A 56048-nucleotide genomic window follows, 5' to 3' on the forward strand; every position below is an offset into this window, starting at 1 on the left:
TGCGCGCGGTGCGAAGCGGCCTCTTCGAGGGTCCGCGCATCGACGTAGGCCTTGATCGCCCACGTGGCCTCCTGGGTGAACACGCTCGCGTAGGCCGGCATGGTGTAGCGGCCTTCCAGGTTCTTCTTGCCGTTCAGCACCACGTCCTTGAAGTAGTCGTCGCTGTCCTTGAGGCAGGCCTGCTGCTTGGCCGGGGTGGCCAGATGCAGACAGTCGCCGTCGAGCTTCAGCAGATCGGGCGCCACGCCGCCGGACACCGCATTCAGGCCATGGCAGCCGGCGCAGTTGTGCTCGTAGCCATCGGCCCCGATCGCCGCCGCCTTCGGGTTGCCGCGGTACGGATTGGGTTCGATCCAGTCGCTGCCCAGCGTCGGCAGGCCGGCCGTATCGACCGGGTGCGGCGTGACGTCGCCATGCGCCTGGGCCAACCCTGCGCTGAACCACGCCAGCGCCCCGGCCCCGATCGTTGCGACCCATCTGCGCGGGCGTTTCGTTCGATCGCGGCAGGCCGCCTGGGCAGCGGGCGGTGAGGCAGGAACATTCATGGCAGGTCTCCGGTCGTTTTGAGGCACACAAGTCCCTGCCTTTTCGCAAGCGGCATGCCACGCCCGATGCGCTCCAGACCGCCACAATCCTGGCTCGGCAGACCGCATCCCGCGACATCGGCGAGCCAGCCTGACACACCGGCGTTGCAGCGACCGGTCGCCCTGCCCGGCCAAGCCGCTGGTTTACACCCAGGCGACCGATACCGAAGGACCGCGGCCAGGGTGGCACCGGTCGCGGTCCGGTGCGGGGCTCAGAGCAGCGAGTCCGGCGCGACGTAGTCGTAGCCCAGATCCCGCGCCACGGCCTGGTAGGTGACCTTGCCACGGGCGACATTCAAACCGGCCTTCAGATGAGGATCGTCGCGCAGCGCCTGCTTCCAGCCCTTGTCCGCCAGCGCCAGGCCGTGCCCGATCGTGGCGTTGTTGAGCGCAAAGGTCGAAGTACGCGCCACCGCGCCAGGCATGTTCGCGACGCAGTAGTGGACGACGTCGTCGACGACGTAGGTCGGCTCGGCATGCGTGGTGGCACGCGAGGTCTCGAAGCAGCCGCCCTGGTCGATGGCCACGTCGACCACCACCGCCCCCTTCTTCATGCACCGGATCATGCTGCGGGTGACCAGCTTGGGCGCGGCCGCCCCCGGGATCAGCACCCCGCCGATGACCAGGTCCGACTCCAGCACCTTCTCCTCCAGCGCCTGGGCGCTGGAGAACAGCGTCTTGATCCGGTTGCCGAAGACCAGATCGAGCTGCCGGAGCCGGTCCACGTTCTTGTCCAGCACCGTCACCCTCGCGCCCATGCCCACCGCCATCTGCAGGGCATGGGTGCCGACCACCCCGGCGCCGATGATCAGCACATGCGCCGGTTCCACGCCCGGCACGCCGCCCAGCAGCACCCCCATGCCGCCCTTGCTGCGCTCCAGGTGCGCTGCGCCGGCCTGGATGCTCATCCGACCGGCCACCTCGCTCATCGGAGCCAGCAGCGGCAAGCCGCCGCCGGGGCCGGTGATGGTTTCGTAGGCGATGCAGATGGCGCCCGAGCGCAGCAGAGCCGCGGTCTGTTCCGGATCCGGCGCCAGGTGCAGATAGGTGTAGAGGATCTGGCCTTCGCGCAGCATCGCGCATTCCTGCGGCTGCGGCTCCTTCACCTTGACGATCATGTCGGCGCGCGCAAAGACCTCGGCCGCCTCGCGCACCAGCACCGCGCCTGCGGTGGCGTAATGCGGGTCGTCCAGACCCACCGCCGCGCCCGCCCCGCACTGCACGATCACCTCATGGCCGCGCGAGGTGAATTCGCGCACGCTGGCCGGCGTCAGGCCGACGCGGTATTCGTGGTTCTTGATTTCCTTGGGGCAACCGATGCGCATGATGAGTCTCCTGTGTGGCCGGGCTCGGGGCCCGTGGGCCGATTCTGGGAACAGTGCGGGCTATCGCATAGATGCATCGGCAAGTCTCCGATTACATTAGAAATACTGATATGACCAGAGGCTCGTCATGAACGTCCTGGACACCGCCGGCCTGGATTGCCTGGCTGCGCTGGCCGAAGCCGGCAGCTTCGAGCGGGCCGCGCAGTTGTTGAGCATCACGCAGTCCGCGGTGTCGCAGCGCCTGCGGTCGCTGGAGACCCATGTCGGCCACCTGCTGGTGGTGCGGGCCCGGCCGCTGCGGCTGACCGAGCCGGGCAAGGTACTGCTGCGCTATGCCCGCCAGATCCAGGCGTTGCGCGCGGACGCGGCGCGGGAACTCGGCGCCGCCCTGGCGCGCGACGAGCGCCTGCCGATCGCCGTCAACGCCGACAGCCTGGCGACCTGGGTGCTGCCGGCGCTCGATCCGCTGGTGCGCGCCGGCCAGCGCAGCCAGGGCGGCTATGGGCTGGAGCTGATCGTCGACGACCAGGACTTCACCCACGACTGGCTGCGCCAGGGCGACGTGCTGGGCTGCGTCAGCACCGTCTCGCAGGCCTTGCGCGGCTGCACCTGCCAGGCGTTGGGGTTGATGCGCTACGTCGCGCTGGCCTCGCCCGCCTTCGTCGCCGAGGCCATGCCGCGCGGGCTGAATCAGGCCAATTTCTCGCAGCTGCCGTTCATCGTCTTCAACCGCAAGGACGACATGCAGGCCCAGTGGGTGTCGCGCGCTTTCGGTGTGCGCGACCCGCGGCTGAAGGAGCGCTTCGTCCCCAGCAGCGAGGCCGGCGCGCGCGCTGCGGCGATGGGCTGGGGCGTGGCGGTGCTGCCCGAACTGCTGGCCAGGCCGCTGGTCGACGCCCGAGCGCTGGCCGTGCTGCATCCGGACATCACGATCGACGTGGCGCTCTACTGGCACCAATGGAAGCTGGGCGGCGACGACTCGGCACCGCCGTCCGCACGCACCAGCCTGATGGACCGGATCGGCCAGGCCGTGATCGCCGGCGCCGCCGCGGCGCTCGGGCCGCCGCCGGCGTGAACCGGAGGCTGCCCGCCGATAATGCGGCCCATGATTCGCTTGATCGTCGGCCTGGGCAACCCCGGCCCGGAATACGAAGGAACGCGCCACAACGCCGGCGTCTGGTGGCTGCAGGCCGCGGCCCAGCGCCTGGGCGCACGGCTCGACGCCGATCGTGCCTACCATGGCCTGGTGGCCCGGGTGAATCGCCCCGGCGGGCCGGTCTGGCTGCTGCAGCCCATGACCTACATGAACCTGTCGGGAAAATCGGTGGCGCCGCTGGCGCGCTTCTTCAAGATCGAACCGGCCGAGATCCTGGTCGTCCACGACGAACTCGATCTGCTGCCCGGCCAGATGAAGCTCAAGCAAGGTGGCGGTAACGGCGGCCACAACGGGCTCAAGGACATCCAGGCGCAACTCGGATCGGCCGATTTCTGGCGCTTGCGCCTGGGCATCGGCCACCCGGGGGTGAAGGCCGAGGTCGCCGGCTATGTGCTGCGGCGCCCGCCCGCGGCAGAACGCGAGGCCGTGGAACGAAACATCGACGATTCGATCGCGACACTGGATCTGCTGCTGGACGGCGCGATGGACAAGGCCATGATGAAGATCCACGCCAAGCCGCCGCGCCCCAAGCCGGCACCCGCGCCGGAACGCGCCGCGACGAGCGCGCCGGACCCTGTCCAAGGAGGAGAAAGCCAATGACCCGACACCGCCTGATCGCACTGGCCGCCAGTCTGGCTGGCGCCCTGATGCCGCTGACCAGCAGCGCGGGGACCGCGGTCTATCGCTGCGGCCAGACCTACCAGCAGGCCCCGTGCGCCGCCAGCCCGGGCCAGATCGTCGAGGTCGGTGACCCACGGGCCACCGATCAGCAACGAGACCGCGACAACGCGACGGCTGCGGACCAGAAACTGGCCCGCGAGTTGGCCGCACAGCGGCGCGAACGCGAGAAAGGGCTGCATCCGCAGACCCGGGCGGCCGGCATCCCGGTGGCCGCCGCGGCGCCGCCGGCGTCGTCGCCCGACCCGAGCGCGAGGTGCAAATCCGGCGCCAAGTCAAAGACCCAACGCGGCCGCCGCATCCGCTGCGTCGGCAACACCCCGTTGTACGTCGCGCCGGCGCCGCCCGCCGGCCACTGACCGCCGGGCGGGGGGCCGCAACCGCCTCAGAGCGCCGGGACCTTGCCCGCCGCCGTCATCAGCCGGCGGTACTTCTGTTCCAACTGCTCGCGGCTCTCGATCCGGTCCGGGTTCACCGGGATGCATTCCACCGGACAGACCTGCACGCATTGCGGGGTGTCGAAGTGGCCCACGCATTCGGTGCACTTGTTGGGATCGATCACGTAGATCTCGGTGCCGAGCGAGATCGCCTCATTCGGGCATTCGGGCTCGCACACATCGCAATTGATGCATTCGCTGGTGATCATCAAGGCCATCAGACATCCTTCGGCTGGGAAACGCGCTGCTGCAGGCGCTGAAGCACCGAGGGTGCCACGAACTTGGAAACATCACCGCCGAGGCTGGCAATCTCGCGCACGAAAGTGCCGCTGACGAACTGGAACTGGTCGCTGGGCGTCAGGAACAAGGTCTCGACCTCGGGCATCAGCTGGCGATTCATGCCCGCCATCTGGAATTCGTACTCGAAATCGCTGACCGCGCGCAGCCCCCGCACCACCACCTGGGCGTTGTGCTCGATCACGAAATCGCGCAGCAGGCCGCGGAAGGCGATCACCTCGACGTTGCCGCAGGGCTTGGCCAGTTCGGTGGCGATCGCCAGCCGCTCGTCGAGCGTGAACATGGTGCGCTTGTGATGCCCCGCGGCGACCGCCACCACCAGCCGATCGAACAGGCGGCTGGCACGGCGCATCAGGTCTTCGTGGCCCAGGGTCATCGGGTCGAAAGTGCCGGGGTAGACGGCGCTCAGGGGGCGGGCAGCGGTCATGAGGTCGACAGAGTGGGCGCGATGACGCAAGAGGGGAAGTTTAATCCGGTGTCCGCTGCCACAGGCTGGCATGGACGGCCCCGGCGCGGGTCTGGCGATGCAGCGCCAGACCATCGAGGGCTTCCGGCGGCGGCTCGCCCGATTCGAGGTAGATCCAGCCGAGGGGTACCACCAGGCGCGCGGCGGCCTGCATTGCCGGCAGGGCCCAACCCGCATCGAAAGGCGGATCGAGCAACACCAGCTCGAAATGCGCCGGCGGCGCACCGCGCATCCAGCCCAGCGCATCGGCCCGCATCACGCGCAGCGTGTCGGCCTTCAAGCGCTCGCGAGAAGCATTGAGCGAACGCACCAGCTCGGCGTCGTGTTCGATCAGCAAGACCTCGGCCGCGCCGCGCGAAGCCGCCTCGAAGCCCAGCGCGCCGGAGCCGGCGAACGCATCCAGCACGCGCCAGCCGCCGAGATCCTGGCCGAGCCAGTTGAACAGCGTTTCGCGCACGCGGTCGGGCGTCGGGCGCAGGCCGGGCTTGTCCGCCACCGGCAGCCGGCTGCGCCGCCACTGGCCTCCGATGATGCGCACCTCGTGCGGGGCGCCGCGCGGCGCGGCCGGGGTGCGGGCACGTGCCGTTGAAGGGCCGCCCGCCTCGGCGGCTGTGCGGGCGGCGCGCCTGGTCAAAGCCGCACCGGCACGCCAGCTCGGGCCATCAAGGCCTTGGCCTGCCCGACGGTGAACTCGCCGTAATGAAAGATGCTGGCCGCCAGCACCGCGTCGGCCCCGCCGACCTGGATGCCTTCCACCAGATGCTCCAGCGCGCCGACGCCCCCCGACGCGATCACGGGCACCGGCACGGCATCGGAGACCGCCCGGGTCAGCGGCAGATCGAAGCCGATCTTGGTGCCGTCGCGGTCCATGCTGGTCAGCAGGATCTCGCCGGCACCGAACTCCGCCATCTGGCGCGCCCACGCAACCGCGTCGAGGTGCATGTTCTTGCGGCCGCCGTGGGTGTAGACGTCCCAGCCCGGGCCCTTGGCCGCCAGATCCTCGCCCACCCGCCGCTTCGCGTCGATCGCCACCACGATCGCCTGCGAACCGTACTTGTCCGACGCCTCGCGGATGACCTGCGGGCGGGCCACCGCGGCCGAGTTGAAGCTGACCTTGTCCGCGCCGGCATTGAGCAGGCGGCGCACGTCCTCGACGCTGCGCACGCCGCCGCCGACGGTCAGCGGAATGAAGACCTGGGAGGCCACCGCCTCGATGATGTGCAGGATCAGGTCGCGGCCGTCGCTGGTGGCGGTGATGTCGAGGAAGGTGAGTTCGTCGGCGCCCTGGTCGTTGTAGCGCGCCGCGATCTCCACCGGGTCGCCGGCGTCGCGCAGTTCGACGAAGTTGACGCCCTTGACGACGCGGCCGCCGGTCACGTCCAGGCAAGGAATGATGCGTTTGGCGAGCATGGGTTCCACGAGCAGACAGCCGGCGACGACGTGCCGCCGGAATCTGCGATTGTCGCAGCAGCGCTGCCATCGCGACACAACCGGCTGTTACCCCCTGCGGCCCGCGACTCTCAAGAATGGGGGTCCCGGTTCAGCCGGAACCGGAACTTCAGGAGACTGCGATGGCCAAGAAGATTCTGATGCTGTGCGGCGATTACGCCGAGGACTACGAGACGATGGTGCCGTTCCAGGCCTTGATGGCCGTGGGGCACACGGTGCATGCGGTGGCGCCCGACAAGGTCGCTGGCGACTGGGTGCACACGGCCATCCACGACTTCGAGGGCGCCCAGACCTACAGCGAGAAGCCGGGCCACCGCTTCACGCTGAATGCCAACTTCAAGGACGTGAAGCCGGAGACCTACGACGCGCTGGTGATCCCGGGCGGACGCGCCCCCGAATACCTGCGATTGAACGCCCGCGTGGTGGAGATCGCTCGCCATTTCCTGGCGGCGGACAAGCCGATCGCCTCGGTCTGCCACGGCGCGCAGATTCTGGCCGCGACCGGCCTGATCAAGGGGCGCAGGGTCTCGGCCTATCCGGCCTGCCAGGTCGAGATGGAACTGGCAGGCGCCGAGTACTGCGGCATCGCCGTGGACTCGGCCATCACCGACCGCAACCTGGTCACCGCCCCGGCTTGGCCGGCGCACCCGGCCTGGCTGGCGCAGTTCCTGGCGGTGCTCGGCACGCGCATCGACGCCTGAGCAGCCCGCCCGCCTTGCCGCGGGCCGGTGCGCGGCGTAGAGTCGGGCGCGCCGCGCCTGCGGCCGTCTTCAGGAGACACGCCATGTGCGAAATCTTCATCAGCGCCGACCCGCACAGCTACGACAGCCGGACCCGGTCGGTCCGCCTGCACGGCGTGGTCACCAGCATCCGGCTGGAGCAGTTGTTCTGGGACGTGCTGACCGAGATCGCCCAGCGCGACGGCATGAGCGTGGTGCAATTGATCGAGAAGCTCTACGACGAATTGATCGAGGCGCGCGGCGAGGCCGGCAACTTCGCGTCGTTCCTGAGGGTCAGCGCGCTGCGCTACGAAGCACTGCTGGCCCATCGCGGCATCCCGACAGACACCCGGGTCGCGATCCGTTCGATCGACGCCCAGCGAGCCTTGCAAACCCTGCCGGCCGGCTGGCGCCACAGCGCAGCGGGCGAGTCTCAGTCGCCGTTCAACTCGTCCGCCCTGGCCTGACCGGCGGCGAAGTCCAGGCTGCCGGTGTAGATCGAGCGGCCGCAGATCACGCCGTCGATGCCTTCGTGCTCGACCGCGCACAAGGCCTCGATGTCGGCCAGGTTCGACAGGCCGCCGGACGCGATGACCGGGATCGTCAGCGCCTGGGCGAGCTTCACCGTGGCCTCGATGTTGATGCCGGTGAGCATGCCATCGCGGCCGATGTCGGTGTAGATCACGCCTTCGACGCCGTAATCCTCGAACTTCTTCGCCAGGTCCACCACCTCGTGGCCGGTCAGCTTGCTCCAGCCATCGGTGGCCACCTTGCCGTCCTTCGCGTCCAGCCCGACGATGATGTGGCCGCCGAAGGCCGTGCAGGCGTCGCGCAGGAAGCCGGGGTTCTTCACCGCCGCGGTGCCGATGATGACGTAGGAGATGCCGTCGTCGAGATAGCGCTCGATCGTGTCCAGGTCGCGGATGCCGCCGCCCAGCTGCACCGGGATCTCGTCGCCGACTTCCTTCAGGATGGCCTTGATCGCGCCCTCGTTGACCGGCTTGCCGGCGAACGCCCCGTTCAGGTCAACCAGGTGCAGCCGGCGCGCGCCGGCGTCCAGCCAGCGCCGGGCCATCGCCGCGGGGTTGGCCCCGAAGGTGGTGGAGACGTTCATGTCGCCTTGTTCAAGACGAACGCATTGACCGTCTTTCAGGTCGATCGCGGGGATCAGCAGCATGGCCTGTGGAGGGCGAGTGAGGAAATGGGCATCGCAGCGGCGAGCTGCGATCAGCGGGGAAGGGAGGGGATGCTCGGCGCCTGAGCCGAATCAGGGACGCCAGTGCAGGAAATTGCGGTACAGGGCCAAGCCATGCGCGGCGCTTTTCTCGGGGTGGAATTGGGTGGCAAAAATATTATCCCGCGCGAGCGCGCAGGTAAAGCGCTCACCGTACTCGGTCTCGCCCGCCGTGTGGCGCGGGTCCGACGGCGCGGCATAAAAGCTGTGCACGAAGTAGAAGTAGGCGTCGTCGGGCACGCCGGCCCAGATCGGATGCAGACGCCCCTCGTGGCGACGCTGGCCGACCTGGTTCCAGCCCATCTGCGGGACCTTGTAGCGGCTCCCGTCGGGCTGCAGCCGGCCTTCGAGCCGGAAGCGCAGCACCCGTCCGGGGATCAGGCCCAGGCCCGGCGTGTCCTGTTCTTCCGAGTGGTCCAGCAGCATCTGCATGCCCACGCACACGCCCATCAAGGGTTTGGTCGCGGCGGCTTCGAGCACGGCGTCCCGCAGACCCGAATCGGCCAGTTCGCGCATGCAGTCGCGCATCGCCCCTTGCCCGGGCAGCACGACACGCTCGGCCGCGCGCACCTCGTCAGGCCGGGAGGTGACGATCACGTCGACGCCCTCGCCCGCCGCCACGTGCATCACCGCCTGCGACACCGAGCGCAAATTGCCCATGCCGTAGTCCACCACTGCAACGGTTCGGGTCATGACCGAGCTCCCGCCAGGCCGCCCCAAGGGAGGTCGGCCCCCTCGGGGGGCAGCGAAGGCGCGGAGCGACCCGCTTGGAGGCTCGCGTTCATCAGAGCATGCCCTTGGTCGAAGGAATGACGCCGGCCGAACGCGGGTCCAGCGTCAGCGCCATGCGGATCGCCCGGCCGAAGGCCTTGAAGATCGTTTCGCATTGGTGATGGGCGTTGCGGCCCTTGAGGTTGTCGATGTGCAGGCTGACCAGCGCGTGGTTGACGAAACCCTGGAAGAACTCGAAGGCCAGCTGGGTGTCGAAGGCGCCGATCATGCCGGCCTTGAAATCCACGTCCATCGCCAGCCCCGGGCGGCCGGAGAAATCGACCACCACGCGCGACAAGGCCTCGTCCAGCGGCACATAGGCGTGGCCGTAACGCGTGATGCCGACCTTGCTGCCGATGGCCTGTGCCACCGCCTGGCCCAACGCGATGCCCACGTCCTCCACGGTGTGGTGGCCGTCGATGTGCAGGTCGCCGTGCGCCTCGATCTCCAGGTCGATCAAGCCGTGGCGGGCGATCTGGTCCAGCATGTGGTCGAAAAAGCCGATGCCGGTGGCCAGCTTGGCCTGGCCGGTGCCATCGAGGTTGACGCGAACGCGGATCTGCGTTTCCTTGGTGTCACGCTGAACTTCAGCGATACGGGGCGCGTTCATGCGGAGACCTTCCGGTTCAGATCGTTCAGCGCGGCGGCAAAGGCGGCCAGCATGTGTCGATTTTCGTCGGGCGTGCCGACGGTGATGCGCAGGCAGTTGGCCAGCAAGGGATGCAGGCCGGAGACATTCTTGACCAGCACCTTGCGCGCCTTCATGCTTTCGAAGATCCGCCGGGCGTCGGGCACGCGCACCAGGATCATATTGGCCTCGCTGGGAAACGGCTGCACGCCCTTGTCGGGTGGGAACGCACCCAGGGCGGTCAGGATACGGGACCGCTCGGCCCGGATCACCGCGGCCTGCCGGGCGTATTCGTCGACGTGCTCCAGCGCGAACAGGGCCGCCTCGCAATTGAGCACGCTGATGTTGAACGGCGGGCGCAGCTTGTCGATCTCGCGGATCAGCGATGCGCGGCCCATCAGATAGCCGATGCGCACGCCGGCCAGCCCGAACTTGCTCATCGTGCGCATGATCAGCACATGATCGAAGCGCCTCAAGCGAGCCAGCGAATCGCGCGCGGCGAACGGCTGGTAGGCCTCGTCCATCACCACCAGCCCGGGCGCGGCCTCGATGAGGGCATCGATGACGGCGTCGTCCCACAGGTTGGCCGTCGGGTTGTTCGGGTAGGCCAGCCAGACGATGGCCGGCTGGTGCTCGCGGATGGCCGCCAGCATGGCCGGGCCATCGAGCTGGAAGTCGGCCGTGGTCGGCACGCCGACGAACTTCAGGCCCTGCAGCCGGGCCGACATCTCGTACATCACGAAGCCGGGCAGCGGCGCCAGCACCACGTTGCCCGGCACGTCGGCCGCCAGCGTCAGCAGGCTGATCAGCTCGTCGGAGCCGTTGCCCAGCATGAGGTCGCAGCCCTCGGGCATCCGGGCGTGTCGGGCCAGCGCGGCGCGCAACACCTCGCCGCGCTCGGCCGGGTAGCGGTTCAGCGCGACCTCGGCCAGCCGCTCGCCCAGCTGGCGGCGCAGCGCCGCCGGCAACGGGAACGGGTTTTCCATCGTGTCCACCTTGACCATGCCGGCGCTGGGCTGCACGGCGTAGCCATGCATGCCTTGCACGTCGGCGCGAAGGTAGCGGGTCATGCGGGTCGCAAGCGTGGTCATGGCAAATGTTCCGAATTCGGGTTCAGACGAAAATTAAGGTTTGAGGCGCATCTCGGCGGCCATCGCGTGGCCTTGCAGGCCCTCGCCGTAGGCCAGTTCGGCGGCGATCACGCCCAGGGTCTGGGCGCCGGCCTCGCTGACCTCAATCAGGCTGCTGCGCTTCTGGAAGTCGTAGGTGCCCAGCGGCGACGAGAAGCGCGCGGTGCCCGAGGTCGGCAGCACGTGGTTGGGGCCGGCGCAGTAGTCGCCCAGGCTTTCGCTGGTGTAGGCACCGAGGAAGATCGCGCCCGCATGCACCAGGCGCGGCTCCCAGCGGTGCGGGTCAGCGCTGGAGACTTCCAGGTGCTCGGGCGCGATGCGGTTGCTGATCTCGCAGGCCTCGTCCATCGAGCGGGTGACGATCAACGCGCCGCGGCCTTCCAGCGAGGCGCGGATGACCTGCTCGCGCGGCATCGCCGGCAACAGGCGTTCGATCGCCTCGCGGACCTGGGCGACGTAGCCGACGTCGGGGCACAGCAGGATGCTTTGCGCCAGCTCGTCGTGCTCGGCCTGGCTGAACAAGTCCATCGCGACCCAATCGGGCGGCGTCGTGCCGTCGGCCAGCACCAGGATCTCGCTGGGCCCGGCGATCATGTCGATGCCCACCTGCCCGAACACCCGCCGCTTGGCGCTGGCGACATAGGCGTTGCCGGGGCCGGTGATCTTGTCGACTCCGGGGATCGTCGCGGTACCGTAGGCCAGCGCCGCCACCGCCTGCGCACCGCCGATGGTGAACGCACGAGTCACGCCGGCCACGTAGGCCGCGGCGAGCACAAGCTCATTCTTCACGCCCTGCGGCGTCGGCACGACCATGATGATCTCGCCGACTCCCGCCACGTGCGCGGGAATCGCGTTCATCAGCACCGACGACGGATACGCCGCCTTGCCGCCCGGCACGTAGATGCCCACGCGGTCCAGCGGCGTGACCTTCTGGCCCAGCAGCGTGCCGTCCTCGTCGCGGTAGGTCCAGCTCTGGCCGCTGGCCTGCAACTGGCGCTCGTGGTAGCTGCGAACGCGGCGCGCCGCCGCCTGCAGCGCAGCCCGCTGGGCCGGCGTGATGGCGTCGAACGCCGTCTTCAACTCCTCGCGGCTGAGCTCCAACTGCGCCGCGGAGGCGGCCGACACGCTGTCGAAACGGGCGGTGTAGTCCAGCACCGCCGCGTCGCCGCGCTGCCGGACATCGGCCACGATCGCCGCCACCCGCTCTTCGATCGCCTGATCGGTCTCGGCCGACCAGTGGCGCAGGCGCTCGAACTGTTCGGCGAAGTCGGCGGAGGTGGTGTCGAGCTGGCGCAGGTTCAGGGCGGACATGGTGGCGGGCGGGTCGAGGACGGGTCAGGGCTGGATGGCGCTGGCGAAGGCGTCGATCAAAGGGCGCAGGCGATCGCGCTTGAGCTTCAGCGCGGCCTGGTTCACGACCAGGCGCGACGAGATCTCCATGATGCGTTCGACCTCGACCAGGTGGTTGGCCACCAGCGTCTTGCCGGTGGAGACCAGGTCGACGATGGCGTCTGCCAGCCCGGTCAGCGGCGCCAGCTCCATCGAGCCGTAGAGCTTGATCAGGTCGACGTGCACGCCCTTGTCGGCAAAGTGCTGGCGCGCGACCGCGGTGTACTTGGTGGCGACCCGGATCCGCGAGCCCTGCTTGACCATCGCGGCGTAGTCGTAGTCGTCGCGCACCGCGACGCTCATCCGGCATTTGGCGATGTTCAGGTCCAGCGGCTGGTACAGGCCCTCGCCGCCGTGCTCCAGCAGCACGTCCTTGCCCGCCACGCCGAGGTCGGCACCGCCGTACTGAACGTAGGTCGGCACGTCGGTCGCGCGCACCAGCACCACCCGCACGTCGGCCCGGTTCGTGGGCAGGATCAGCTTGCGGCTCTTCTCGGGGTCCTCGGTCACCTCGATGCCGGCGGCCGCCAGCAGCGGCAGCGTCTCTTCGAAGATCCGTCCCTTGGACAGCGCCAGCGTGATCATGGCCGTACCCGCCCAGCCGTCCGGAGGGCACGGCAGTCCCGCGGGGGGTGCGAATGAAGTGAGCTGGAGGTCGTCATTGGGAGACTCTTTCGATGTGGGCGCCGATGCCGCGCAGCTTGGCTTCCATGCGGTCGTAGCCGCGGTCCAGGTGATAGACCCGGTCGACCGTGGTCTCGCCGTCGGCCACCAGGCCGGCGATCACGAGACTGGCCGACGCGCGCAGGTCGGTGGCCATCACCGCGGCGCCCGACAGACGCGCCACGCCGGTCACCATCGCGGTATGGCCGTCGACGTCGATCTTCGCGCCCAGCCGGATCAGCTCGTTGACGTGCATGAAACGGTTCTCGAAGATGGTCTCGCTGATCTTCGCGCTGCCTTCGCTGACGGCATTGACCGCCATGAACTGGGCCTGCATGTCGGTCGGGAACGCCGGATATTCGCTGGTGCGGAAACTCACCGCCTTGGGCCGGCCGCTGGCCTGCACGCGGATCCAGTCCGGGCCCGAGGTGATCGTCGCGCCCGCCTCGCGCAGCTTGTCGATCACCGCGTCCAGGTGGTCGGCGCGGGCGCTCCTGAGCGTCACGTCGCCACCGGTCGCGGCCACCGCGCACAGGAAGGTGCCGGTCTCGATGCGGTCGGGAATGATGCGGTGCCCGCCCTGAGGCGCATGCAGCGAGGCCACGCCCTGCACGCGGATGCAGCGCGTGCCCTGGCCTTCGATCCTGGCGCCCATCGCGATCAGCATGTCGGCCAGGTCGGGGATCTCGGGCTCCTGCGCCGCGTTTTCCAGCACCGTCTCGCCCTCGGCCAGCACCGCCGCCATCAGCAGGTTCTCGGTGCCGGTGACGGTGACCATGTCGGTGGTGATGCGCGCGCCGCGCAGGCGGCGCTGGCCGTCGGCATTCATCGGCGCGACGGCTTGGATGTAGCCGTGCTCGACCGTGATCTCGGCGCCCATCGCCTGCAGGCCCTTGATGTGCTGGTCCACCGGCCGCGAACCGATCGCGCAGCCGCCCGGCAGCGACACCCGGGCGTGGCCGAAGCGCGCCAGCAGCGGGCCGAGCACCAGGATCGACGCGCGCATCGTCTTGACCAGGTCGTAGGTCGCCTCGGTGGTGTTGACGGTGCCCGCGTCGATGCGGACTTCGTCGTCCCGGGCGGCGGAACGCTCGGCCGCGGCCCCCATGTGCCGCAGCAGCTTGATCGTGGTGGCCACGTCCTGCAGCCTGGGCACGTTGGTCAGCGTCACCGGTTCGGCGCAGAGCAAGGCAGCGCAGAGCTCGGGCAGGGCCGCGTTCTTGGCGCCCGAAATCAGCACCTCGCCATTGAGGCGCTGGCCGCCGCGAATAAGGAGTTGGTCCATGGGCTAGGCTCGGTTGCGGGCCGGCAGCGTCGTCAGACGGGGGCGGCGGGTCAGCGTACGCCCCCAACAGGCCGCTGGCGCGTCACCCGAGGCAGCCGGCCTCGGGGGGTCAGTGGGTGTGGGGCGTGCTCGCCGACGGGGTGCTGCTGGCCCACTCCGCCGGCGTGAGGGTCTTCATCGACAGCGCGTGGATTTCCTCGCGCATGCGCTCGCCCAGCGCGGCATAGACGCGCTGGTGACGCCGGATGCGGGTCAGGCCCTCGAACTCGGCCGACACGATGGTGGCGTAGAAATGCTGGCCGTCGCCATCGACCTCCAGATGCGCGCAGGGCAGGCCCTGGGCGATGTAGTGGCGAAGCTGGTCGGGGGTCGGTTGGGCCATGATGGCTCGAATTATCGCCCAAGCCGCGCCGCCGGCGGGCTGCCGGGGCCTCAGCTGCGCAGCTTGTAGCCGGACTTCAGCAGGCCCAGCGTCAGGGCCGCGGTGGCCAGGAAACTGCCGCCCACGATGCCCAGGCTGAGCCAGGGCGAGACATCGCTGACGCCGAAGAAGCCGTGGCGGAAGCCGTCGATCATGTAGAAGAACGGGTTCAGGTGGCTGGCGGCCTGCCAGAAGCCGGGCAGCGAATGCACCGAGTAGAACACCCCGGCCAGCATGGTCATGGGCATCACCAGAAAATTCTGGAAGGCCGCCATCTGGTCGAACTTCTCGGCCCACAGACCGGCGATCAGCCCCAGCGAGCCCATCAGCGCCGAGCCCAGCACCGCGAACACCAGGGCCCAGGCCGGTTGCACGAGGCCGGGCGGGCCGAACCAGACCGTCACCAGCAGCACGCCCACGCCGACCGCCAGGCCGCGCACCACGGCGGCCCCGACGTAGGCCACGTACCAGGCCCAGTGCGACAGCGGCGTCACCAGCAGGAACACCAGGTTGCCGGTGATCTTGCTCTGGATCAGGCTCGACGAGGTGTTGGCAAAGCTGTTCTGCAGCACGCTCATCATCACCAGCCCCGGGATCAGGAAGCTGGTGTAGCCGATCTGGTTGTACACCTTGACGTGGTCCTGCAGCACGTGGCCGAAGATCAGCAGGTAGAGCACCGCCGTCAGCACCGGCGCGCCCACGGTCTGAAAGCTGACCTTCCAGAAGCGCAGCACTTCCTTGTAGAACAGGGTGCGGGCACCGGCCAGACGCCGGTGCGCCCGGGCGACCGGCACGTTGCTGGCGGCCGCCCGCCCCGGTTCGATCCGGCTTGCGTTGGCCGTCGTCGTCTCGCTCATGCCGCCACCTCTTGTTGACCCGACGCACCGTGCATGATGGCCAGGAACACGTCTTCCAGATCCGCCCGGCCGATCTCCAGATCCTCGGCCTTCACCCCGGCCTCGCGCAGCCGCGCCAGCACCGTCTCGACCCCCGCCGCGTCGCGTGCCGGCACCTGGGCGATGCGGCCCGTCACCCGCGAGCGCGTGGCCAGGTCGGCCGGCAGCGCGTCGTCGGTCTTGAAGCGCAGCATGCAGCCCTTGGTGGCCGACAGCAGGTTGGCGGTGCGATCCAGCGCCACCACGCGGCCGCTCTTGAGCATCGCGATGCGACCGCACAGCGCCTCGGCCTCTTCCAGGTAATGGGTAGTCAACAGCACCGTGTGCCCCTGCTTGTTGAGCCGGGCGATGAACTGCCACAGGGTCTGCCGCAGCTCGACATCGACCCCCGCCGTGGGTTCGTCCAGCACGATCACCGGCGGCTTGTGCACCAGAGCCTGGGCCACCAGGACCCGGCGCTTCATGCCGCCGGAGAGCTGGCGCATGTTGGCGCCGGCCTTGTCGCCCAGCCCCAGCCCGTCCAGCAATTCATCGATCCAGTCGTCGTTGTGGCGCACGCCGAAGTAGCCGCTCTGGATGCGCAGGGTCTCGCGCACCGAGAAGAACGGGTCGAACACCAGTTCCTGCGGCACGATGCCCAGCGCGCGCCGCGCCGCCGCGTAGTCGGTCACCACGTCGTGGCCCATCACGCTGACCCGCCCCGAGGTGGCACGCGCCAGGCCCGCCAGAATGCTGATCAGTGTGGTCTTGCCGGCCCCGTTCGGGCCCAGCAGGCCGAAGAATTCGCCCTCTTCGATGTCGAAGCTGACGCCGTCCAGCGCGCGAACGGCACCGCGGGCGCCCGAGAAGGTCTTGACGACGCCTTGGAATGAAATGGCTGGCATGGGCGGGCATTGTAGGGAGAGCCCCCTTTGGACGTGTCGCGTAGGGGTGCTAGATTGGACCACCCGCCCCAGCCCCAGGCCTTGCATGCGCAAGCCTGCTCCCCTCTCCATGCAAGCCAAGAAGCCGCGCCGCACCGCCGAGCGCATTCTCGAAGTCACGCTCGACCTGTTCAATCGCTTCGGCGAGCCCAACGTGTCGACCACGCTGATCTCGGCAGAGCTGGGGATCAGCCCGGGCAACCTCTATTACCACTACCCGGCCAAGGACGAGTTGATCAACTCGCTGTTCGACCGCTACGAGAAATCGCTCAACGAGTTGCTCAACGCGGCCGACGACGTCCGCAACGTCGAGGATGCCTGGTTGTTCTTCCACATGCTGTTCGAGCTGATCTGGGACTACCGCTTCCTGTACCGCGATCTCAACGATCTGCTGAGCAAGAACCGCCGGCTGGAGACGCATTTCCAGTTCGTGCTCAAGAACACCTCGCGCGCCGTGGAGGCCGTGCTGTCAGGCCTGGCGCGCGCCAGCGCCATGCGCATCGACCGCGCGGACGCCAGCGCGGTCGCCACCTCGATGGTGGTCGTGCTGACCTACTGGCTCAGCTACGAATACGTGAGGGAACCGCGCAAGGCGCTGGAGGCCGAGCACGCCGCCAGCACGCTCGCGCGCGGCGCCTGGCACGTGCTGAGCCTGCTCGGTCCCTACCTGAGCGCCGACGCGCGCGCCCACCTGAACACCCTGGCCGGCAGCTACCGGGACGCCTGACGTTCCTGCGCCGCGCCGGCCCCACCCCTGCCTGGAGACCCCCGATGGCCCGCTGGTCCGCCTTTCCCTACGATGCTGGCCCCTATACCTACGGCGCGGCCGCACTGAAGAAGCGCTGGACCCGCCTGCATGCCGGAGATGCCGAGCCCTGGCCGGCAGACCCGGCGGTGCAGGCCGCCTGGGCGCTCTACCACGCCGGCCAGTTCCAGGCCGCGGCGCAAGCCGGCATGCAGGCCGGTGGCGCCGGCATCACGGTGGCCAACAAAGCCCAGTGCATCTATGCCAACTACCTCGAGAAGAGCGAGAAGACCAAGCTTGCGCTGTTCACCGAAGCCGCCGAGCGGGCTGCCGCCCAGGCGGCGGCCGACCCGCGCAACCCCAACGCCCATTACCTGCAGGCCTATGCGCTGGGGCGCTACAGCCAGGGCATCAGCGTGGCCAAAGCCCTGACCCAGGGCCTGGGCGGCAAGGTCAAGCAGGCGCTGGAAACCGCCATCCGGCTGCAGCCCCGGCATGCCGACGCCCACATCGCGCTGGGCACCTTCCACGCCGAGGTGATCGACAAGGTCGGCAAGTTGCTGGGCAAGACCCAGGGTGCCGATGCGGCCACCGGATTGAAGCTGTTTCGCGAGGCGCTACGCCTGAACCCCGACAGTGCGATCGCCCGCGTCGAATACGCGAATGGCCTGGTGATGCTGGAGGGCGACAAGAAGATGGCGGAGGCCGAGCAGCTGTACCAGGAGGCTGCCGCCGCCGAGGCGATGGACGCGATGGAGCGGCTGGACATCGAGATGGCCAAGGCCGAACTGGAAGACTGAAGCCGGCAGCCCGGCTCAGGCGCCGTCGCCCCAGGGCAGCATCAACGCGAGGTACAACAGCTTGTCGAATTCGGGCTGGAACCGGGCGACGATGGCCTCCGGGTCCGGGCACAGGACGTCGTCGCTGATCAAGCCGAACTGCACGCCGCCGGCGTAGCTGAGGATGCTCACGCCCAGCCCGATGTCGCCGCTTTGCGGCACCCAGAACATCACCTGGCGAACCGTTCGCCCGCACAGCGTCAGCGCCTGCGTGGGTCCGGGCACGTTGGTCATCACCGCCGTCGTCTTGCGCGAGAAGAGGTTCAGCAGCGCGTCTTGCAGGGGCTTGACCAGCCAGCCCGCCGCCGCCAGCAGCGCGAAGGTCATGACCGGCTGGTAGCCGCCCTTGAGGTCGGCCATGCGCGCACGCACCACGGCCAGGCGCTCGACCGGGTTGGCCAGGCCGACCGGCAGGACCAGCGGCACCAGGCCGAACCGGTTGCCCAGCTTCCAGGCCTGGTCGAGCGGGCGCAGGTTGACCGGCACCATGGCCCGCAACTCCTTGCCGTCGGGTTCGTCGCCGCGGCTGCGCAGGTACTCGCCGATCGCACCGGCCACGCAACTCAGCAGCACGTCGTTGATCGACGCCCTGAGCGCCTGCCCGACCGCCTTCACGTCGGCCAGCGGCAGCGGTTCGCCCCAGGCCACGCGTTTGCCCGGCGTGGCCTTGCCCTTGAGCACGCTGTGGGAGTCGTCGGGCATCAAAGCCAGCGACGCCGCGTCGCTCAGCAGTTGATAGCCGGCCCGGGCCATCTCGCCGCCGTCGGACAGGCGGTCGATCGACTTGGCCACGCCGCCGCCGGTCAGGCCCGCGGCCCGGGCCGCCAGATCGGTCAGCGGCTGGATCAGCGCGTCGCTCAGCCAGTCGCCCTCGCGGGCCCCGGCCGCGGCGCGCTGGCCGGTCGGCGGGGGCTGGCCGCCGTCGGTCATCGACAGCGCGACGGACACCAGCGCGATGCCGTCGCCGATGCAGTGATGGATGCGCAGGATGAAGGCGCTGCGGCCGGCGCCCGAACCCTCGTCCAGATGCTCGACCAGATGAAACTTCCACAGCGGCCGCTGGGGATCGAGCGGCACCGAGGTCAGCTCGGCCACCCGCTGCTTCAGGGCCTCCAGCGGCGGGCGGCTGCGGGACCTCGCCAGGGTCTCGCGCACCACATGGGCGTCGAGGTCGAAGTCCGGATCGTCGACCCACAGCGCGCCCAGCGCGTCATGCACCACCTTCTGGCGGAAGCGGTCGTATTTCAGCAGCGTGTCGCGCACCCGATCGCGCATCGCCCGCAGGTCGATCCCCGGCTCGATCAGCCAGACGCCGACGATCATCATCAGGTTGGCGTCGTTGTCCATGCGCAGCCAGGCGGTGTCGACGCGCGACATGCGTTCGCCAGCGGGAGATGACATGAAGCCTTACCTCGTTCTGTTGGACGCCGCAACCGGCAGCGTGCTGGTTAACATCCCTCGCGTCAAGCTGGCTTAACCCAGCGCTTCACCCGAGGAGATCCGCGATGGCTGACCTGAAATCGACGTTCGAGCAGGCCGTGATCGACAGCAAGCAACTGCCCGAAAAACCGGACAACATGACCTTGCTGAAGATCTATGCACTGTACAAGCAGGCCACGACCGGCGACGCGCAAGGCAAGCGCCCGGGCTTCGGCGATCTGGTCGGCCGCGCGAAATTCGATGCCTGGGCCGGCCTGACCGGCACGTCGGCCGACGACGCGATGCAGCAGTACATCGACCTGATCGCGTCGCTCAAGGATTGACGCCGCGCGGCGCACGGCCGCGCGTCCGCACCGCATCACTTCTTCTTGGCCTGCTCGCGGGCCAGCGCGTCGTCGAGTTGCTTCTGCACCTCGGACTCGATCTTCGTCGCGAAGGCCCCCAGCAGGAAGCCGAGCTTGGCCTGAAGCTCGAAATGCTGACCCGACACGATCATGCTGCCGGTCACGCCGGCGCGGCTGAACTGCACCGTGTCGCTGGTCTCGCCTTCGAGGATGCTGCATTCCATGTCGAAGCTCTTTTCGACGTGCTCGGCCCATTTCAGCGCCACCTTGCGGGCGCGGGCCAGGCCCAGACGGTGGTCGCGATGGATGTGGATCTCTGCCATGGAATCGGTGCAAGTCGTTGGGGAGGGAAGGCGCCGGGGAAAAACAGCGGTCAATCGGCGGCTGCCGGGGCCGACAGCAGCTTGCGCAGTGTCGCGTCGCGCTCGTCCCGTGGCAAGGCCGCCAGGTGCCGCACAGCGGCGTAGAAGCGTGCGAAGTCGCCGCCTTGCTGCCTGAACAAGGCCTCGAAGGCGGGCACCCAATGGGTGTACGCGGCCAGCATGCCCAGCGACGCGTTGTTGGCGTGCTGGAAAAAGGCGTCGTAGCCGTCGTAGCCGGCCCAACGCTGGCGCTTGAGCTGGGCATAGTCGCTGCGCAGCGCGGCCATCAGGCGGACCTTGCCCTCCCGCTTGTCCGCGTCGGACCGTTCGCTGCGGTACAGCGCGTCGAGCGCCGCACGGTAGCGCTGCGTCAGCGCCTGGACGTCGCGCCGGCGCGCGTCGATCTCGCGGTATTGCGCCAGCGCCGCGGGCGAGCCCTGCTCTCGCAGCCAGCGCTCGGCGCCCAGGCGCTCGACGGTGGTGGCGAAGCTTTCGTTGAACTCGGTGTCGCCGGCCGCGTAGACCTCCTGGTGAGCCAGTTCGTGGAAGATCAGACGCGCCAGCTCGCCCTCCGGCCACTGGATGAAGCTCGACAGCAGCGGGTCGCCGCCCAGCCAGTTGGAGTAGCCCAGCGTCGAGTAGGCCGGAACCGGATAGACGCGCACCTCCAACCCCTGGTCGCGCAGGCGCTGCGCGGCGGCCTCGGCACGGGCCAGCACGTCGTAGCCACGGTACGCGACGCAGCCCACGATCGGGAAGCACCAGGTCTTGAGCTGCAAGGACAACTCGGGCGCCGCCACCACGTTCCACACCGCCGCCGGGCGCTTCAGATCGGCATAGGACCGATAGCTGCGGTTGTCGGGCAGCTTCAACTCGTCGACCGCGAAGTCGCGCATGCGCTGGCTCAGCAGCAGGCGCTGCCGCAGCGCCGCCGGCAGTTGCTCGTCATGGAGCCAGTCGCTGACCGGCCGCGCGCTGGCGAGCAGGCCCAGGTGTCCCTGCGCCGACTGCGCCAGATAGCCCACGCTGCTGCAGCCGCTGCTGAGACAGAGTGCGGCGATGCTCGACGCCGCCAGCACCCCGCTCGCCAGCGCGGCCCGGCGCCAGCGCCGACCTGTCGATGGCCGGCCGGTCACCGCAGGCCGTCGGACCGCTTCACAGCGCCGCCACCTCGACCAGGCAGTCGTAGAACGCCGGCGCACGGCCCAGGTCGGTGAGCTGCTGGTGGGTCAGTTCGTTGACGTTGGTGCCGTTGCGGCCCAGCTTGCGCCACCATACCCCCAGGCCATGGACCACGCCCCGCCGGGCCCGAGCGCTGACGCGCGCGGTGCAGTGGTACTCGCCGCGGTCGTTGAAGACGCGCACGCCCTGCCCGTCCGTCACGCCGCGCGAAGCCGCGTCGTCCGGGTGGATCTCCAGCAGCGGCTCGCCCTCGATGTCGCGCAGGCTCTTGACGTTGACGAAGGTGGAGTTGAGAAAGTGGCGCGCCGGCGGTGAAATCATCGCCAGCGAAAAGCGCTGCGCCAGCTCGGGCGTGCTGGCGGCGCTCTCGTGGTTGGGCAGGTGGTCGGGCAGCGGCACGCCGGGCGCGCAGGCGCGGGCTTTGCCACTGGGGGTGGCGAAGCCGCCGTCGGCAAACGGGGCGTCGGGCAGCGGCAGCTTGATCCAGCCGTCCCGGCGCAGACGATCGAAATCGACCGCATCGTCGAGCGCCTGGCGCGCCAGCGCGAGGTCGTCGTCCCCGAAGCAAGGGTCGTCGAAGCCCATGCGTGCCGCCAGTTGACGAAAGATCTCCGCGTTCGAACGGGCCTGGCCGCGCGGCCCGATGGCGGGCTCGTTGATCAACAGGTAGGTGTGGCCGTAGCTGGTATGCACGTCCCAGTGCTCCAGCTGCGTGGTGGCCGGCAGCACGATGTCGGCGTGATCGGCGGTGTCGGTCAGGAAATGCTCCAGGACCACCGTGAACAAGTCGTCGCGCGCGAAGCCCCGGACCACCTTGCGCGACTCCGGCGCCACGGCCACCGGGTTGCTGTTGTAGACCACCACCGCCTCGATCCTCGGGCCGAACGCGGTGGACGACTCGCGCAGCAAGTCATCCCCGATGGTGCTCATGTTGATCGTGCGCGGCCGGCGGCCGGCCAGCAACTCGGGCCGGTACAACCCGGCCTCGTTGCGCACCGACTTGAACCAGCCCGACGACGACAGCAGCAGCCCTCCCGCCGGATGGCGCCAGGCGCCCACCAGGCACGGCAGCAGCGCCACCAGACGCACGGCGTTGCCGCCGCCATGCACGCGCTGCATGCCGTAGTTCAGGCGGATGGCCGCCGGCGCCGTGGCGCCGTAGTCGCGCGCCAGTCCGCGCACCTCGTCGGCCGTGAGGCCGCAGGTCTGCGCCACCCGTTCGGGCGGCCACGACAGCGCGCGCTCGCGCAGCTCCGGCCAGCCTTCGACGTGGCGGGCCAGGTAGTCGTGGTCCAGCCAGTCATGGACGATCAGCTCGTGCATCAGCCCCAGCGCCAGCGCGCCATCGGTGCCCGGCAGCAGGGCGATGTGCTGATGGCACTTTTCGGCGGTCTCGGTGCGCCGCGGATCGATCGCGATCAGCTTGGCACCGGCGCGCTTGGCGGCCTGGGCGAAGGTCCAGAAGTGCAGGTTGGACGCGATCGAGTGGCTGCCCCAGATCAGGATCAGCCGGCTGTGGGCGAACTGCTCCAGGTGCATGCCCAGCTTGCCGCCGTAGGTCATCTCCATCGCCGCGCCGCCGGCCGAGGCGCAGATGGTCCGGTCCAGCAGCGACGCGCCCAGGCGGTGGAAGAAGCGCGCGGCCATCGCCTCGCCCTGCACCAGGCCCATCGTGCCGGCATAGCTGTAGGGCAGGATCGCCTGCGGATCGCGCGCGGCGATCTCGCCCAGGCGGGCGACGACCGTGTCCAGCGCCTCGTCCCAGCCGATCGGCTCGAAGCGTCCGGACCCTTTCGGGCCGACCCGGCGCAGCGGCGTCAGCACCCGCTCGGGGTGGTCGGTGCGCTCGGCGTAGCGCGAGACCTTGGTGCACAGCGCACCGTGGGTCGGCGGGTGGTCCGGATCGCCCTGGATCTTCACGATGCGCGTGCCGTCGGTGGTGACCCGCATCGCACAGGTGTCGGGACAGTCGTGCGGGCAGGCGCCGTGGACCGTCCGCGTCGTCGGCAAGGTGTTCATGGCGGGAATGATGTCACATGCCAGTTGTCCTCTCAGGGATATCACAGCGGGCGAAGCGCCGAAGATTTGCAAGAATCGCCCACGGCGTCTCGTCTTCATCGCAGTACCCATGCATCCCAATGTCTCCCGCCGGGCTGCCTTGCGCACCCTGGCCGCCGCCGGCAGTTCGCTGAGCCTCTCCGCTACCCGTGCCGCCAGCCATGGCGACCGCCTGGTCCTGGGCCAGTCCGCCGCCTTCAGTGGCCCGGCGGCCCAATTGGGGCTTCAGCTCAATCGCGGCGCGCGCCTGTGTTTCGATGCCTTCAACGCCGCCGGCGGCCTGAACGGACAGCAGATCGAGTTGCGCACGCTCGATGACGGTTACGAGCCCGCGCGCTGCCTGGCCAACACCGAGAAGTTCCTGGCCGACGACGTCTTCGCGCTGTTCGGCTATGTCGGCACGCCGACGTCGCTGGCGGCGCTGCCGCTGATCAAGACCGGCGACACGCCGTTCTTCGCGCCGTTCACCGGGGCGATGGCGCTGCGCGAGCCGATGCTGCGCCAGGTCTTTCACGTGCGCGCCTCGTACGACGACGAGACCGCCCTGATCGTCCGCCAGCTGACGTCGCTGGAACTGAACCGCATTGCCGTGTTCCGTCAGGACGACAGCTACGGCCAGGCCGGGCTGGACGGCGTCACCAAGGCGCTCAAGGCGAAGAACCTGGCCCCGGTGGCGGTCGGGACCGTGGCGCGCAACAGCGTGGATGTCGACGCCGCGGTCAAGACCATCCTCGCCGCCAAACCCAATGCCGTGGTGCAGATCAGTGCCTACAAGAGCTGCGCGGCCTTCATCCGGGCGGCCCGCGCGGCAGGCTATGGCGGGACGTTCTACAACGTGTCCTTCGTGGGCACGCAGGCGCTCGCCGACGAACTCGGGCCGGCGGCGCTGGGCGTGGTCGTCAGTCAGGTCATGCCGTATCCCTACAGCGGCACGCTGGCACTGGTGCGCGAATACCTCGCCGCCATCCAGCAGGCCGGCGGCGATGCGCATCCGAACTATTCCAGCATCGAGGGCTATGTCGCCGCGCGCGTGTTCATCGAGGGCTTGCGCCGGGCGCGCAGCGTCACGCGAGACGGCCTGGTGAACGGGCTGGAATCGCTGCAGGGCCTGAACCTGGGCGGATTCCCGCTGTCGCTGAGTCCGCGCTCGCACGTGGCGTCGCACTTCGTCGACCTGTCGATGCTGACCGGCGACGGCCAGGTCCGCCGCTGAACACGGGCACCTGCGGGTGCCCGCACCCGCAGCGGGGCCGGAACGGCGCGGGTAATATCGTTCCAACCCTGGGAGACACCATGCCCCTCATCGCCGACATCGTGGCCGAACAGGCCCCCATCGCGCGCCTGCGCCGCGACCTGCATGCCCACCCGGAGCTGTGCTTTGAAGAGGTCCGCACCGCCGACCTGGTGGCCTCGAAACTGACCGAGTGGGGCATTGCCATCCACCGCGGCATGGGCGGCACCGGTGTCGTCGGCATCGTGAAGAACGGCAGCAGTCCGCGCGCCATCGGCCTGCGGGCCGACATGGACGCACTGCCCATGACCGAGCACAACCGGTTCGCCCACGCCAGCCGGCATCCGGGCAAGATGCACGCCTGCGGTCACGACGGCCACACCGCGATGCTGCTGGCCGCGGCGCAATACCTGGCGAAGCACCGTGCGTTCGACGGCACGGTCTACCTGATTTTCCAGCCGGCCGAAGAAGGCGGCGGCGGCGCGCGAGAGATGATCAAGGACGGCCTGTTCCAGAAGTTTCCGATGGAGGCGGTGTTCGGCATGCACAACTGGCCCGGCATGCGTCTGGGCCAGTTCGCGGTCTGCGACGGGCCGGCGATGGCCAGCAGCAACGAGTTCAAGATCACCATCACCGGCAAGGGTTCGCACGCGGCGCTGCCGCACAACGGCATCGACCCGGTGCCGGTGGCCTGCCAGATGGTGCAGGCCTTCCAGACCATCGTGACGCGCAACAAGAAGCCCACCGATGCGGCCGTGATCTCGGTGACGATGATCCACACCGGCGAGGCCACCAACGTCGTGCCGGACCACTGCGTCATCGAGGGCACGGTGCGCACCTTCGCGCTCGATGTGCTGGACCTGATCGAGCGCCGCATGCGCGAGGTGGCCCAACACACCGCGGCGGCGTTCGGTGCCAGCGTGCAGTTCGAGTTCCTGCGCAACTATCCGCCGACCATCAACCATGCCGCCGAGGCGCAGTTCGTGCGCGGCGTGATGGCCGAGTTGGTCGGGGCCGACGACACCCTCGCCTTCGAACCGACGATGGGGGCCGAGGACTTCAGCTACTTCCTGCTGGAAAGGCCGGGGGCCTACTTCGTGATCGGCAACGGCGAAGGGGTCGGCGACACCGACCACCGCGCCGCGGGCCACGGCCTGGGGCCGTGCACCCTGCACAACCCCAACTACGACTTCAACGACGAGGCGATCCCGCTCGGAGCATCGCTGTGGGTGAAACTGGCCGAGACGTGGCTCGCCCCTCGGTGAGGTCCCTTTTTGACCGGCGATGGTCCTTCGGTGGTCTGGCGAACGACGGGCGGCATGGGTCATGATCCGGCCATCCCCACTGCTGAGACACCGCCATGCCTGCTGCCCCGTCCTGCGCCACCGCGCTCCTGCTGATCGACGTCCAGGCCTCGTTCACCGCCCGGCCCTTCTGGCGTGACGCCGAGCTGCCGGCCTTCCTGGCCCAGTGCAACCGCCTGATCGAGGGTTGCCGGTCGCGGCAGGTGCCCATCGTGCGAATCTTTCACACCGACGGGCCGGACAGCGCCGACAACCCGTTTTCTCCCGCCAGCGGGCTGGTGCGGCCGCTGGCCGGATTGCAGTCCTTCGACGCGGCGCTGACAATCGACAAGCACCGCCACAGTGCGCTGGTGGGCACGGGCTTGCCGATCTGGCTGCACCGTAACGGCATCCGCCGGCTGATCGTCGCTGGCATCCGCACCGAGCAATGCTGCGAGACCACGGCCCGCCACGCCAGCGACGAGGGCTGGGACGTCGACTACGTGCTCGACGCCACGCTGACCTTCGACATGATCACGCCCGAGGGCCGCACGCTCGACGCCGCCGCGATCCGCGAGCGCACCGCCACCGTGCTGGCCGGGCGCTTCGCCACCATCACGTCGGTCGAGCAGGCACTGGAGCGCGCCGCGTGACGGGAGGTCGGGCCATCGCCGCAGCGCCGCGCGTGGAGGTGCTGTTCGTCGTGCTGCCCGACACCTTGCTGCTGGACCTGGCCGGCCCGGCCGAGGCGTTCCGGCTGGCCAATCAGCAGTTGCAGCGCCAGGGCAGGCCACCTCTGTGGCGGCTGCGCTTCGCCGGTCCGCGCGCCGACGTCACTTCATCGGTCGGCCTGCAGCTGAGCCAGCTGGAGCCGCTGCCGGCCGCGTTGTCGCATCCGACCTGGGTGGTGCTGATGGGCCGCCCCGGCGACGCGATGCAGGTGGTCCGGCACCAACGACCCTGGCTGGAGGCGCGGCACTGGCTGGCCAGCGTGCTGGCGCCGGCGCTGGCCGCACCGGCCACCTCGCACCGGCTGCTGACGGTCTGCGTCGGCTCGCTGCTGGCCGCCGATGCCGGCCTGCTGGGTGGGCGCAACGTCACCACGCACCATGAGCTGCTGGACGACCTGGCGCATCTGGCGCCCGCCGCGCAGGTGGTGGGCAACCGGGTGTTCGTCGAGGACGGCCCGCTGCTGTCGAGCGCCGGCATCACCGCCGGCATCGATCTGGCGCTGCACTGCATCGCGCAACACGCGGGCGAGGCCCTGGCGGCGGCCGTGGCCCAGGTGATGGTGGTGTTTCATCGCCGCGCCGCGGGCGACCCGGAACGCTCACCCCTGCTGGCCTGCCGCAGCCATCTTCACCCCGCCGTGCACAAGCTGCAGAACGCGGTCTGCGCGGCGCCCGCCGGGCCCTGGCCTCTGGCGCGGCTGGCCGAGGTGGCCCACGTCACGCCGCGCCACCTCACCCGCTTGTTCCTGCAGCATGCCGGCGTCTCGCCGCGTACCTACGTGGAGGCGGTTCGCCTGAGCCTGGCCACCGAAGCGCTGGGGGCCGGCGCGCCCCTGACCCGGGCGTTGGCGGTGTCCGGCTTCAGCTCCGAGCGCCAGTGGCGCCGCGCCCGCGCGCGCCACCCGTCAGCAGGCGCGGTCACGGCATGACACCCTAGTCGAGGTCCGCGCTCAGCAGTTGCCGCGCGACCAGGTCCCGCTCCAGGCCCTGCGGGTCGGCGAACAACACGCCGGCCATCCCCAGCGCGCGGGCCGCATCCACATTGTGCTGGACATCGTCGATGAAGACCGTCTCGCCGGCGGTGATGTCGAAACGCTGCAGCGCCAGCCGAAAGATCGCCGGATCGGGCTTGCCGACCCCCACCGAGGAGGAGAACACGCCATCGTCGAACCAGCGCATGAACGGATGGGTCGCGAGCAGGTGCGCCGCAAAGGGCGCAGGCATGTTGGACAGGTAGTAGAGACGGCGGCCGGCGTCGCGCAGTCGGCGCATCAGCGCGACGGTGTCGGCCTGCGGGGCCAATTCGTCGGGCACCGCATCGACCACCGCCTGGACTTCGGACCGTCGCAGGCCGGTGCGATCGGCAACGCGGCGGCACAGTTCGTCGGCGTCGATCAGGCCGAGATCGAAGGCGCCCCAGTCCCCAGTGTAGCCCTGGAAGAACTGGCCCTTCCAGTGCGCCGCGTCTTCCGGCGTGCGGGCGCGCTCCGGCAGCACCCGGGCCAGCAGGCGCAGTGGGTTCCAGTGGAACACCACACCGCCGAGATCGAAAATGACATGCTCCGGTTTCATCGCCACGCCTTCTCCTGCCGAACGGGATTCGCCTCAGCGCAACCGGGCCAACAAGCCCGCGGTGGAGGCATCCAGCCCTGCCGCGTCGCCGGTGGCGAAACGCGGCAGCAGTTGGTTGCACAACGCCTTGCCCAACTCCACGCCCCATTGATCGAAGGAGTTGATGCCCCACAGCGCGCCGCTGACGAACACGCGATGCTCGTACAGCGCGATCAGCGCGCCCAGCGAGCGAGGCGTCAACGCGTCCAGCACCAGCGTCGTGCTGGGGCGGTTGCCCGGAAAGCTGCGATGCCGCGCCAGCACCTGCCGGTCCAGCGTCGCCGAGGCCGTCGGCGCGGCCTCGCCAGCGGCCTCGGCCGTGCCCTTGCCGACCATCAGCGCCTGGCTCTGGGCCAGGCAATTGGCCAGCAGCTTGGTGTGCTGGTCGGCCAGCCCCTGGCGCATCGCCGCGGGCAGCCCCGTATCGCCAGGATGCGCGGACTTGACGGCGATGAACTCGACCGGGATCACGTCGGTGCCCTGGTGCAGCATCTGGAAATAGGCATGCTGCCCGTTGGTGCCCGGCTCACCCCACACCACCGGGCTGGTGCCGAAGGGCAGTGCACGGCCAGCGAGGTCCACGCACTTGCCATTGGACTCCATCTCCAGTTGCTGGAGATAGGCCGGCAGCCGCTTGAGGCCCTGGTGATAGGGCGCGACCGAGCGGCTGCCGAAGCCGTGGAAGTTGCGGTACCAGAGGTCCAGCAGCCCCAGTTGCATGGGCAAGTTGGACGCCAGCGGGGCGTGCACGAAGTGCTCGTCCATCGCCCGGGCACCCGCCAGGAAGTCCCGGAAGCGCGCGGCGCCGATGGCGATGGCCACCGGCAGCCCGATCGCGCTCCACAACGAATAGCGCCCGCCGACCCAGTCCCAGAATCCGAAGGTGTCGGTGATGCCGAACTGGCTCGCGGCGGCGAGGTTGGTGGTGACGCCGACGAAGTGGCGGGCCGTGTCGGTCCCGCCCTGGGCGAGGAACCAGGCCCGCGCCACGTGGGCATTGGCCATCGTCTCCTGGGTCGTGAAGGTCTTGGAGGCGACGATGAACAAGGTGCGCGCGGGATCCAGCCGCGCCAGCACCGGAGCGATGTCGTTCCCATCGACGTTGGAGACGAAATGCATCCGCAGCCCCGGCTGGCTGAAGGCCTCCAGCGCGGGCACGGCCATCTGCGGCCCGAGATCGGAGCCCCCGATGCCGATGTTGACCACGTCGGTGATGCCGCTGGCCGCGGTGTCGCGAACCCGGTCGGCGAAGGCCAGCACGCGGTCGAGCACGGCGTGCACCTCGTCGCTGAACGGCCCGGCGCCGCGGGGCGCACGCAAGGCGGTGTGCAGCACGGCACGGTCTTCGGTCAGGTTGATCGGCTCGCCGGCGAACATCGCATCGCGCCGCTCGGTCACCTGGCAAGCCTGGGCCAATTCGACCAGCAGGCGGCGGGTGGTCTCGTCCCACAGATTCTTGGACAGGTCGGCAAACACCTCGGGCGCCTGCAGGCTGAAGCGGGTGAAGCGGCCGGCGTCCCGCACGAAGGCCTCGCGCAGATCCAGCGTGCGGCCGTGGGCTTCGTGGTGGCCTTTCAACGCCGCCCAGGCGAGCGTCTCGTCACAGCGCGGAGCGGTCATGCGTTCGCTCCCAGGATCAGGGCGTCCAGCTTGGCGGCATCGGCCACGAACTGGCGAATGCCCTCGGCCAGCTTTTCCGTGGCCATCGCGTCCTCGTTCAGCGCCATCCGGAACGAGGCCTCGTCGTGGTGGACTTCGGGCAGGTCCATGTCCCGCGCACTCTGCTCGTCCAGCGCCGGCGCCAGCGGCGCCTCGCAGGCCTGCAACTCGCCCAGCAACTCGGGGCTGATCGTCAGCAGATCGCAACCCGCCAGCGCCACGATCTGGCCCAGGTTGCGAAAGCTCGCCCCCATGACCTCGGTGGCGATGCCGAACTTCTTGTAGTGGTTGTAGATGCGGGTCACCGACCGCACGCCCGGGTCGTTCGACCCGGCCATGGCCGATTCGCTCCAGGCCGAGCCGGCCTGCTTCCTGGCCCAGTCGTAGATGCGGCCGACGAACGGGCTGATCAGGCGAACCCCGGCGTCGCCACAGGCCACCGCCTGGCAAAAACTGAACAGCAGCGTCAGGTTGCAGTGGATGCCCTCGCGCTCGAGCACGCGGGCGGCCTGGATGCCTTCCCAGGTCGACGCGATCTTGATCAGCACGCGCTGCCGGTCCACGCCGGCCGCCTCGTACAGGCCGATCAGGCGGCGCGCCCGGGCCAACGTGGCCGGGGTATCGAACGACAGGCGGGCATCGACCTCGGTCGATACCCGGCCGGGCACGACCTTCAGGATCTCCAGCCCGAAGCGCACCAGCACCTGATCGACCACCTCGGCCAGCGGTGCACCCCGACAGGCCGCGACGGTGTCGTACAGCAGGGGCTGATAGTCGGGCTGCTGGACCGCCTTCAGGATCAGCGACGGATTGGTCGTGGCGTCACGCGGCGTGTAGCGCGCCATCTGCCGGAAATTGCCGGTATCGGCCACCACGACGGTGTATGCCTTGAGTTGTTCGAGCTGGTTCATGTCAGGGCCGACGGCGCCCAAAAACGCGCCGCCTGGCCGGACCTCATTAGAACCCGACCCGAACGACGCCGGGGTTCGAGCCGGTTACATCCGGGGCGGCCGGCCGGCACGCGCCGCAGACATTGACCGCCTCAAGAAACTCATGCATCATCCAGCATGTAACTTAATTACACTTCCGAATCATGTCTTTCGATCTCGTGTTCTTTGGTGGCACCGGCGATCTGACTTGGCGCAAGCTGATGCCGGCGCTGTTCCAGGCCTTCCGCCACGGCAAGCTTCCGGCGGGTGGGCGCATTCTGGCAGTGGCCCGCGACGAGCGAAGCGACGACGAGTACCGGGCGTTCATCCGCGAGCGTTTTTCCGAAGTCGAGAGCTCCAAGCGTCCCAGCGACGAGGAATTCGCCCGGTTTGCGGCCCTGCTGCACTACCGCCGCATGGATTTGTCGCAACCGTCGGACTACGCCGGCTTGAAGGCGTGGCTGGACGAGCGTTCGGCCGACACCACGGTGCTTTACCTGGCCACCAGCCCACACCTGTTTCCGGCCATTTGCGAGCAACTGGGCGTGGCCGGCCTGAACGGGCCCAGGGTGCGCGTGGTGCTGGAGAAGCCGCTGGGACACGATCTGGCCAGCGCGCAGGAAATCAACCGCGTCGTACGCTCGGTGTTCTCCGAGCAACAGGCCTTCCGCATCGACCATTACCTGGGCAAGCCCTCGGTGCAGAACCTGATGGCGCTGCGCTTCGGCAATGCGTTGTTCGAGCCGTTGTGGCGGCGCGAGAGCATCGCCAACATCCAGATCACGCTGGCCGAAAGCCTGGGCGTGGGCACGCGCGGCGACTTCTATGACCGCACCGGAGCGCTGCGCGACATGGTGCAGAACCATGCGCTGCAACTGCTGACGATGATCGCGATGGAGCCGCCGCCCACCAACGACGCGGATGCGATCCGCGACGAGAAGCTGAAGGTGCTGAAGTCGCTGCGCCCGTTCACGCCGGACAGCGTGGCGCGCGACGTGCTGCGGGGCCAGTACAAGGCCGGCACGGTCGACGGCAAGGCGGTGCCCGGCTATCTGGACGAAGTCAAGGTGCCTGCCGGCAGCCAGTGCGAGACTTTCGTGGCGCTGCGCACGGAAGTGCAGAACTGGCGCTGGGCCGGCGTGCCGTTCTATTTGCGCACCGGCAAGCGACTGGCGGCACGCGATGCCCAGATCGTGGTCAATTTCCGGCCGGTACCGCACACCATCTTTCCGGGTGCGGCCCAGGCCAACCGGTTGGTGATCAAGCTGCAACCCGAGGACGGCCTGGAGTTGCATCTACTGGCCGCCAAGGGGTCGGGCCACAGCGAGGTGCTGGCACCGGTATCGCTCGACCTCGACTTCGACAAGGCCTTCCCCAGCGAGCGGGTGGGCGCCTACGAGCGGTTGCTGCGCGATGCGATCGCCGGCCGCCTGAACTTGTTCGTGCGCAGCGACGAGCAGGAGCAGGCCTGGCGCTGGGTGGAGCCTGTGCTGGAAGCCTGGCAGCGCGACCCCAGCAGCCTGAAGACCTATGCCGCCGGCAGTTGGGGACCGCCCGCGGCCAGCGCCCTGGTGGCGCGCGACGGTTTTGCCTGGGCGGAAGAGCAGTGAGCGCTGCGCAGCGGCGCCGCCCCCCGTCAGCAGGGCAGGAACGCCCCGGGCCGTACACTGGCGGCCATGCTTGATCGTATCCGCGCGTCCATCCCTGCCCTACCGCCTGCCGAGCAGCGCGTGGCCAAGCTGGTCCTGTCGGATCCGCGCAGCTTCGCTTCGATGCCGGTCGGCGAACTGGCGGAGCGATCGCATGTCAGCAAGCCCACGGTCGTTCGGTTTTGCCGCAGCGTCGGCTACGACGGCCTGGCCGATTTCAAGCTCAAGCTGGCCGGCACGGTCAACGAGGGCGTGCCCTTCGTGCACCGTTCGGTGGACGAGGACGACAAGCCCGGCGACATCATCGTCAAGGTGATCGACAACGCGGTCAGCGCGTTGTTGAAGTACCGCAACGACGCGGCCAGCCACGCTTTCGAACGTGCGCTGTCGGCGCTGACCGAAGCGGCCCGGCGCGGCGGTCGCATCGAGTTCTACGGCGCAGGCAATTCCGGCATCGTCGCGCAGGACGCGCAGCACAAGTTCTTCCGCCTCGGGGTGAATGCCGCGGCGCTGAGCGATGGCCATGTCCAGGTGATGAGCGCCACGATGCTCAAGCCGACCGACTGCGCGGTGATCTTCAGCAACTCGGGCCGGAGCAAGGACTCGATCGACGTGGCCGAGTTGGCGATGCGCAAAGGCGCCACGCTGATCGTGATCACGGCCAGCGCCTCGCCCTTGGCGCAGATGACCCAGAGTGCCGGCCAGATCCTGTTGGCGGCCGATCATCCGGAAGACTTCGAGCGCTACAGCCCGATGGTGTCGCGCATGCTGCACTTGATGATCGTCGACATCCTGACCACCGGTGTCGCACTGAGGCTGGGCCCCGCCCAGCGCCCGATGCTGCAGGAGATCAAGCGCAACCTGCGCATGCGGCGCTACGTGCAACCGACCGACTGACCGCCGTTCAGTCGACGGCGGGCAGCGCCAGCAGGTCCTGCACGCCGTACAGATGCGCCAGCTCGCGCAAACGCACGGGGGCATGGTCCACCTGCAGCTCGCACTGCCTCTGGATGGCCAGCCGCCGGCACTCCAGCAACACGGCCAATGCCGACGAATCGATCTGGGTCAGCGCAGAGGCATCCAGCCGCAGTGGCCCGGGCGGCGCCGAACTGATGGCCTGCGCCAGGACCGCCAGCGTGGCTCGCGCGTCGCGCAAGGTCAGTTGGGCAGGGAGCGCCAGCATGCCTGCCATCAACCCTTGCGCGGAGCAGCCGCGGCCTTGTTCTTTTCAGCCAGCTTGGTGATCAGACCGTCCAGGCCGACGGAGGCGATCTCTTGCGAGAAGCTGCTGCGGTACTGGTCGACCAGCCAGACGCCCAGTACGTTGACGTCGTAGATCTTCCAGCCATCGGCCAGTTTTTCCAGCCGGTAGTCCAGTTGGATCGGATCGCCACGACCCTTGATCTCGGTGCGCACGACCACTTCGGTGTCGGAGGACGAACCGCGGAACGGCCGCAACTGAACCGTCTGGTCCTTCACCTGCGTCAGCGCGCCGGCATAGGTGCGCACCAACAGCGTCTTGAATTCCTCCTGGAGCCGCTTTTGCTGCTCGGGGGTCGCGGTACGCCAGGGGCGGCCGACCGCCGACGCCGTCATGCGCTGGAAGTCCAGATTGGGCATCACCTTCGCGTCGACCAGGGTGATGATGCGCGAAACGTCGCCGGCTTGAATGGCCTTGTCGGCCTTCACCGAATCGATCACCTCTCCCGACAACTGCTTAATCAGACCGTCAGGCGTGGTTTGCGCCTGGGCCTGCGCTGCCGGCGCCGCGACCATGGCGGCCATGACGGCCACCGGAGCCAACCAGCGCTGCATCGAATTCATCCACATGTCTCAACCTTTCAGCGGAACTGCCGCCTTGATTCAACGCCAGCGAACCAGAACGGTTCACCGGCAAGCGTGTCAAATTGCGTGAAGACGCGCGTCAGCGTCCGCCGTCCGAGGGACGATCCTCAGGCAGATCGGGCGGATTGCCGTCATACAGCTGGCTGCGGCGATGAGCCAGATACGCATCCCGCAAAAAGCTGTACTTGTCGAGCGCGATGTCGTCGAACAACTGGGTGGCCCCCAGCAGGCCTGCACGGGCGCTGACCAACTGCAACGAAGTCACACCCAGGGTCGCCGACGTGCCGTCGCCAACGAACCGGGACGGGCTCGCCAGACCCCGATCGAGTGGCAGCGCCAAGGTGTCGCGCATCGTCGAGGGGCCCAGCACCGGCAGCACCACGTACGGACCCGACGGAAAGCCCCAGTTCCCCAGCGTCAGACCGAAATCCTCCGACTGCCGTTCCAGACCGAATTCGGTGGCAGGATCGAGCACGCCGCCCAGTCCGAAGACGCTGTTGGTCGCAACCCTCAGCGTCATCTGCGCCGCTTGCATGACCTTGCCTTGCAGCAACTTGTTCAGCGCCGACCAGGCGTCGCCGAAATTGCCGAAGAAGTTCTCGACGCCCTGGCGCGCCAGCGACGGCACGACGCGCCGATAGCCCTTCGCGACCGGTTGCAACAGCGCGGTGTCGAGCTTTTCGTTGAAGGCGAACATCTTCCGGTTGAAAGACTCGAAGGGATCTCGCCGGGAGGTCGCCCCCCCCTCGTCCGGCGCCGCCGCCATCGGCTCGGACGCCGCCACGCCGGGCAGCACGACCTCGGGGGCACTCGCAGATGCAGCTGCCGGCATCACGGATGCGGCCGGCGATGGAGCGCTGACGGCCTCCTGTGCATGGATCCCTTGGACCATCGCCAGCGCGCAGACCAGCGCACACGGCAGGTCACCCCATCGACGGTCCCACCGGTTCACTTCTTCGCCCCCGCATCGCCGCCCGCATCGGCCGCCTTGCTGAACAGGAGCTGGCCGATCAGGTTTTCAAGCACGATGGCCGACTGGGTTTGCTTGATGGTGTCGCCCGCGACGAAGTTCTTTTCGTCGGCGCCGGGCTCGATGCCGATGTACTGGTCGCCCAGCAGGCCGGCGGTGAGGATCTTGGCCGAGGAATCCTTGGGGAAATCAACGCCCTTGTTGATCTCCAGGGTCACCACGCCTTGATAAGTCTTGGGGTCCAGGGCGATGGACTTGACCCGTCCCACCGTCACGCCGGCAGAGCGCACGGGGGCGCGGGCCTTCAGGCCGCCGATGTTGTCGAAGCGAGCCTGCAGCACATAGCTGTCGCCGCCTCCCGCCAGACTGCCGAGGTTGGCGGCCTTGAGTGCCAGAAACACCAGCGCCAGCGCGCCCAGCAGCACAAACAGGCCGACGAGGATTTCGATGCTTTTCTTGTTCATGGTGTGAGAGATTCCTGCCCAGCAGCTTGGCGGCCCCTTCAGGGGGTCGAGAACATCAGGGCGGTGAGGATGAAGTCCATCGCCAGAACACCCAATGAGGCGATGACGACCGTGCGCGTGGTGGCGTAGGCGACGCCTTCAGGGGTGGCTTCGGTCTCGTGCCCCTGGTAGAGCGCGACAAAGGTGCAGATCACGCCGAAGACGGCCGACTTGACGATGCCGTTGCCGACATCGCGCCACACGTCCACCCGCGCCTGCATGATGGACCAGAAGTTTCCGGAGTCGACGCCGATCAGCAGCACGGCCACCACATAGGCCCCCAGGATGCCGACGGCAGAGAACAACGCGGCCAGCAGGGGCATCGAGACGATGCCGCCGATGAAGCGTGGCGCCAGCACGCGGCTGCGCGGATCAATCGCCATCAGCTCCATCGCGGCGAGTTGCTCGCCCGCTTTCATCAGACCGATCTCCGCGGTCAGCGAGGTGCCCGCCCGGCCGGCAAACAGCAAGGCGGTGACCACCGGCCCCAGCTCGCGCACCAGCGACAGGTTGACGATCAGGCCCAGCGACTCGGTGGCCCCATAGGTCACCAGCGCGTAATACATCTGCAGCGCCAGCACGAAGCCTACCGCCAGGCCGGAGGCCAGGATGATCACGAGCGAGCGGTTGCCGATCGCCTGCACCTGCGCCACCACCAGCGAGAAACGGCGCAGCGCTGCAGGAGAAAAGCGCAGCAGATCGGCGAAGAAGAACGCCGAATGCCCCAGCGCCCTCAGCCAGCGCAGTGTCGCCGCACCCAGCCAACCCAGCAGGGCGGTCATGCCGGCAGCCCCAGTTCTTCGGCCAGCGGCTTCGCCGGGTAATGGAAGCGCACCGGACCATCGGGTTCGCCGCGGATGAATTGGCGCACTTCCGGCAGTTCGGAGGCGCGCAGTTCGTCCGGCGTGCCGTGCGCGACGACCTTGCCCTGGGTCGACATCAGGTAGGCGTAGTCGGCGATCTCGAAACACTCCTGAACGTCGTGCGACACCATCAGCGTGGTCGCACCGGTGGTGTCGTTGAGCTTGCGGATCAGATTGGCCGTCACGCCCATCGAGATCGGGTCCAGGCCGGCAAAAGGTTCGTCGTACATGATCAGTTCGGGATCCAGCGCGATCGCGCGAGCCAGGGCGATGCGCCGCGCCATGCCCCCCGAGACCTCGCTGATGCGAAGGTGCGACGCACCGCGCAGACCGACCGCGTTGAGCTTCATCAGGACGATGTCGCGGATCATGCTGTCGCTCAGGTTGGTGTGCTCGCGCAGCGGAAACGCCACGTTCTCGTAGACAGTCAGGTCGGTGAACAGCGCGCCGAACTGGAACAGCATTCCCAGGCGACGGCGCAGCCGGTACAACTGCACTTTGTCGCGCGGGTCGACCGGCTCGCCGTCGAAGATCACCGTTCCCGACGTGACGGCATGCACGCCGCCGATCAGGCGCAGCAAGGTGGTCTTGCCGCAGCCCGAGCCGCCGAGAATGGCCGTGACCTTGCCGCGCGCGAAGCGCAGCGACACGTCGTTGAGGATCGTGCGGCTCGCGTCGTAGCCGAACGTGACGTGGTCGATGGAAATGAAGGTGTCTTGACTCATCGAAGGCAGGGAATTCCCGAAGATTGTCGCATGAGCCCTACCGGCTTGCAGTCGCTTTGCCTGCCTTCACAGCGGGGTGAAGTTCGTAGGGCGCGCGCGAATGCGACAACGGCCGGGCAAAAGCCCGGCCGTTGTCTCCGATTCACCGACGATCGCGGCCGTTGATTCAACGCGGCAGCGACGAAGACCCCATCAGGTACTGGTCGACGGCATGGGCGGCCTGCCGCCCCTCGCGAATCGCCCAGACCACCAAGGACTGACCGCGCCGCATGTCGCCTGCGGCGAACACCTTGTCCACGTTGGTGGCATACCCGGTGGCCGCGTCCACACCGGCCTTGGCATTGCCACGCGCGTCCTTGTCGACGCCGAAGGCGTCCAGCACCGTGGACACCGGGTTCACGAATCCCATCGCCAGCAGCGCCAGATCGGCCTTGAGGACTTGCTCCGATCCAGGCACCTCGACCATCTTGCCGCCTTGCCATTCGACGCGCACCGTCTTGACGCCGACCAGCTTGCCCTTCTCACCCAGGAATTCCTTGGTCGAGATGGCAAACTCGCGCTGGCAGCCCTCGTCGTGGCTTGACGAGGTGCGCAGCTTCAGCGGCCAATAAGGCCAGGTCAGCGGCCGATCCTCGACCTCGGGCGGCTTGGGCATCACCTCGAACTGCGTGACGCTGACCGCGCCGTGGCGGTTGCTGGTGCCGACGCAGTCGCTGCCAGTGTCGCCGCCGCCGATGACGATGACGTGCTTGCCATCGGCCCGGATCTGGCCCTTGAGCTTGTCACCGGCATTGATCTTGTTCTGCTGGGGCAAGAATTCCATCGCGAAGTGGACCCCGTCCAGATCCCGGCCAGGCACCGGGAGGTCGCGGCTCTGTTCGGCGCCGCCGCTGAGCAGCACCGCGTCGAACTCGGCCTTCAGCTGATCGGCGCCGATCGACGTTTTGGCCCAGTTGGTGACCTTGGAGTCCTTGGGCATCGCAGCCACCAGCACACCGGTGCGGAACACCACGCCCTCGGCCTCCATCTGCCGGACGCGGCGGTCGATGTGCGACTTCTCCATCTTGAAGTCAGGGATGCCGTAGCGCAGCAGACCGCCGACGCGATCGTTCTTCTCGAACACCGTCACGTCGTGGCCGGCCCGCGCCAGCTGCTGCGCGGCCGCCAGGCCCGCCGGCCCGGAGCCCACCACGGCCACCTTCTTGCCGGTCTTGACCGCTGACGGCAGCGGTGCGACCCAGCCCTCGTCCCAGGCACGGTCGATGATGGCGTGCTCGATGGACTTGATGCCCACGGCGTCATCGTTGACGTTCAGCGTGCAGGCGGCCTCGCACGGTGCGGGGCAGATGCGTCCGGTGAACTCCGGGAAATTGTTGGTGCTGTGCAGCACGGCCGCCGCGCTCTTCCAGTCGTCCCGGTAGACCAGGTCGTTGAAGTCGGGAATCACGTTGTTGACCGGGCAGCCGTTGTTGCAGAACGGCGTACCGCAATCCATGCAGCGCGCCGCCTGCACCTTGGCCTCATCGGTCTTCAGGCCGATGACGAATTCCTTGTAGTCCTTCAAGCGCTTGTCGACCGGCGCGTAGCCTTCTTCGAGCCGCTCGTATTCCATGAAGCCTGTGACTTTTCCCATGATGCTTGATTCCTGATGTCGTCGTGGCCGGGCTTATTTCGCAGGCACCATCTTGCCGGCCTTCTTCTCACCCTTGGCCTTGGCCACGGCGCTGCCCGCCTCCTTGGCCGCGCCCAGTTCGCCCAGCGCACGCTTGTATTCGTTCGGAAACACCTTGACGAACCTGGCGCGGGCCTCCGACCAGTTGTCGAGGATCTCGCGGGCCCGCAGCGAACCGGTCCACTTGTGGTGGTCTTCGATCAGCTTCTTGAGCAGCGCCTCGTCGGTCTGGTCCTTGTGCCAGACGGCACGGGCCACGCTGGCTTCCTGCTCGGCCGCCGGCAGCACCTTGTCCAGCGACACCATCGCGGTGTTGCAGCGCTTGGCGAACAGACCGTCCTCGTCGTACACGTAGGCGATGCCGCCCGACATGCCTGCGGCGAAGTTGCGTCCGGTCCTGCCCAGCACGGCCACCGTTCCACCGGTCATGTATTCGCAGCCATGGTCGCCGGTGCCTTCCACCACCGCCGTGGCGCCCGACATGCGCACACCGAAGCGCTCGCCCGCCACGCCGCGGAAGAAAGCCTCGCCGCTGGTGGCGCCGATCAACGCCGTATTGCCGACGATGATGTTCTTGGTCGCATCGCCACGGAACTCAATGCTGGGCCGGATGGCCACCCGGCCACCCGACAAGCCCTTGCCGGTGTAGTCGTTGGCTTCACCGATCAGGTAGAGCGTGATGCCCTGGGCCAGGAAGGCCGCGAAGCTCTGGCCGCCAGTGCCTTCCATCTGGATGAACAGCGTCTGGTCCGGTAGCCCCTCGGGACGGTGGCGGATCAACTCGCCCGACAGCATCGCACCGACCGAGCGGTTGACGTTGCGCGCGTCTTCCATGAACTGCACCTTCTCGCCCTTGTCGATGGCGGCGCGGCTCTTGGCGATCAGCTTCATGTCCAGCGCCTTGTCCAGGCCGTGGTCCTGGTTCTCGACGTGGTAGCGCGGCACCTCGGCCGGCACCTGCGGCAGATAGAAGACCTTGCTGAAGTCCAGGCCCTTGGCCTTCCAGTGGCTGATGGCCCTCTTGGTGTCGAGCAGATCGGCACGGCCGATCAGGTCATCGAACTTGCGGATGCCCAGCTGCGCCATGATCTGGCGCGCCTCTTCGGCAACGAAGAAGAAGTAGTTCACCACGTGCTCGGGCTTGCCCGAGAACTTCTGGCGCAGCACCGGGTCCTGCGTGGCCACACCCACCGGGCAGGTGTTCAGGTGGCACTTGCGCATCATGATGCAGCCTTCGACCACCAGCGGCGCCGTGGCGAAGCCGAATTCGTCGGCACCCAGCAGCGCGCCGATGACGACGTCGCGGCCGGTCTTCATCTGGCCGTCGGCCTGCACCCGCACGCGGCTGCGCAGGCGGTTCAGCACCAGGGTCTGCTGGGTCTCGGCCAGGCCCAGCTCCCAGGGCGTGCCGGCGTGCTTGATCGAACTCCACGGCGACGCACCGGTGCCGCCGTCGTGGCCGGCGATCACGATGTGGTCAGCCTTGCACTTGGTGACGCCGGCGGCAATGGTGCCCACGCCCACTTCCGACACCAGCTTGACGCTGATGCTGGAACGGGGGTTCACGTTCTTCAGGTCGTGGATCAGCTGGGCCAGGTCCTCGATCGAGTAGATGTCGTGGTGCGGCGGCGGGCTGATCAAGCCCACGCCGGGCACCGAATGGCGCAACCGACCGATGTACTGCGACACCTTGCCGCCCGGCAGCTGGCCGCCCTCACCCGGCTTGGCGCCCTGGGCCATCTTGATCTGGATCTGATCGGCCGAGACCAGGTACTCGGTGGTGACGCCGAAGCGGCCCGAGGCGACCTGCTTGATCTTCGAGCGCAGGCTGTCGCCTGCCTGCATCGCGTAGTCGGCTTCGATGACCTCCGAGCCCACCACGTCCGACACCTTGGTGCCCTGCGCGATCGGGATGCCCTTCAACTCGTTGCGATAGCGCGCCGGGTCTTCGCCGCCCTCGCCGGTGTTGCTCTTGCCGCCGATGCGGTTCATCGCCAGCGCCAGCGTGCTGTGCGCCTCCGTGCTGATCGAGCCCAGCGACATCGCGCCGGTCGCGAAGCGCTTGACGATCTCGGCCGCCGGCTCGACCTCGTCGAGCGGGATGGCCTTGCTCGGATCGAGCTTGAATTCGAACAGACCGCGCAGGGTCAGGTGGCGCCTGCTCTGGTCGTTGATGATCTGGGCGTATTCCTTGTAGGTATCAAACTTTCCCGAGCGGGTGCTGTGCTGCAGCTTGGCGATGGCGTCGGGCGTCCACATGTGCTCCTCGCCGCGGGTGCGCCAGGCGTACTCACCGCCGGTCTCCAGCATGGCGGCAAGCAACGGGTCGTTGCCGAACGCGGCGCGATGGTTGCGCAGGGATTCCTCGGCCACCTCGAACACGCCGATGCCTTCGACCTGGGTCGCCGTACCGCGGAAATACTTGGACACCATGTCCTTGTTCAGGCCGATGGCCTCGAACAACTGGGCGCCACAGTAAGACATGTAGGTCGACACGCCCATCTTGGACATGATCTTCGACAGGCCCTTGCCGATCGCCTTGACGTAGTTGTAGACCGCCTTGTCGGCGGACAGATCGGCCGGCAATTCGGCGTGCAGGTTGGCCAGGGTTTCCAGCGCCAGGTACGGGTGCACGGCCTCTGCGCCATAGCCCGCCAGCACAGCGAAGTGATGCACTTCGCGCGCCGAACCCGTCTCCACCACCAGTCCGGCGGTCGTGCGCAGCCCCTCACGCACCAGATGATGATGGATCGCCGACAGCGCCAACAGCGCCGGAATGGCCACGTTGAGGCGGTCCATCTGGCGGTCGGTGATGATGAGAATGTTGTGGCCGCTCTTCAAGGCATCCACCGCTTCGGCGCACAGCGAAGCCAGTTTGGCTTCCACGCCCTCGCGGCCCCAGGCCAACGGGTAGGTGATGTTCAGTTCGTAGGACTTGAACTTGCCGTGGGTGTGGGCCTCGATGCCGCGCAAACGCGCCATGCCCTTGAAGTCGAGGATGGGCTGCGACACCTCGAGGCGCATCGGCGGATTGACCGCGTTGATGTCCAGCAGGTTCGGCTTCGGACCGATGAAGCTGTTCAGCGACATCACGATCGCCTCGCGGATCGGGTCGATCGGCGGGTTGGTGACCTGGGCGAACAGCTGCTTGAAGTAGTTGTAGAGCGGCTTGTTCTTGTCCGACAGGACCGCCAAAGGCGAGTCGTTGCCCATCGAACCGATGCCTTCTTCGCCGTTGATGGCCATCGGCGCCATCAGGAACTTGATGTCCTCCTGCGTGTAGCCGAAGGCCTGCTGGCGATCGAGCAGCGCCTCCTTGAAGACGGCCCCGGCCGCATGGGCAACGTCGATCTCGTCCAGGCGAACCCGCACGTTGTCGATCCACTGTCGATACGGGCGGGCGAACGCGTACTGGTTCTTCAGCTCTTCGTCGTCGACGATGCGGCCCTGCTCGAAGTCGATCAGGAACATCTTGCCTGGTTGCAGGCGCCACTTCTTGACGATCTTGTTTTCGGAAATGGGCAGCACCCCCGATTCCGAAGCCATCACCACCAAGTCATCGTCGGTGACGATGTAGCGTGCCGGGCGAAGACCGTTGCGATCCAGCGTGGCGCCGATCTGCTTGCCGTCGGTGAAGACCATCGCCGCCGGGCCGTCCCAGGGCTCCATCATCGAGGCGTGGTACTCGTAGAACGCGCGGCGCCGCGCATCCATCATCTCGTGCTGCTCCCAGGCCTCGGGAATCATCATCATCGCCGCGTGCGCGAGGGGGTAGCCGCTCATCGTCAGCAACTCCAGCGCATTGTCGAAGGTCGCGGTATCGCTCTGGCCCTCGAAGCTGATCGGGTAGAGCTTCTTCAGATCGTCGCCCAGCACCGGCGACTTCATCACGCCTTCGCGGGCCCGCATCCAGTTGAAGTTGCCCTTGACCGTATTGATCTCGCCGTTGTGCGCCACCATCCGGTACGGGTGCGCCAGCGGCCACTCGGGGAAGGTGTTGGTGGAGAAGCGCTGGTGAACCAGGGCCAGGGCCGAGACCGTGCGCGGATCCTGCAGATCCTTGTAGTACTTGCCCACCTGGTCGGCCAACAGCAGACCCTTGTAGATGATGGTGCGGCAGCTCATGCTGGGCACGTAGTACTCGCGCGAATGCGTGAGCTTGAGCTTCTGGATGGCCGCCGACGCGGTCTTGCGGATCACGTACAGCTTGCGCTCCAGCGCGTCCGGCACGATCACATCGGCACCCCGACCGACAAAGACCTGGCGGATCACCGGCTCGGTCGTGCGCACCGTGGGCGACATGGGCATGTCGCGGTCGACCGGCACGTCGCGCCAGCCCAGCAGCACCTGACCTTCGGCCTTGATGGCGCGCTCCATCTCCTGCTCGCAAGCCAGGCGCGATGCATGTTCCTTAGGCAGAAAAATCATGCCGACGCCGTACTCGCCCGGCGGCGGCAACTCGACGCCCTGGGCCGCCATCTCGGCACGGAAGTAGTCGTCCGGGATCTGGATCAGGATGCCTGCACCGTCGCCCATCAGGGCGTCGGCGCCGACGGCGCCCCGGTGGTCGAGGTTCTCCAGGATCTTCAGGCCTTGCTCGACGATGGAGTGCGCCTTCTGGCCCTTGATGTGGGCCACGAAGCCGACACCGCAGGCGTCGTGCTCGTTCGCCGGGTCATAGAGCCCACCGGTAGCGAGCGATTGGATTTCTTGGGGCGACGCGGCCCCAGAGGCTGCCTGAGTCATGGCGCACTCCTCGACGTTGCTAGGGAAAACGCGAGCGTAGAGCAATTTGCGCCGACACTCAAGCGAAATTAAATGGGGTCAGATTACTATTAAATACCTCGCCAGGGATTTCTTGAAATTAAATGGGGTCATACTTTAGATCGCTCTGCGCGAGAGCCTGCGGGTCGTCCTCGGCGTCTTGGCGACAGATCGCGCTGGATCGCTCGTGACATGCGGTCGACGAAGTCCTTGTCCCCGAGAATCCCGCCCTGCAGCAGGACCGTCGTGATCCGTTGCCGTTCGGCCTGGGGCACGCCCTCTGCCAGCCAGCGCCGGTAGGCAGCCTCCCGCTCGAAAGGCGTGTTGCCCAAACGCCAGAATGCAGGGTGATCCGTGACGAGCGGATCGGCGACCTGCCCAAGATGGTGCGCCAGACTGGACCAGGGCCAGTCAAGCAAACCCGAGGCCAGGCCTGCACGATGCGGATTGAGCTCGATGTACCGCTGGCAGCTCAGAAGGTAGGCATCGCCATCCACCACGCTGACCTTGAAGCGCCCCTCCCACAAGGTGCCGGAGCGCTGATGGCGTCGATTGAAGCCCGCGACATAGCGGCGCCCCAGCGCCTGCATCAGGCGGCTGAGGCCCGAAGCTTCCTTCGGGGTGGCCAGCAGATGCACATGGTTGGGCATCAGCACGTAGGCGTGCACGGCGACCTCATGGATCGTTGCGCTGTTGCGCAAGGCCTCCAGATACTGCCGCCGGTCGTCGTCGTCCAGAAAGACCGACTGGCGATTGTTGCCTCGCTGGATCAGGTGATGCGGTTGATCGGGAACCACGAGACGGAGGGGTCGGGCCATGATGCGTCAAATTGTTGATCCGACCCCATTTATATCGCACCCCATGGTGGGCCGCGATGGACTGACTATTCGCGGAAGATCCGCCGTCCCGTCAGCCGCTGATGCTCCCGCCCGGCAAAGCGATCGGTCATCCCTGCGATGTAATCCGCCACCGCACGCGCCTGATCCCCGGCACACCGATAGTCGGCAGGCATCTCGGAAGGACTGTCCATGTAGACACCGAACAAGTCCCGAACAATGCAGCGAGCGCGTTGGGTGGTGTCGACGACCTGGGGATGGCGGTACAACTCACTGAAGAGAAATCGCTTGAGCGCCGCACTTTCGTGCCGCATCTCCGGACTGAATGACACCAGCCCGGCCTGACGCCTGGCGTCGTCCGCACTCTCAGGCTGGCTTCGCGCCAGCGCCAGCGAGGTGGTGTCGATCACATCGTAGACCTGGGCCGACAACATCTGCCGGATCGTCTCGGCCAGCAGGCGCCGGGGCGCTTTCGCGGCCAGTTGCGGGTGTGCCGCCAGCGCCTGGGCGAGAAATCCCTCCACGAGCGGCACCTGTCGAAGTTGCTCCAACGTGATCAGGCCGGACCGCACGCCGTCGTCGACGTCGTGCGCGTTGTAGGCAATCTCATCGGCCAGGTTCGTCAACTGCGCTTCCAGGCTGGGTTGGTGGCCGTCCAGAAACCGCCGCCCTATTCCCTGGGGCTGATCCCGTTCCAAGGCCTCGGCCACGGCTTTGGGGCAGCGCTTCAAAATGCCTTCACGGGTTTCGAAGCACAGGTTCAGACCGTCCCATTCGGGGTAAGGCTGCTCCAGGGAATCCACCACCCGCAGGCTTTGAAGGTTGTGCTCGAAGCCGCCGAACGGCGTCATGCACTCGTTCAAGGTGTCCTGTCCTGCGTGACCGAAGGGTGTATGGCCAAGATCGTGGGCCAATGCGACGGCCTCCACCAGATCCTCGTTCAGTCGCAGGCTGCGTGCGATCGACCGCCCCAGTTGCGCCACCTCCAAGGAGTGCGTCAAGCGGGTCCGGAACAGGTCTCCTTCATGGTTGACGAACACCTGGGTCTTGTAGACCAGGCGGCGAAAGGCGGTGCAGTGGACGATCCGGTCACGATCGCGCTGGAAGTCATTTCGCGTCGGCGCCGGTGGTTCGATGTGGAGGCGACCCCGGCTCAGGGCCGGATCGCATGCCCAAGGTGCCAGCGCGACGGCCGCCGGACGGATCTCCACGTCAAAGCCTCCTCATTCGCTGAGCGCCTCGATGACGCTGGCCACCAGGTCGTCGGGTGCCGTCCGAACCACCGCCAGACCGGGCCGCTCGATCAGCACGAAACGGATTTCGCCGGCCTCGGCCTTTTTATCGACCCGCATGTGCGACAGGTATTCGTCAGCCCCCAGTCGCGGGCCGCGCACCGGCAAGCCGGCTCGGCCAATCAGCGTCTCCAGCCGCACGCGAAAGCCGGGGGCGACAAGGCCCATCCGTTCCGACAGTTCGCTGGCCATGACCATCCCTGCCGCCACTGCCTCGCCGTGCAGCCAGGCACCAAACCCCAGGCCGGCCTCGATCGCGTGGCCAAAGGTGTGACCGAAATTCAACAGGGCACGACGACCGTTCTCCCGCTCGTCCGCGCCCACCACCTCGGCCTTGATTTCGCAGCAGCGGGTGATCGCGTGGATCAATGCGTCGGCATCCCGGGCCCGCAGCGCCGGCAGATGTTCCTCGAGCCAGTCGAGGAATCGAGCGTCGTGGATCGGGCCGTACTTGATGACCTCGGCCAGCCCCGCGGAGATTTCGCGGTCCGGCAGGGTCTCCAACGTATCCAGGTCGCACAGCACGCGCACCGGTTGGTAGAAGGCGCCGATCATGTTCTTGCCCAGCGGGTGGTTGATCGCCGTTTTCCCCCCCACCGATGAATCGACTTGCGCCAGCAAGGTCGTCGGTACCTGCACGAACGGGACCCCCCGCATGTAGCAGGCCGCCGCGAAACCCGTCATGTCGCCGATCACGCCACCGCCCAGCGCAAACATCACCGTCTTGCGGTCACAACCCCGTGCAAGGAGTTCGTCGAACACCAGATTCAGAGTGGCCCAGTCCTTGTAGCTCTCGCCATCGGGCAGGATGACCTGTTCAACCCGGGCATATCGGCCCGCCAAGACCGTCTTCAAGGGCGACAGGTACAACGGTGCCACCGTGGCGTTGGTCACCACCATCGCGACACTGGCAGATGGCAGATCGGCCCACAGTGCCGGCTGCTTCAAAAGGCCCTGGCCCACCAGCACGTCGTAGCTGCGTTGGCCGAGTTGGATCCCCACACGATTCACGTCGTTCACCCCATGCGTTGCACGGAAGGAGTGTACGTGCCACCCGGTTGCCTTCTGGCTCCCACCCGAGGCACCATGGCGACCCTCACCGCCGCGGTCCCGGAGCCGCCGAGCTTCTTCTCTTGAGAGCAGGCGTGTCAGGCCTCGTCGCCCGGCGGCATCGGCGGCACCGCACCTGCGAGTTCCAGTTGCATCGCCAACAAGTGCACCAGCGCGGGCACGGTACTGCGCCCGGTATCGATCGTGAAGTTCGCCACCTCGCGGTAGAACGGATCACGGGCGACGAAAAGCTCACGAAGCTTGGTCAGCGGGTCGCCGCCCTGAAGCAGCGGACGCTGCCGGTCATGACGCAGACGGCGGGCCAGATCTTCAGGCGTCGCCCGCAGATACACCACCTGGCCGTGCTCCCGCAACACCTTGCGATTGGCTTCGCGCAGCACGGCGCCGCCGCCAGTGGCCAAGATCAGTGCATCCTGCTGAGCCAAGCTGGCGATGACCGCAGACTCGATCTCGCGAAAGCTGTCCTCGCCGTAGCGCTCGAAGTGGGTGCGAATCGACTCACCCAGTTCGCGCTCGATCTCGGTGTCGCTGTCTGCGAATCGCCAACCTAGCAGGCGGGAAAGATGCCGCCCGACAGTGGATTTGCCACTGCCGGGCATGCCGACCAGCGCGATCACTGGGTGCAGGCGGCGCCGCTCGGCGGCGTGGCGGAGGTCGTGACATTCACCGGGAAGGTGGTCACGGTGCCCTTGGGCGAGGTGGTCGAGATGAAGATCGTCCCCGAACTCGTGCCGCTGAACTGGTAACCGACAGCCGCTGCGGTCGCAGACGAGGTGCTCGGGACGGGCGAGCCGCCTCCGACCGACACGGTGATCCCCGTCGTCGCCGATACCGTGATCGTTGTGCCCGCCGCCATCGGATTCAACCGATTGTCGTTGGCGTCCGAAACGAGGAACGTCAGGCTGCCAGTTCCCGGCATGTTGTACAAACTGCCCGAGGCCATGCGGAAATAGGTTCCGCTGCTCGTCGAAAAGCCATCATCGCTGGTGACGATGCTCTGAGCAACGCAACCGCTGTCGAGGCTCGCGCCGCTGACATTGCTCACCACCCCTGCACCGGCGCGGAACCACATCAGGCGCGATGCCGACGTCGACAGCACCGTTTCCGTGGCCCGACGCACATAGGCCTTGCCCCAGGTTCCATCGCAGGTCGTGGCGCCCACGGACGGAATCGATGCATTGAGATTCAACAATGCATTGGTGATGGGCGCGCAAGCCACCCCCCCGTTCGTTCCGAGGGAAATGTACTGATCAGCCCCGGCCGCGTTGTACGTCGCGCTGAATTTACGGCTGAGGAACACGTCGCCGAGATCTTGGAAAGACTCGCCGGCATCCCACACGTTATTGCCGTTGGCATCCAGGAAGGACTCCTCGCCGAGCGCATAGGCCAGCACGGTGATGCGGCCATCGGCCGGTCTCGGGGAGGCGGACTGGAAATTGGCCGTGGCGCTGGCCAGTCCATTGGCCAGGGTCGTGAACTGTTGGGCCTGGATCTGCCCGCCTTCCGTCACGAAATTGATCGTGGTGCCGGCAGGCACAGGATTACCCATGCGGTCCGAAGCAATGATCGTGTAGGTGTTGGACACCCCGTCGATGTTCATGCCTTCGATATTGATCGTGTTCTGAGAGAGAGAGAAATTCAGCTCAGAGGGCAAACCCACGGCGACGCTGAGACTGCTCGACACGGTCGTGATGTTGGCCCCTGCCAAGGTCGCGGTCACCCGCACGGGCGTAGGCACCGTGCCCGAGTTGATGCGGACGGTCACCTGCCCGTTCGAATCACTCAGCTTGGTCTCGGAACCCGATCCGCCATCCATGGTCAGTCCACCTGCCAACGTGGTGGGTGTCAATGTCACACTTTGGTTGGGCAAGGGATTACCAGCTTGGTCCTTCACCACGAAGGTGACCGTCGAGGTTTCGGTCAGGCCCGAGCCTTTCAGGTAGATCGTCGACGGATTCGCCGACACGAACCCCAGGCTGCTGGCCGTGGGAGAGGCCAGCGGAATGGCCAAGTTCGCCGTCGTTGCGGTTCCGGTCACGGTCATCGTCACCGTGTCCGACGAACTGGTGGCGCCGCAACCCGCATCCTTGTAGGTGAATGTCGCCGTCCCATTGGTGGTCGTGGTAGTGGCCGGCGTGATGCTGGCCTTGCCGCTGTTGGAACACAAGGACACCACCGACAAGGCCACCGGCGTACCCGGCGCCGTGCCCGACAAATTGACCGTCAAGTTCGCTTGGCCGTAGGCACCCAGCGTTCCGCCCCCCAAATCCGAGGTGAAGGAACTGACGCCGACGTTGGTCGCCGTGACCTGGAAACCGGCTGTCTGCCTGAGTTGGGTGCCGTTGACCGTGGCGGTCGCCTGCACATAGTCTGCGCCGGACTTGGTGCCATTGACCGGATACAGCGACACCGAGGCCTGACCATTGGAATCGGTCAGCGCTGAACTGGAGCTGAAAGTTCCCAGTCCTGCGACGGTGGAAAAACCAACGACCGCATTGGGTACCAGTTTTCCACCGGCATCTTGCAGCGTCACGGTCACCGTCGCAGGCGAGTTGGCGGTCACCGTTTGCGACGACAAGTTGACGGACATGGTGGCGCTGCCGCCGCTTGCACTGTTGACCACCGCGAAACTGGTGGTACCCGTGACTGAACCACTGGTCGCCGTCACGTTGATCGTCCGGGGAGTGGGGTCGTTCCCCATGCCGATCGTGGCGGTCAGGGTTCCCGTGGAATCGGTTGAGGACGCCGTTGCGGTGACGACACCGCCATTGTCGGCGGTCACCACCACCGGCGCGCCGCTGACCGTCTGATTGGCGCTGTTGACCGCCGTCACGGTCACAGTGATGGGCTGGGGCAGCTGATTGGGCAGCGTCTGTGCGCTGAGTTCGAGGCGAAGTTGGGCCGCAGCATTCGCGCCGGTACCCGCTCCCGAACCGGTCCCCGAGCCGCCGCAAATATTGCACGTCCCCGGATTCCCTCCCCCACCGCCGCAAGCGGCAAGCAACGTCACCATTGCCGCCAGCGCCCACCCCAGGATGCGTCGCATCATCGAATCTCTCCAGATATCAAATCGTCGCCGTGAATCGGTTCAGCGTGCCGCCGACCGGTCCGTCACGACCTTCGGTGTGATGAACACCAGTAGCTCATCGCGGGTGCTGTACCGCACCTTGTTCTTGAACAGGTTGCCGAGAATCGGAACATCGCCCAGCAGAGGCACCTTGTCGACTTTGTCCTGGTCTTCTTGGGTGTAGATGCCGCCGAGCACGACGGTGCCGCCGTTCTCCACCATCACCTGGGTCTGCACATGCTTGGTGTTGATGGAAGGACCGGCCGGCGTGTCCGAGCCACGGCTGTCATTGGTGACATCCACCGACAGGATCACGTTCCCCTCGGGCGTGATCTGCGGCGTGACCTGCAATCTCAGGCTGGCCTTGCGGAACTGGATCGATGTGGCGCCGCTGGACGTCGCCACCTGATAGGGCAGTTCGGTACCCTGCTCGATGACCGCCATGGTCTGGTCGGCGGTCACAACCCGAGGGCTGGACACAATCTTTCCTTTGCCGTCCGACTCGAGCGCAGAGAGTTCAAGATTCAGGAACCGGTTGGCCCCCGCACTGAACAGAGAGAACGCCACCGACGCCGCCGACGCGCCATTGAAGGCCGACGACGAGGTTAGCGCAGGCAGATTCACGAACTGCGAGTTGGCGTAGGACGTGTCGGTGCTTTGTTGCAGGGTCTGATACCCCACCGCGTTGTAATTGCCACCGACCGTGAGGAAGTTGTTGCCCCCCACGGAATAACCGGGCGTGCCTCCGTTGATGCCGCGCAAGTCGGTGGCACCCAGCTTGACGCCCAGAGTGCGCCCGAAAGAATCGTTGGCCTCGACAATCCGCGCCTCGATCAGCACCTGCCTCGCTGGCACGTCGATCTTGTTGATCATTTGCTGGACCTGCTCCAGCTTGGACGGGATATCGGTCACGAACAGCTGATTGGTTCGCGCTTCGAACAACACCGATCCACGCGGCGACAGCGTCCGCACATTGTTGTTACTGGAACTGCTGCTACTGCTGCTGGTTTGGCCGCCGGTGGTCGACTGCTGGCCGAGCAAAGCATTGGCGACGTCGGCAGCCTTGGTGTAGTTCAGCTGGAAGGATTGAGTCCGGACCGGCTCCAGGTCCTCGATCTTCTTTTGGGATTCCAGCGCGACCTGCTCCTTCGCTGCCAACTCTTCCTTCGGAGCGATCCAGAGCACGTTGCCGGACTTCTTCATCCCCAGACCCTTGGCCTGGAGAATGATGTCCAGTGCCTGATCCCATGGCACGTCCTTCAGGCGCAGCGTGACATTGCCGGTCACCGAGTCGCTGGTCACCACATTGAAATTGGTGAAGTCCGCAATGACTTGAAGCAGCGAGCGCACCTCGATGTTCTGGAAATTGAGCGACAGCTTTTCACCTTGATAGCCCGGGCCTTGCGTCAGCTTGTTCGGATCCATCTGCACCGGGCGCACTTCCAGCACGAACTGGTTGTCGGTCTGATAGGCGCTGTGCTCCCAGGCGCCGCGGGGATCGATGACCATGCGCACCCGGTCACCGACTTGGGTCGTGGTGATGGTTTGCACCGGTGACCCGAAGTCCGACACATCCAACCGGCGCCGCAGGTTCTCAGGCACGCTTGAGCGCAGGAATTCAACCACCAGCTTCTGGCCTTGCTGCCGCAAATCCACACCGACTTGGGTGTTGGCCAAACCAACGATGATCCGGCCCGCGCCGTCGGGGCCCCGCCGGAAATCGATGTCGCGCAACGGCAGTTGATCGGTGTTCTGGCTGCTGGCGAAGTGCACCGGCTGGGTCGCCGCATCCCCGGATGCGGGTATCGCTTGTGCGGCAGCGTCCAGCAGGATCAGCAGGGTGGAACCCTGAAGTTCGGTGCGGTACGTGGCCGACTGCTTCAGATTCAAAACAAGCCGGGTACGGTCGCCCGATTGGGCCACATTGACCGCCCGGACATTGCCTTGGTCAAGTTCGATCGACGACTTGCCCAAGGCGTTTCCGATGCCCGGCAAATCGATCGCGACGCGCGGTGGAACCTGCACCGCGAAGCCTGCCGGTGCCGCCTTGAGGGGTTCGGAGAGCTCGACACGAACCACCTCGCCGCTTCCCTGCTGGGCCGCCGTGATGGATCGAATGACATTGCCTGCCCAACTCATGCCGGGCAGCGACAGCCCCAACATCAGCACCAGCGCGCCGACAAACCGAATCCGCTGCATCTTGCCTGACTCCAACCTGTTGTTCATTGCGCCTTCTCCTGAAGCTGGAGGGTGCTGGTGCGCTCTATCCACTCGCCGGAAGCATCCTGCACGATTTCCCGCAAGGTCAATTCCTTCTCGGTGATCTGGGTGATCTTCCCGTAGTTCTGTCCCATGTATTCACCGACTTTCACGTAATGCAGCAGGTTGTCCACACGGATCAACGCATGCTGTTTCCCGTCACGAACCACGCTACCGACCATGACCATGCTGTCCAGCGGATACGCCTCAAGTGGCTCCTTGGGACGGCGCATCTCCGACGCCAGAACGGCATTGGGTTGGCGCGTGATCAACGCGTTGGTGTCCATCTTCTTCGGACTGAACGGCTCCACCCCTTTCAGTTCAAGATAAGGCTGAGGCACGAACTTGCTAGGCGGTGAAATAGGCTCAACGTGCGGCTTGATTTCCTTCTGCTGCTGCTGCATCCACTGCTGCAACTCATCCCGATCTCCGCCACACCCCGCCAGCAAGGCCAGGCTCATCAACAGCATCCAAGCCAAGTACTTCATGGCTGTTTGCCCTTCTTCTTGGCCTCAGCGGCCGCCCGCTTGACTTCAGCAACCTCGTCGGCATCGAGGTACCGATAGGTTCGCGCCGTGGCTTCCATCGACAGCAAGCCGGAAGTGTCCTTGGGCTGAGGCGCCAGGCTCAAATTGTGCAAGGTCACGATCCGAGACAGGTTGGCAATGTCCGCAGCGAACGACCCGATGTCGTGATAGTGCCCCACCACGCGAATCGAAATCGGCAACTCGGCGTAGTAGTCCTTGACGACCACTTGACCCGGACGGAACAGTTCGAACTGCAGGCCGCGGCCAATGCCCGCCTGATTGATGTCCGACAACAGCGCATCCATCTCGGCCTTGCCCGGGAGCTGCTTCTCCAACTGGGTCACATACTCTTGAACCTGCTCCTTTTGCTTGCGCAACTCGACAAGATTCACCGCCTGACCCAGCTTGGTTCGATATTCCGCCTTCAGTTGCGGTTCGCGGTCACGCGCGGCTTGAAGGTCGTCGCTGGCTCCGCTCAACAGCAGCGGCCAACCGAGAGCAACCACCACCGCCGATGCCACGGTCCAGGCTGCCGCCTTGGGCAGCAAAGGCCACTGCCCTGGTTCTTTGGGGTTGAGATCTCGAAACTGAGCGGCCATCCGCTGCAGACTGGCCGTCACGTCGAAATTCTTGAGGGTGCTTTGCTTCGTCGCCATATCGACCTCAGGACGTCGCCGACGGCTTCGCCGCCTTGGCTTTGGCACCGCTGGCCGCCCCGGCCGGTGCTTGCGGGCGCTTGATCGCCACCCGCATAGAGAAGTCGAACAGCTTGCGCTGGTCTCGACCGATCAACACGTTCGCCGCCTTGATCTCCACGAGTTCCGGCCGTTCCAGCCAAGTCGAGTTGTAGGCCGTATTGCGCAAGAACTCCGACACACGCTCATTGGTGAGCGACATGCCGGTGATCGCCACTTCATCGACGTTCTGCTTGATCGACGTGAGGTAGACGCCCTCAGGCGTCTGCTTGACCAACTCGTCCAGCAGATACACCGGCACGTTGCGATCCGTCTGCAGATCCTCCACGGCCTGTTGACGCGCCTTCAACGCATCGATCTCGCTGCGTAGCGTGGCGATGTCCTTGATCTGCTCGTCGAGCTTCTTGATCTCGCCGGTCAAGAACGCGTTGCGCGACTGCTGCGACGAGGTCATTTGCTGTAACACGCCGTACCAGATCGCAACGAGACCGATCCCCACCACGGCAGACAAGCCCAAGGCCGAGAAGAACGCCCGCTTGCGCTCCTGGCGGCGAGCCTCCCGGTGAGGCAGAAGGTTGATCAGAATCACTGCACAAACCTCCGCATGGCCAACCCGCACGCCGTCAGGTAGGCCGGAGCCTCGCGCCGCACGCGCGATTCGCGCACCGCCGAGCCAAGCTTCATGTTCTCAAAGGGATTCACCACTTTCGAGGCGAATCCCGTCACGTCCTTGACCCGCTCGCGCAAGCCCGGCATCGCCGCCGTTCCGCCGGCCAGCATGATGTAGTTCACCTTGTGGTGCGGCGTGCTCGTGAAGAAATACTGCAGCGCACGACCCACCTCGTGCGCCAGACTGTCGACAAAAGGCGTCAACAAAGTCGGTTCGTAGTCTTCTGGCAGATCACCCGAGATCTTCTTCTGCTCAGCCTCTTCGTAGGAGAAGCCGTACTGCCGGGAAATCAACTGGGTCAGCTGCGACCCCCCGAACGCCTGATCGCGGTCGTAGAGCATCTCCTCGTCGCGCAGCACCTTCAGGCTGGTCGTGTCCGCGCCGATCTCGAACAGCGCCACCAGGGAATCCTTTCCTCCCTCGGGCAACGAGGCCATCAGGCGCCCCATCGCCAGTCTCGACGCGTGAGATTCGATATCCAGCACCACCGGCGTCAGGCCGGCCGCCTCGGCCAACCCCTGCCGATCCTGCACCCTGTCCTTGCGTGAGGCGGCGATCAATACGTCGACGTCGCCGGCGGAGGCCGCATTCGGCCCGATGACACAAAAATCGAGGCTGACTTCGTCCAGCGAGAACGGAATGTACTGATGCGCCTCGGATTCGACCTGGATCTCCATTTCGTCTTCCCGCAAACCGGCGGGGAGCACGATCTTCTTGGTGATCACCGCGGATTGCGGCATGGCCATCACGACCTGGCGGGTCTTGGTGCCGCTGCGGCTGACCACCCGCCGCACCGCGTCCGCGACCTCGTCGAATTTCTCGACCTGGCCATCGACGATCCACCCCTTTTCAAAGGGCTCGCTGGCCAAGCGCTCCAGGATCAATTCACCGGAGGCGGATTGACCCAATTCGACCAGTTTGACGCTGGAGGAACTCACGTCAAGGCCGACCATCTGAGGATGGGTGCGGCCAAGCAGGCGATCAAGTAGACCCACGGGGCATGGCTCCAGCGACACTGTAAACGGGCCGCAAAGTTAACAAAGCACTTCAATCCTATCAGCAAGATCGTTGAGAAACCAAGGATTTGTCCGGCCTGCGGAGGGGGGGGCGTTGTGATTCATTCACAGAAAAGCACAAGAATGGCACGCTCTTGGGCATCATGGGCCCGACGGGACGAACAAGGCTTCGATCGGGCGATCCCGTCGACCGAAGCCCTATTTCTATAATCCCGCGGCCCCTCGGGAACCTCATGAGTGAATCAGACCGCATTGCCTCGCCGCCACCCGCTGCTCGTTCATCATCTCGTCGGCCGGTCGGCCGGCGCGTGCTCCATGCGCTGCTTTGGCTGACGGGGGTCGGCTTGGCGGCCGTCCTGGCCGGCGCGATCGCGGTCGGCATCGCGTTGTCGCTGGCCTACCGGAACCTCCCCGACATCAGTTCGTTGACAGACTACCGCCCCAAGCTTCCGATGCGGGTGTTTTCCGCCGATGGGACGTTGCTCGGCGAGTTCGGCGACGAACGCCGGGAGTTCGTCCCGTTTGCCCAGATCCCGGAGGTGATGAAGGACGCCGTGCTCGCGATCGAGGACAGCCACTTCTATCAGCACGGAGGGGTCGACTTCAAGGGCATCGTGCGCGCGGCGGTTGAGAACCTGCACGACGCGAAAAGCCAAGGCGCATCCACCATCACGATGCAATTGGCGCGCAACTTCTACCTGTCGACCGAAAAGACTTTGACGCGCAAGCTCTACGAAGTGCTGCTGGCGTACAGCATCG

General features: G+C 66.9%; 56 protein-coding genes (2 of these 56 running past the window's edge). 15 read left to right on the forward strand and 41 right to left on the reverse strand.

The window, feature by feature from the left end; all coding sequences use genetic code 11:
* A protein-coding gene (gene pedF, locus AC0N04_RS01045) for a cytochrome c-550 PedF (protein ID WP_474277729.1) crosses the window boundary here: on the reverse strand, positions 1 to 545 show its 5' portion. 4 nt of this gene lie to the left of the window's left edge; 545 of the gene's 549 nt are visible here — the first part of the coding sequence; it begins with the start codon at positions 543 to 545; its stop codon lies beyond the left edge, outside the window.
* 251 nt (positions 546 to 796) lie between these two features.
* Complete coding sequence (ald, locus tag AC0N04_RS01050) at positions 797 to 1909, reverse strand: alanine dehydrogenase (protein WP_474277731.1); 1113 nt, start codon at positions 1907 to 1909, stop codon at positions 797 to 799.
* Positions 1910 to 2036: 127 nt separating this feature from the next.
* On the opposite strand from ald, the gene AC0N04_RS01055 reads away from it, so the two are divergent.
* From AC0N04_RS01055 to AC0N04_RS01065, 3 genes are read left to right on the forward strand one after another with little or no spacing between them, the layout of a single operon-like run.
* Positions 2037 to 2984, forward strand: a complete 948-nt coding sequence (locus AC0N04_RS01055) for a LysR family transcriptional regulator ArgP (RefSeq protein ID WP_474277733.1) — start codon at positions 2037 to 2039, stop codon at positions 2982 to 2984.
* A gap of 30 nt (positions 2985 to 3014) precedes the next feature.
* The gene (gene pth / locus AC0N04_RS01060; protein ID WP_474277735.1) at positions 3015 to 3665 is read left to right on the forward strand and encodes an aminoacyl-tRNA hydrolase; all 651 of its coding nucleotides are present in this window, start codon (positions 3015 to 3017) and stop codon (positions 3663 to 3665) included.
* On the forward strand, positions 3662 to 4102 hold the full coding sequence (locus AC0N04_RS01065; protein ID WP_474277737.1) for a hypothetical protein: 441 nt from the start codon (positions 3662 to 3664) through the stop codon (positions 4100 to 4102). The genes pth and AC0N04_RS01065 overlap by 4 nt, the downstream gene beginning before the upstream one ends.
* 26 nt (positions 4103 to 4128) lie before the next feature.
* Here the strand turns inward: AC0N04_RS01065 and AC0N04_RS01070 are convergent, their stop codons facing one another.
* Genes AC0N04_RS01070 through hisF form a run of 4 tightly spaced genes read right to left on the reverse strand, consistent with a single transcriptional unit; the run spans position 4129 to position 6353 of the window.
* Positions 4129 to 4398: a YfhL family 4Fe-4S dicluster ferredoxin gene (locus AC0N04_RS01070; RefSeq protein ID WP_474277739.1), complete on the reverse strand. Its 270-nt coding sequence runs from the start codon at positions 4396 to 4398 to the stop codon at positions 4129 to 4131.
* Positions 4398 to 4904 (reverse strand): pantetheine-phosphate adenylyltransferase, encoded by a 507-nt coding sequence (coaD, locus tag AC0N04_RS01075; RefSeq protein WP_474277741.1) that lies wholly within the window; start codon positions 4902 to 4904, stop codon positions 4398 to 4400. Before coaD ends, AC0N04_RS01070 begins: the two co-directional genes overlap by 1 nt.
* A 40-nt stretch (positions 4905 to 4944) precedes the next feature.
* On the reverse strand, positions 4945 to 5577 hold the full coding sequence (gene rsmD, locus AC0N04_RS01080; RefSeq protein ID WP_474277743.1) for a 16S rRNA (guanine(966)-N(2))-methyltransferase RsmD: 633 nt from the start codon (positions 5575 to 5577) through the stop codon (positions 4945 to 4947).
* Positions 5574 to 6353, reverse strand: coding sequence for an imidazole glycerol phosphate synthase subunit HisF (gene hisF / locus AC0N04_RS01085; protein WP_474277745.1), 780 nt, complete (start codon positions 6351 to 6353; stop codon positions 5574 to 5576). Before hisF ends, rsmD begins: the two co-directional genes overlap by 4 nt.
* Before the next feature lie 161 nt (positions 6354 to 6514).
* Here hisF and AC0N04_RS01090 point away from each other — a divergent pair, with 161 nt between their 5' ends.
* The gene (locus AC0N04_RS01090) at positions 6515 to 7093 is read left to right on the forward strand and encodes a DJ-1/PfpI family protein (protein ID WP_474277747.1); all 579 of its coding nucleotides are present in this window, start codon (positions 6515 to 6517) and stop codon (positions 7091 to 7093) included.
* A gap of 83 nt (positions 7094 to 7176) precedes the next feature.
* Positions 7177 to 7578, forward strand: a complete 402-nt coding sequence (locus AC0N04_RS01095; protein ID WP_474277749.1) for a ribbon-helix-helix domain-containing protein — start codon at positions 7177 to 7179, stop codon at positions 7576 to 7578.
* On the opposite strand, the gene hisA is transcribed toward AC0N04_RS01095, so the two are convergent.
* The 10 genes from hisA to AC0N04_RS01145 all read right to left on the reverse strand — a co-directional run bounded on the left by hisA (position 7545) and on the right by AC0N04_RS01145 (position 16412).
* Entirely contained in the window at positions 7545 to 8288 is a 744-nt protein-coding gene (gene hisA, locus AC0N04_RS01100; RefSeq protein ID WP_474277751.1) for a 1-(5-phosphoribosyl)-5-[(5-phosphoribosylamino)methylideneamino]imidazole-4-carboxamide isomerase, read from the reverse strand. The two genes, AC0N04_RS01095 and hisA, sit on opposite strands and share 34 nt — an antisense overlap.
* A 90-nt stretch (positions 8289 to 8378) precedes the next feature.
* The gene (hisH, locus tag AC0N04_RS01105; protein ID WP_474277753.1) at positions 8379 to 9038 is read right to left on the reverse strand and encodes an imidazole glycerol phosphate synthase subunit HisH; all 660 of its coding nucleotides are present in this window, start codon (positions 9036 to 9038) and stop codon (positions 8379 to 8381) included.
* Between the two features lie 91 nt (positions 9039 to 9129).
* Positions 9130 to 9726, reverse strand: coding sequence for an imidazoleglycerol-phosphate dehydratase HisB (gene hisB, locus AC0N04_RS01110; protein WP_474277755.1), 597 nt, complete (start codon positions 9724 to 9726; stop codon positions 9130 to 9132).
* A complete protein-coding gene (gene hisC, locus AC0N04_RS01115) occupies positions 9723 to 10835 on the reverse strand; it encodes a histidinol-phosphate transaminase (protein ID WP_474277757.1) in 1113 nt (370 codons plus the stop codon). Before hisC ends, hisB begins: the two co-directional genes overlap by 4 nt.
* Positions 10836 to 10868: 33 nt before the next feature.
* Positions 10869 to 12185 (reverse strand): histidinol dehydrogenase, encoded by a 1317-nt coding sequence (hisD, locus tag AC0N04_RS01120; RefSeq protein ID WP_474277758.1) that lies wholly within the window; start codon positions 12183 to 12185, stop codon positions 10869 to 10871.
* 24 nt (positions 12186 to 12209) lie between these two features.
* Positions 12210 to 12848: an ATP phosphoribosyltransferase gene (gene hisG, locus AC0N04_RS01125; protein WP_474277760.1), complete on the reverse strand. Its 639-nt coding sequence runs from the start codon at positions 12846 to 12848 to the stop codon at positions 12210 to 12212.
* A 73-nt stretch (positions 12849 to 12921) separates the two neighbouring features.
* Entirely contained in the window at positions 12922 to 14211 is a 1290-nt protein-coding gene (murA, locus tag AC0N04_RS01130) for a UDP-N-acetylglucosamine 1-carboxyvinyltransferase (protein ID WP_474277762.1), read from the reverse strand.
* 109 nt (positions 14212 to 14320) lie between these two features.
* Complete coding sequence (locus AC0N04_RS01135; protein WP_474277764.1) at positions 14321 to 14593, reverse strand: BolA family protein; 273 nt, start codon at positions 14591 to 14593, stop codon at positions 14321 to 14323.
* 50 nt (positions 14594 to 14643) lie between these two features.
* Positions 14644 to 15399 carry an ABC transporter permease gene (locus tag AC0N04_RS01140; protein ID WP_474279021.1) on the reverse strand — a complete coding sequence of 252 codons (756 nt, stop codon included), beginning with the start codon at positions 15397 to 15399 and terminating at the stop codon, positions 14644 to 14646.
* Between the two features lie 86 nt (positions 15400 to 15485).
* Positions 15486 to 16412: an ABC transporter ATP-binding protein gene (locus AC0N04_RS01145; protein WP_474277766.1), complete on the reverse strand. Its 927-nt coding sequence runs from the start codon at positions 16410 to 16412 to the stop codon at positions 15486 to 15488.
* Positions 16413 to 16521: 109 nt separating this feature from the next.
* On the opposite strand from AC0N04_RS01145, the gene AC0N04_RS01150 reads away from it, so the two are divergent.
* Both AC0N04_RS01150 and AC0N04_RS01155 read left to right on the forward strand, forming a co-directional pair.
* Positions 16522 to 17178, forward strand: coding sequence for a TetR/AcrR family transcriptional regulator (locus AC0N04_RS01150; protein WP_474277768.1), 657 nt, complete (start codon positions 16522 to 16524; stop codon positions 17176 to 17178).
* Between the two features lie 44 nt (positions 17179 to 17222).
* Entirely contained in the window at positions 17223 to 17996 is a 774-nt protein-coding gene (locus tag AC0N04_RS01155; protein ID WP_474277770.1) for a hypothetical protein, read from the forward strand.
* A 15-nt stretch (positions 17997 to 18011) separates the two neighbouring features.
* On the opposite strand, the gene AC0N04_RS01160 is transcribed toward AC0N04_RS01155, so the two are convergent.
* Positions 18012 to 19436: a wax ester/triacylglycerol synthase family O-acyltransferase gene (locus tag AC0N04_RS01160; protein WP_474277772.1), complete on the reverse strand. Its 1425-nt coding sequence runs from the start codon at positions 19434 to 19436 to the stop codon at positions 18012 to 18014.
* 104 nt (positions 19437 to 19540) lie between these two features.
* On the opposite strand from AC0N04_RS01160, the gene AC0N04_RS01165 reads away from it, so the two are divergent.
* Positions 19541 to 19798 (forward strand): acyl-CoA-binding protein, encoded by a 258-nt coding sequence (locus AC0N04_RS01165; protein ID WP_474277774.1) that lies wholly within the window; start codon positions 19541 to 19543, stop codon positions 19796 to 19798.
* Positions 19799 to 19833: 35 nt separating this feature from the next.
* Here the strand turns inward: AC0N04_RS01165 and AC0N04_RS01170 are convergent, their stop codons facing one another.
* From AC0N04_RS01170 to AC0N04_RS01180, 3 genes are read right to left on the reverse strand one after another with little or no spacing between them, the layout of a single operon-like run.
* Positions 19834 to 20142 carry a polyhydroxyalkanoic acid system family protein gene (locus tag AC0N04_RS01170; protein ID WP_474277776.1) on the reverse strand — a complete coding sequence of 103 codons (309 nt, stop codon included), beginning with the start codon at positions 20140 to 20142 and terminating at the stop codon, positions 19834 to 19836.
* A 50-nt stretch (positions 20143 to 20192) separates the two neighbouring features.
* The gene (locus AC0N04_RS01175) at positions 20193 to 21317 is read right to left on the reverse strand and encodes an aminopeptidase (protein ID WP_474277778.1); all 1125 of its coding nucleotides are present in this window, start codon (positions 21315 to 21317) and stop codon (positions 20193 to 20195) included.
* Between the two features lie 19 nt (positions 21318 to 21336).
* Positions 21337 to 23382: a molybdopterin-containing oxidoreductase family protein gene (locus tag AC0N04_RS01180; RefSeq protein ID WP_474277780.1), complete on the reverse strand. Its 2046-nt coding sequence runs from the start codon at positions 23380 to 23382 to the stop codon at positions 21337 to 21339.
* Between the two features lie 109 nt (positions 23383 to 23491).
* On the opposite strand from AC0N04_RS01180, the gene AC0N04_RS01185 reads away from it, so the two are divergent.
* The 4 genes from AC0N04_RS01185 to AC0N04_RS01200 all read left to right on the forward strand — a co-directional run bounded on the left by AC0N04_RS01185 (position 23492) and on the right by AC0N04_RS01200 (position 27595).
* Positions 23492 to 24634, forward strand: a complete 1143-nt coding sequence (locus AC0N04_RS01185) for an ABC transporter substrate-binding protein (protein ID WP_474277782.1) — start codon at positions 23492 to 23494, stop codon at positions 24632 to 24634.
* An 80-nt stretch (positions 24635 to 24714) separates the two neighbouring features.
* The gene (locus AC0N04_RS01190) at positions 24715 to 25917 is read left to right on the forward strand and encodes a M20 aminoacylase family protein (protein ID WP_474277784.1); all 1203 of its coding nucleotides are present in this window, start codon (positions 24715 to 24717) and stop codon (positions 25915 to 25917) included.
* 95 nt (positions 25918 to 26012) lie between these two features.
* Entirely contained in the window at positions 26013 to 26588 is a 576-nt protein-coding gene (locus AC0N04_RS01195; protein ID WP_474277786.1) for a cysteine hydrolase family protein, read from the forward strand.
* A complete protein-coding gene (locus AC0N04_RS01200) occupies positions 26585 to 27595 on the forward strand; it encodes a GlxA family transcriptional regulator (protein WP_474277788.1) in 1011 nt (336 codons plus the stop codon). The genes AC0N04_RS01195 and AC0N04_RS01200 overlap by 4 nt, the downstream gene beginning before the upstream one ends.
* 4 nt (positions 27596 to 27599) lie before the next feature.
* Here AC0N04_RS01200 and AC0N04_RS01205 read toward each other — a convergent pair whose 3' ends face one another.
* From AC0N04_RS01205 to tal, 3 genes are read right to left on the reverse strand one after another with little or no spacing between them, the layout of a single operon-like run.
* On the reverse strand, positions 27600 to 28238 hold the full coding sequence (locus tag AC0N04_RS01205) for an HAD family hydrolase (RefSeq protein WP_474279023.1): 639 nt from the start codon (positions 28236 to 28238) through the stop codon (positions 27600 to 27602).
* 33 nt (positions 28239 to 28271) lie between these two features.
* Positions 28272 to 29897, reverse strand: a complete 1626-nt coding sequence (gene pgi / locus AC0N04_RS01210) for a glucose-6-phosphate isomerase (protein WP_474277790.1) — start codon at positions 29895 to 29897, stop codon at positions 28272 to 28274.
* Positions 29894 to 30847, reverse strand: a complete 954-nt coding sequence (gene tal, locus AC0N04_RS01215) for a transaldolase (protein WP_474277792.1) — start codon at positions 30845 to 30847, stop codon at positions 29894 to 29896. Before tal ends, pgi begins: the two co-directional genes overlap by 4 nt.
* Positions 30848 to 31029: 182 nt before the next feature.
* Here tal and zwf point away from each other — a divergent pair, with 182 nt between their 5' ends.
* Positions 31030 to 32475, forward strand: a complete 1446-nt coding sequence (gene zwf, locus AC0N04_RS01220) for a glucose-6-phosphate dehydrogenase (protein ID WP_474277794.1) — start codon at positions 31030 to 31032, stop codon at positions 32473 to 32475.
* 66 nt (positions 32476 to 32541) lie between these two features.
* Positions 32542 to 33411: a MurR/RpiR family transcriptional regulator gene (locus AC0N04_RS01225; RefSeq protein WP_474277796.1), complete on the forward strand. Its 870-nt coding sequence runs from the start codon at positions 32542 to 32544 to the stop codon at positions 33409 to 33411.
* Between the two features lie 7 nt (positions 33412 to 33418).
* Here AC0N04_RS01225 and AC0N04_RS01230 read toward each other — a convergent pair whose 3' ends face one another.
* From AC0N04_RS01230 to AC0N04_RS01315, 18 genes are all read right to left on the reverse strand, one after another.
* Positions 33419 to 33697, reverse strand: a complete 279-nt coding sequence (locus AC0N04_RS01230) for an STAS domain-containing protein (RefSeq protein ID WP_474277798.1) — start codon at positions 33695 to 33697, stop codon at positions 33419 to 33421.
* Positions 33698 to 33705: 8 nt separating this feature from the next.
* Complete coding sequence (locus AC0N04_RS01235; protein WP_474279025.1) at positions 33706 to 34299, reverse strand: MlaC/ttg2D family ABC transporter substrate-binding protein; 594 nt, start codon at positions 34297 to 34299, stop codon at positions 33706 to 33708.
* Between the two features lie 139 nt (positions 34300 to 34438).
* Positions 34439 to 35155, reverse strand: a complete 717-nt coding sequence (locus AC0N04_RS01240; protein WP_474277800.1) for an MlaA family lipoprotein — start codon at positions 35153 to 35155, stop codon at positions 34439 to 34441.
* A gap of 152 nt (positions 35156 to 35307) precedes the next feature.
* Positions 35308 to 35793, reverse strand: a complete 486-nt coding sequence (gene mlaD / locus AC0N04_RS01245; protein ID WP_474277802.1) for an outer membrane lipid asymmetry maintenance protein MlaD — start codon at positions 35791 to 35793, stop codon at positions 35308 to 35310.
* A 38-nt stretch (positions 35794 to 35831) separates the two neighbouring features.
* A complete protein-coding gene (mlaE, locus tag AC0N04_RS01250) occupies positions 35832 to 36614 on the reverse strand; it encodes a lipid asymmetry maintenance ABC transporter permease subunit MlaE (RefSeq protein ID WP_474277804.1) in 783 nt (260 codons plus the stop codon).
* Positions 36611 to 37420 carry an ABC transporter ATP-binding protein gene (locus AC0N04_RS01255; RefSeq protein WP_474277806.1) on the reverse strand — a complete coding sequence of 270 codons (810 nt, stop codon included), beginning with the start codon at positions 37418 to 37420 and terminating at the stop codon, positions 36611 to 36613. Before AC0N04_RS01255 ends, mlaE begins: the two co-directional genes overlap by 4 nt.
* Positions 37421 to 37586: 166 nt before the next feature.
* Positions 37587 to 39053: a glutamate synthase subunit beta gene (locus AC0N04_RS01260; RefSeq protein ID WP_474277808.1), complete on the reverse strand. Its 1467-nt coding sequence runs from the start codon at positions 39051 to 39053 to the stop codon at positions 37587 to 37589.
* A 33-nt stretch (positions 39054 to 39086) separates the two neighbouring features.
* Positions 39087 to 43838 carry a glutamate synthase-related protein gene (locus AC0N04_RS01265; RefSeq protein WP_474277810.1) on the reverse strand — a complete coding sequence of 1584 codons (4752 nt, stop codon included), beginning with the start codon at positions 43836 to 43838 and terminating at the stop codon, positions 39087 to 39089.
* Between the two features lie 128 nt (positions 43839 to 43966).
* A complete protein-coding gene (locus AC0N04_RS01270) occupies positions 43967 to 44674 on the reverse strand; it encodes a transposase (protein WP_474277812.1) in 708 nt (235 codons plus the stop codon).
* Between the two features lie 65 nt (positions 44675 to 44739).
* Positions 44740 to 45903, reverse strand: a complete 1164-nt coding sequence (locus tag AC0N04_RS01275) for a deoxyguanosinetriphosphate triphosphohydrolase (RefSeq protein WP_474277814.1) — start codon at positions 45901 to 45903, stop codon at positions 44740 to 44742.
* Positions 45904 to 45915: 12 nt separating this feature from the next.
* Positions 45916 to 47004 (reverse strand): 3-dehydroquinate synthase, encoded by a 1089-nt coding sequence (gene aroB, locus AC0N04_RS01280; protein ID WP_474277816.1) that lies wholly within the window; start codon positions 47002 to 47004, stop codon positions 45916 to 45918.
* 128 nt (positions 47005 to 47132) lie between these two features.
* On the reverse strand, positions 47133 to 47672 hold the full coding sequence (locus AC0N04_RS01285; protein WP_474277818.1) for a shikimate kinase: 540 nt from the start codon (positions 47670 to 47672) through the stop codon (positions 47133 to 47135).
* Complete coding sequence (locus AC0N04_RS01290) at positions 47669 to 50104, reverse strand: beta strand repeat-containing protein (RefSeq protein WP_474277820.1); 2436 nt, start codon at positions 50102 to 50104, stop codon at positions 47669 to 47671. Before AC0N04_RS01290 ends, AC0N04_RS01285 begins: the two co-directional genes overlap by 4 nt.
* Before the next feature lie 39 nt (positions 50105 to 50143).
* Entirely contained in the window at positions 50144 to 52348 is a 2205-nt protein-coding gene (locus AC0N04_RS01295) for a type IV pilus secretin PilQ (protein ID WP_474277822.1), read from the reverse strand.
* Positions 52345 to 52869, reverse strand: a complete 525-nt coding sequence (locus AC0N04_RS01300) for a pilus assembly protein PilP (RefSeq protein ID WP_474277824.1) — start codon at positions 52867 to 52869, stop codon at positions 52345 to 52347. Before AC0N04_RS01300 ends, AC0N04_RS01295 begins: the two co-directional genes overlap by 4 nt.
* The gene (locus AC0N04_RS01305) at positions 52866 to 53564 is read right to left on the reverse strand and encodes a type IV pilus inner membrane component PilO (RefSeq protein WP_474277826.1); all 699 of its coding nucleotides are present in this window, start codon (positions 53562 to 53564) and stop codon (positions 52866 to 52868) included. The genes AC0N04_RS01300 and AC0N04_RS01305 overlap by 4 nt, the downstream gene beginning before the upstream one ends.
* Before the next feature lie 7 nt (positions 53565 to 53571).
* Positions 53572 to 54192 carry a PilN domain-containing protein gene (locus tag AC0N04_RS01310; protein ID WP_474277828.1) on the reverse strand — a complete coding sequence of 207 codons (621 nt, stop codon included), beginning with the start codon at positions 54190 to 54192 and terminating at the stop codon, positions 53572 to 53574.
* A complete protein-coding gene (locus tag AC0N04_RS01315) occupies positions 54189 to 55268 on the reverse strand; it encodes a pilus assembly protein PilM (protein WP_474277830.1) in 1080 nt (359 codons plus the stop codon). Before AC0N04_RS01315 ends, AC0N04_RS01310 begins: the two co-directional genes overlap by 4 nt.
* A gap of 254 nt (positions 55269 to 55522) precedes the next feature.
* Here AC0N04_RS01315 and AC0N04_RS01320 point away from each other — a divergent pair, with 254 nt between their 5' ends.
* Positions 55523 to 56048: the start of a penicillin-binding protein 1A gene (locus AC0N04_RS01320; protein WP_474277832.1), read on the forward strand. 1853 nt of this gene lie beyond the right edge of the window; only the first 526 of its 2379 coding nucleotides appear in the window; its start codon is at positions 55523 to 55525; the stop codon falls past the right edge of the window.

Source organism: Ideonella sp. sgz306126 (genome assembly GCF_056032705.1).

Bases quoted from the DNA above. Each gene is read 5' to 3' on its own strand.
- pth (WP_474277735.1), top strand. From the start codon at position 3,015: ATGATTCGCTTGATCGTCGGCCTGGGCAACCCCGGCCCGGAATACGAA.
- AC0N04_RS01295 (WP_474277822.1), bottom strand. From the start codon at position 52,348: ATGAACAACAGGTTGGAGTCAGGCAAGATGCAGCGGATTCGGTTTGTC.
- hisH (WP_474277753.1), bottom strand. From the start codon at position 9,038: ATGACCCGAACCGTTGCAGTGGTGGACTACGGCATGGGCAATTTGCGC.
- AC0N04_RS01205 (WP_474279023.1), bottom strand. From the start codon at position 28,238: ATGAAACCGGAGCATGTCATTTTCGATCTCGGCGGTGTGGTGTTCCAC.
- AC0N04_RS01255 (WP_474277806.1), bottom strand. From the start codon at position 37,420: ATGAGTCAAGACACCTTCATTTCCATCGACCACGTCACGTTCGGCTAC.
- mlaD (WP_474277802.1), bottom strand. From the start codon at position 35,793: ATGAACAAGAAAAGCATCGAAATCCTCGTCGGCCTGTTTGTGCTGCTG.
- AC0N04_RS01145 (WP_474277766.1), bottom strand. From the start codon at position 16,412: ATGCCAGCCATTTCATTCCAAGGCGTCGTCAAGACCTTCTCGGGCGCC.
- AC0N04_RS01070 (WP_474277739.1), bottom strand. From the start codon at position 4,398: ATGGCCTTGATGATCACCAGCGAATGCATCAATTGCGATGTGTGCGAG.
- hisB (WP_474277755.1), bottom strand. From the start codon at position 9,726: ATGAACGCGCCCCGTATCGCTGAAGTTCAGCGTGACACCAAGGAAACG.
- AC0N04_RS01195 (WP_474277786.1), top strand. From the start codon at position 26,013: ATGCCTGCTGCCCCGTCCTGCGCCACCGCGCTCCTGCTGATCGACGTC.
- AC0N04_RS01095 (WP_474277749.1), top strand. From the start codon at position 7,177: ATGTGCGAAATCTTCATCAGCGCCGACCCGCACAGCTACGACAGCCGG.
- pgi (WP_474277790.1), bottom strand. From the start codon at position 29,897: ATGACCGCTCCGCGCTGTGACGAGACGCTCGCCTGGGCGGCGTTGAAA.
- AC0N04_RS01265 (WP_474277810.1), bottom strand. From the start codon at position 43,838: ATGACTCAGGCAGCCTCTGGGGCCGCGTCGCCCCAAGAAATCCAATCG.
- AC0N04_RS01230 (WP_474277798.1), bottom strand. From the start codon at position 33,697: ATGCTGGCGCTCCCTGCCCAACTGACCTTGCGCGACGCGCGAGCCACG.
- AC0N04_RS01185 (WP_474277782.1), top strand. From the start codon at position 23,492: ATGCATCCCAATGTCTCCCGCCGGGCTGCCTTGCGCACCCTGGCCGCC.
- hisA (WP_474277751.1), bottom strand. From the start codon at position 8,288: ATGCTGCTGATCCCCGCGATCGACCTGAAAGACGGTCAATGCGTTCGT.
- murA (WP_474277762.1), bottom strand. From the start codon at position 14,211: ATGGACCAACTCCTTATTCGCGGCGGCCAGCGCCTCAATGGCGAGGTG.
- AC0N04_RS01270 (WP_474277812.1), bottom strand. From the start codon at position 44,674: ATGGCCCGACCCCTCCGTCTCGTGGTTCCCGATCAACCGCATCACCTG.
- AC0N04_RS01290 (WP_474277820.1), bottom strand. From the start codon at position 50,104: ATGATGCGACGCATCCTGGGGTGGGCGCTGGCGGCAATGGTGACGTTG.
- hisC (WP_474277757.1), bottom strand. From the start codon at position 10,835: ATGACCACGCTTGCGACCCGCATGACCCGCTACCTTCGCGCCGACGTG.
- mlaE (WP_474277804.1), bottom strand. From the start codon at position 36,614: ATGACCGCCCTGCTGGGTTGGCTGGGTGCGGCGACACTGCGCTGGCTG.
- AC0N04_RS01090 (WP_474277747.1), top strand. From the start codon at position 6,515: ATGGCCAAGAAGATTCTGATGCTGTGCGGCGATTACGCCGAGGACTAC.
- coaD (WP_474277741.1), bottom strand. From the start codon at position 4,904: ATGACCGCTGCCCGCCCCCTGAGCGCCGTCTACCCCGGCACTTTCGAC.
- AC0N04_RS01155 (WP_474277770.1), top strand. From the start codon at position 17,223: ATGGCCCGCTGGTCCGCCTTTCCCTACGATGCTGGCCCCTATACCTAC.
- AC0N04_RS01225 (WP_474277796.1), top strand. From the start codon at position 32,542: ATGCTTGATCGTATCCGCGCGTCCATCCCTGCCCTACCGCCTGCCGAG.
- AC0N04_RS01260 (WP_474277808.1), bottom strand. From the start codon at position 39,053: ATGGGAAAAGTCACAGGCTTCATGGAATACGAGCGGCTCGAAGAAGGC.
- AC0N04_RS01055 (WP_474277733.1), top strand. From the start codon at position 2,037: ATGAACGTCCTGGACACCGCCGGCCTGGATTGCCTGGCTGCGCTGGCC.
- ald (WP_474277731.1), bottom strand. From the start codon at position 1,909: ATGCGCATCGGTTGCCCCAAGGAAATCAAGAACCACGAATACCGCGTC.
- hisD (WP_474277758.1), bottom strand. From the start codon at position 12,185: ATGTCCGCCCTGAACCTGCGCCAGCTCGACACCACCTCCGCCGACTTC.
- AC0N04_RS01305 (WP_474277826.1), bottom strand. From the start codon at position 53,564: ATGGCGACGAAGCAAAGCACCCTCAAGAATTTCGACGTGACGGCCAGT.
- AC0N04_RS01150 (WP_474277768.1), top strand. From the start codon at position 16,522: ATGCAAGCCAAGAAGCCGCGCCGCACCGCCGAGCGCATTCTCGAAGTC.
- zwf (WP_474277794.1), top strand. From the start codon at position 31,030: ATGTCTTTCGATCTCGTGTTCTTTGGTGGCACCGGCGATCTGACTTGG.
- AC0N04_RS01160 (WP_474277772.1), bottom strand. From the start codon at position 19,436: ATGTCATCTCCCGCTGGCGAACGCATGTCGCGCGTCGACACCGCCTGG.
- AC0N04_RS01135 (WP_474277764.1), bottom strand. From the start codon at position 14,593: ATGGCCCAACCGACCCCCGACCAGCTTCGCCACTACATCGCCCAGGGC.
- hisG (WP_474277760.1), bottom strand. From the start codon at position 12,848: ATGATCACGCTGGCGCTGTCCAAGGGACGGATCTTCGAAGAGACGCTG.
- hisF (WP_474277745.1), bottom strand. From the start codon at position 6,353: ATGCTCGCCAAACGCATCATTCCTTGCCTGGACGTGACCGGCGGCCGC.
- AC0N04_RS01170 (WP_474277776.1), bottom strand. From the start codon at position 20,142: ATGGCAGAGATCCACATCCATCGCGACCACCGTCTGGGCCTGGCCCGC.
- AC0N04_RS01065 (WP_474277737.1), top strand. From the start codon at position 3,662: ATGACCCGACACCGCCTGATCGCACTGGCCGCCAGTCTGGCTGGCGCC.
- AC0N04_RS01180 (WP_474277780.1), bottom strand. From the start codon at position 23,382: ATGAACACCTTGCCGACGACGCGGACGGTCCACGGCGCCTGCCCGCAC.
- AC0N04_RS01190 (WP_474277784.1), top strand. From the start codon at position 24,715: ATGCCCCTCATCGCCGACATCGTGGCCGAACAGGCCCCCATCGCGCGC.
- AC0N04_RS01165 (WP_474277774.1), top strand. From the start codon at position 19,541: ATGGCTGACCTGAAATCGACGTTCGAGCAGGCCGTGATCGACAGCAAG.
- tal (WP_474277792.1), bottom strand. From the start codon at position 30,847: ATGAACCAGCTCGAACAACTCAAGGCATACACCGTCGTGGTGGCCGAT.
- AC0N04_RS01235 (WP_474279025.1), bottom strand. From the start codon at position 34,299: ATGGCCGCCATGGTCGCGGCGCCGGCAGCGCAGGCCCAGGCGCAAACC.
- AC0N04_RS01300 (WP_474277824.1), bottom strand. From the start codon at position 52,869: ATGAAGTACTTGGCTTGGATGCTGTTGATGAGCCTGGCCTTGCTGGCG.